At 67.3% G+C, this 55,840-nt stretch carries 52 protein-coding genes and 1 pseudogene (1 of these 53 cut by a window edge); 25 read left to right on the top strand and 28 right to left on the bottom strand.

Annotated elements, in window-relative coordinates; all coding sequences use genetic code 11:
* A protein-coding gene (gene pdhA / locus AC1DZQ_RS20840) for a pyruvate dehydrogenase (acetyl-transferring) E1 component subunit alpha (protein ID WP_476965287.1) crosses the window boundary here: on the bottom strand, positions 1-24 show its 5' portion. The gene continues 1,200 nt to the left of window position 1, outside the view; the window shows 24 of its 1,224 coding nt (coding positions 1-24); the start codon lies at positions 22-24; its stop codon lies beyond the left edge, outside the window.
* A 159-nt stretch (positions 25-183) separates the two neighbouring features.
* Between pdhA and AC1DZQ_RS20835 the strand changes: the two genes are divergently transcribed.
* On the top strand, positions 184-648 hold the full coding sequence (locus AC1DZQ_RS20835; protein WP_476953092.1) for an Lrp/AsnC family transcriptional regulator: 465 nt from the start codon (positions 184-186) through the stop codon (positions 646-648).
* Here AC1DZQ_RS20835 and galU read toward each other — a convergent pair.
* The 8 genes from galU to AC1DZQ_RS20795 form a co-directional block, all read right to left on the bottom strand.
* Positions 645-1,535, bottom strand: a complete 891-nt coding sequence (galU, locus tag AC1DZQ_RS20830; RefSeq protein ID WP_476965286.1) for a UTP--glucose-1-phosphate uridylyltransferase GalU — start codon at positions 1,533-1,535, stop codon at positions 645-647. The two genes, AC1DZQ_RS20835 and galU, sit on opposite strands and share 4 nt — an antisense overlap.
* A gap of 96 nt (positions 1,536-1,631) precedes the next feature.
* Entirely contained in the window at positions 1,632-2,411 is a 780-nt protein-coding gene (locus AC1DZQ_RS20825) for an enoyl-CoA hydratase/isomerase family protein (RefSeq protein WP_476965285.1), read from the bottom strand.
* A gap of 39 nt (positions 2,412-2,450) precedes the next feature.
* Positions 2,451-3,677 (bottom strand): 1,2-phenylacetyl-CoA epoxidase subunit PaaE, encoded by a 1,227-nt coding sequence (gene paaE, locus AC1DZQ_RS20820; RefSeq protein ID WP_476965284.1) that lies wholly within the window; start codon positions 3,675-3,677, stop codon positions 2,451-2,453.
* A gap of 15 nt (positions 3,678-3,692) precedes the next feature.
* On the bottom strand, positions 3,693-4,277 hold the full coding sequence (gene paaD, locus AC1DZQ_RS20815) for a 1,2-phenylacetyl-CoA epoxidase subunit PaaD (protein ID WP_476965293.1): 585 nt from the start codon (positions 4,275-4,277) through the stop codon (positions 3,693-3,695).
* Positions 4,278-4,288: 11 nt separating this feature from the next.
* Positions 4,289-5,185 (bottom strand): 1,2-phenylacetyl-CoA epoxidase subunit PaaC, encoded by an 897-nt coding sequence (gene paaC, locus AC1DZQ_RS20810; RefSeq protein WP_476965292.1) that lies wholly within the window; start codon positions 5,183-5,185, stop codon positions 4,289-4,291.
* A 20-nt stretch (positions 5,186-5,205) separates the two neighbouring features.
* Positions 5,206-5,508, bottom strand: a complete 303-nt coding sequence (gene paaB / locus AC1DZQ_RS20805) for a 1,2-phenylacetyl-CoA epoxidase subunit PaaB (protein ID WP_028277739.1) — start codon at positions 5,506-5,508, stop codon at positions 5,206-5,208.
* Positions 5,505-6,536 (bottom strand): 1,2-phenylacetyl-CoA epoxidase subunit PaaA, encoded by a 1,032-nt coding sequence (gene paaA / locus AC1DZQ_RS20800; protein WP_476965283.1) that lies wholly within the window; start codon positions 6,534-6,536, stop codon positions 5,505-5,507. Before paaA ends, paaB begins: the two co-directional genes overlap by 4 nt.
* 121 nt (positions 6,537-6,657) lie before the next feature.
* On the bottom strand, positions 6,658-7,125 hold the full coding sequence (locus tag AC1DZQ_RS20795) for a MarR family winged helix-turn-helix transcriptional regulator (RefSeq protein ID WP_476965282.1): 468 nt from the start codon (positions 7,123-7,125) through the stop codon (positions 6,658-6,660).
* A 110-nt stretch (positions 7,126-7,235) separates the two neighbouring features.
* Between AC1DZQ_RS20795 and AC1DZQ_RS20790 the strand changes: the two genes are divergently transcribed.
* The 4 genes from AC1DZQ_RS20790 to arfB all read left to right on the top strand — a co-directional run bounded on the left by AC1DZQ_RS20790 (position 7,236) and on the right by arfB (position 10,893).
* Complete coding sequence (locus AC1DZQ_RS20790; protein ID WP_476965281.1) at positions 7,236-8,462, top strand: FAD-dependent oxidoreductase; 1,227 nt, start codon at positions 7,236-7,238, stop codon at positions 8,460-8,462.
* 166 nt (positions 8,463-8,628) lie between these two features.
* Entirely contained in the window at positions 8,629-8,991 is a 363-nt protein-coding gene (locus AC1DZQ_RS20785) for a PadR family transcriptional regulator (protein WP_476965280.1), read from the top strand.
* Positions 8,991-10,337 carry a permease prefix domain 1-containing protein gene (locus AC1DZQ_RS20780; RefSeq protein WP_476965279.1) on the top strand — a complete coding sequence of 449 codons (1,347 nt, stop codon included), beginning with the start codon at positions 8,991-8,993 and terminating at the stop codon, positions 10,335-10,337. Before AC1DZQ_RS20785 ends, AC1DZQ_RS20780 begins: the two co-directional genes overlap by 1 nt.
* A 133-nt stretch (positions 10,338-10,470) precedes the next feature.
* Entirely contained in the window at positions 10,471-10,893 is a 423-nt protein-coding gene (gene arfB / locus AC1DZQ_RS20775; RefSeq protein ID WP_476965278.1) for an alternative ribosome rescue aminoacyl-tRNA hydrolase ArfB, read from the top strand.
* Positions 10,894-10,991: 98 nt separating this feature from the next.
* On the opposite strand, the gene AC1DZQ_RS20770 is transcribed toward arfB, so the two are convergent.
* Positions 10,992-11,321: a hypothetical protein gene (locus AC1DZQ_RS20770; protein ID WP_476953074.1), complete on the bottom strand. Its 330-nt coding sequence runs from the start codon at positions 11,319-11,321 to the stop codon at positions 10,992-10,994.
* Between the two features lie 416 nt (positions 11,322-11,737).
* On the opposite strand from AC1DZQ_RS20770, the gene AC1DZQ_RS20765 reads away from it, so the two are divergent.
* From AC1DZQ_RS20765 to AC1DZQ_RS20745, 5 genes are all read left to right on the top strand, one after another.
* Complete coding sequence (locus tag AC1DZQ_RS20765) at positions 11,738-12,796, top strand: LCP family protein (protein ID WP_476965277.1); 1,059 nt, start codon at positions 11,738-11,740, stop codon at positions 12,794-12,796.
* Positions 12,797-12,958: 162 nt separating this feature from the next.
* A complete protein-coding gene (locus AC1DZQ_RS20760) occupies positions 12,959-13,990 on the top strand; it encodes an LCP family protein (RefSeq protein WP_476965276.1) in 1,032 nt (343 codons plus the stop codon).
* Between the two features lie 27 nt (positions 13,991-14,017).
* Positions 14,018-16,234: a S9 family peptidase gene (locus AC1DZQ_RS20755; RefSeq protein ID WP_476965275.1), complete on the top strand. Its 2,217-nt coding sequence runs from the start codon at positions 14,018-14,020 to the stop codon at positions 16,232-16,234.
* Between the two features lie 259 nt (positions 16,235-16,493).
* Positions 16,494-17,297 (top strand): peptidoglycan-binding protein, encoded by an 804-nt coding sequence (locus AC1DZQ_RS20750; RefSeq protein ID WP_476965274.1) that lies wholly within the window; start codon positions 16,494-16,496, stop codon positions 17,295-17,297.
* A 7-nt stretch (positions 17,298-17,304) separates the two neighbouring features.
* Positions 17,305-19,830, top strand: a complete 2,526-nt coding sequence (locus tag AC1DZQ_RS20745; RefSeq protein ID WP_476965273.1) for a hypothetical protein — start codon at positions 17,305-17,307, stop codon at positions 19,828-19,830.
* A gap of 124 nt (positions 19,831-19,954) precedes the next feature.
* On the opposite strand, the gene AC1DZQ_RS20740 is transcribed toward AC1DZQ_RS20745, so the two are convergent.
* The 5 genes from AC1DZQ_RS20740 to AC1DZQ_RS20720 form a co-directional block, all read right to left on the bottom strand.
* Entirely contained in the window at positions 19,955-20,089 is a 135-nt protein-coding gene (locus AC1DZQ_RS20740; protein ID WP_476965272.1) for a hypothetical protein, read from the bottom strand.
* A 303-nt stretch (positions 20,090-20,392) separates the two neighbouring features.
* Positions 20,393-21,307: a DUF4192 family protein gene (locus tag AC1DZQ_RS20735; RefSeq protein WP_476965291.1), complete on the bottom strand. Its 915-nt coding sequence runs from the start codon at positions 21,305-21,307 to the stop codon at positions 20,393-20,395.
* A 157-nt stretch (positions 21,308-21,464) separates the two neighbouring features.
* Entirely contained in the window at positions 21,465-21,608 is a 144-nt protein-coding gene (locus AC1DZQ_RS20730; protein ID WP_476965271.1) for a hypothetical protein, read from the bottom strand.
* A 29-nt stretch (positions 21,609-21,637) separates the two neighbouring features.
* Positions 21,638-22,201 carry a GNAT family N-acetyltransferase gene (locus tag AC1DZQ_RS20725; protein WP_476965270.1) on the bottom strand — a complete coding sequence of 188 codons (564 nt, stop codon included), beginning with the start codon at positions 22,199-22,201 and terminating at the stop codon, positions 21,638-21,640.
* A 103-nt stretch (positions 22,202-22,304) separates the two neighbouring features.
* Complete coding sequence (locus tag AC1DZQ_RS20720; RefSeq protein WP_476965269.1) at positions 22,305-23,474, bottom strand: acetate kinase; 1,170 nt, start codon at positions 23,472-23,474, stop codon at positions 22,305-22,307.
* 381 nt (positions 23,475-23,855) lie between these two features.
* On the opposite strand from AC1DZQ_RS20720, the gene AC1DZQ_RS20715 reads away from it, so the two are divergent.
* Complete coding sequence (locus AC1DZQ_RS20715; RefSeq protein WP_476965268.1) at positions 23,856-24,998, top strand: globin domain-containing protein; 1,143 nt, start codon at positions 23,856-23,858, stop codon at positions 24,996-24,998.
* On the top strand, positions 24,985-25,500 hold the full coding sequence (locus AC1DZQ_RS20710) for a DivIVA domain-containing protein (protein WP_476965267.1): 516 nt from the start codon (positions 24,985-24,987) through the stop codon (positions 25,498-25,500). The genes AC1DZQ_RS20715 and AC1DZQ_RS20710 overlap by 14 nt, the downstream gene beginning before the upstream one ends.
* 9 nt (positions 25,501-25,509) lie before the next feature.
* Here the strand turns inward: AC1DZQ_RS20710 and pta are convergent, their stop codons facing one another.
* On the bottom strand, positions 25,510-27,651 hold the full coding sequence (pta, locus tag AC1DZQ_RS20705; protein ID WP_476965266.1) for a phosphate acetyltransferase: 2,142 nt from the start codon (positions 27,649-27,651) through the stop codon (positions 25,510-25,512).
* A gap of 91 nt (positions 27,652-27,742) precedes the next feature.
* Between pta and AC1DZQ_RS20700 the strand changes: the two genes are divergently transcribed.
* From AC1DZQ_RS20700 to gad, 7 genes are all read left to right on the top strand, one after another.
* Entirely contained in the window at positions 27,743-28,282 is a 540-nt protein-coding gene (locus AC1DZQ_RS20700; protein ID WP_476965265.1) for a hotdog fold thioesterase, read from the top strand.
* A gap of 16 nt (positions 28,283-28,298) precedes the next feature.
* Positions 28,299-29,627: a phenylacetate--CoA ligase PaaK gene (gene paaK / locus AC1DZQ_RS20695; RefSeq protein WP_476965264.1), complete on the top strand. Its 1,329-nt coding sequence runs from the start codon at positions 28,299-28,301 to the stop codon at positions 29,625-29,627.
* A 31-nt stretch (positions 29,628-29,658) separates the two neighbouring features.
* The gene (locus AC1DZQ_RS20690; protein WP_476965263.1) at positions 29,659-30,264 is read left to right on the top strand and encodes a TetR/AcrR family transcriptional regulator; all 606 of its coding nucleotides are present in this window, start codon (positions 29,659-29,661) and stop codon (positions 30,262-30,264) included.
* A gap of 69 nt (positions 30,265-30,333) precedes the next feature.
* Positions 30,334-31,194, top strand: coding sequence for a DUF427 domain-containing protein (locus tag AC1DZQ_RS20685; RefSeq protein WP_476965262.1), 861 nt, complete (start codon positions 30,334-30,336; stop codon positions 31,192-31,194).
* 265 nt (positions 31,195-31,459) lie between these two features.
* Entirely contained in the window at positions 31,460-32,836 is a 1,377-nt protein-coding gene (locus tag AC1DZQ_RS20680; protein ID WP_476965261.1) for a chloride channel protein, read from the top strand.
* A complete protein-coding gene (locus AC1DZQ_RS20675; RefSeq protein ID WP_476965260.1) occupies positions 32,829-33,530 on the top strand; it encodes a hypothetical protein in 702 nt (233 codons plus the stop codon). The genes AC1DZQ_RS20680 and AC1DZQ_RS20675 overlap by 8 nt, the downstream gene beginning before the upstream one ends.
* A gap of 31 nt (positions 33,531-33,561) precedes the next feature.
* Positions 33,562-34,941, top strand: a complete 1,380-nt coding sequence (gad, locus tag AC1DZQ_RS20670) for a glutamate decarboxylase (protein WP_476965259.1) — start codon at positions 33,562-33,564, stop codon at positions 34,939-34,941.
* A 122-nt stretch (positions 34,942-35,063) separates the two neighbouring features.
* Here gad and AC1DZQ_RS20665 read toward each other — a convergent pair whose 3' ends face one another.
* On the bottom strand, positions 35,064-35,471 hold the full coding sequence (locus tag AC1DZQ_RS20665) for a VOC family protein (RefSeq protein ID WP_476965258.1): 408 nt from the start codon (positions 35,469-35,471) through the stop codon (positions 35,064-35,066).
* A gap of 185 nt (positions 35,472-35,656) precedes the next feature.
* Positions 35,657-37,759 carry a phenylacetic acid degradation bifunctional protein PaaZ gene (gene paaZ, locus AC1DZQ_RS20660; RefSeq protein WP_476965257.1) on the bottom strand — a complete coding sequence of 701 codons (2,103 nt, stop codon included), beginning with the start codon at positions 37,757-37,759 and terminating at the stop codon, positions 35,657-35,659.
* 166 nt (positions 37,760-37,925) lie between these two features.
* Between paaZ and AC1DZQ_RS20655 the strand changes: the two genes are divergently transcribed.
* Both AC1DZQ_RS20655 and AC1DZQ_RS20650 read left to right on the top strand, forming a co-directional pair.
* Entirely contained in the window at positions 37,926-38,342 is a 417-nt protein-coding gene (locus AC1DZQ_RS20655) for a PaaI family thioesterase (protein ID WP_090574798.1), read from the top strand.
* Between the two features lie 184 nt (positions 38,343-38,526).
* Entirely contained in the window at positions 38,527-39,735 is a 1,209-nt protein-coding gene (locus tag AC1DZQ_RS20650; RefSeq protein WP_476965256.1) for a globin domain-containing protein, read from the top strand.
* Positions 39,736-39,849: 114 nt separating this feature from the next.
* Here AC1DZQ_RS20650 and AC1DZQ_RS20645 read toward each other — a convergent pair whose 3' ends face one another.
* From AC1DZQ_RS20645 to AC1DZQ_RS20635, 3 genes are all read right to left on the bottom strand, one after another.
* On the bottom strand, positions 39,850-42,594 hold the full coding sequence (locus AC1DZQ_RS20645) for a hypothetical protein (RefSeq protein ID WP_476965255.1): 2,745 nt from the start codon (positions 42,592-42,594) through the stop codon (positions 39,850-39,852).
* A gap of 163 nt (positions 42,595-42,757) precedes the next feature.
* Positions 42,758-46,468 carry an Ig-like domain-containing protein gene (locus tag AC1DZQ_RS20640; RefSeq protein WP_476965254.1) on the bottom strand — a complete coding sequence of 1,237 codons (3,711 nt, stop codon included), beginning with the start codon at positions 46,466-46,468 and terminating at the stop codon, positions 42,758-42,760.
* A 253-nt stretch (positions 46,469-46,721) separates the two neighbouring features.
* Positions 46,722-47,396, bottom strand: a complete 675-nt coding sequence (locus tag AC1DZQ_RS20635; RefSeq protein ID WP_476965290.1) for a tyrosine-protein phosphatase — start codon at positions 47,394-47,396, stop codon at positions 46,722-46,724.
* A gap of 285 nt (positions 47,397-47,681) precedes the next feature.
* On the opposite strand from AC1DZQ_RS20635, the gene AC1DZQ_RS20630 reads away from it, so the two are divergent.
* On the top strand, positions 47,682-48,518 hold the full coding sequence (locus AC1DZQ_RS20630) for an SGNH/GDSL hydrolase family protein (protein ID WP_476965253.1): 837 nt from the start codon (positions 47,682-47,684) through the stop codon (positions 48,516-48,518).
* Here the strand turns inward: AC1DZQ_RS20630 and AC1DZQ_RS20625 are convergent.
* The 6 genes from AC1DZQ_RS20625 to AC1DZQ_RS20600 form a co-directional block, all read right to left on the bottom strand.
* Positions 48,515-49,138 carry a GNAT family N-acetyltransferase gene (locus AC1DZQ_RS20625; RefSeq protein WP_476965252.1) on the bottom strand — a complete coding sequence of 208 codons (624 nt, stop codon included), beginning with the start codon at positions 49,136-49,138 and terminating at the stop codon, positions 48,515-48,517. The genes AC1DZQ_RS20630 and AC1DZQ_RS20625 overlap by 4 nt on opposite strands.
* A gap of 32 nt (positions 49,139-49,170) precedes the next feature.
* The gene (locus AC1DZQ_RS20620; RefSeq protein WP_476965251.1) at positions 49,171-50,043 is read right to left on the bottom strand and encodes a 3-hydroxyacyl-CoA dehydrogenase family protein; all 873 of its coding nucleotides are present in this window, start codon (positions 50,041-50,043) and stop codon (positions 49,171-49,173) included.
* Positions 50,044-50,045: 2 nt separating this feature from the next.
* Positions 50,046-50,861 (bottom strand): enoyl-CoA hydratase/isomerase family protein, encoded by an 816-nt coding sequence (locus tag AC1DZQ_RS20615; protein ID WP_476965250.1) that lies wholly within the window; start codon positions 50,859-50,861, stop codon positions 50,046-50,048.
* Positions 50,861-52,072, bottom strand: a complete 1,212-nt coding sequence (locus AC1DZQ_RS20610) for a thiolase family protein (protein ID WP_476965249.1) — start codon at positions 52,070-52,072, stop codon at positions 50,861-50,863. The genes AC1DZQ_RS20615 and AC1DZQ_RS20610 overlap by 1 nt, the downstream gene beginning before the upstream one ends.
* A gap of 109 nt (positions 52,073-52,181) precedes the next feature.
* Positions 52,182-52,859, bottom strand: coding sequence for a pentapeptide repeat-containing protein (locus tag AC1DZQ_RS20605; protein ID WP_476965248.1), 678 nt, complete (start codon positions 52,857-52,859; stop codon positions 52,182-52,184).
* On the bottom strand, positions 52,859-53,332 hold the full coding sequence (locus tag AC1DZQ_RS20600) for an SRPBCC family protein (RefSeq protein WP_476965247.1): 474 nt from the start codon (positions 53,330-53,332) through the stop codon (positions 52,859-52,861). Before AC1DZQ_RS20600 ends, AC1DZQ_RS20605 begins: the two co-directional genes overlap by 1 nt.
* 175 nt (positions 53,333-53,507) lie before the next feature.
* On the opposite strand from AC1DZQ_RS20600, the gene AC1DZQ_RS20595 reads away from it, so the two are divergent.
* The 3 genes from AC1DZQ_RS20595 to AC1DZQ_RS20585 all read left to right on the top strand — a co-directional run bounded on the left by AC1DZQ_RS20595 (position 53,508) and on the right by AC1DZQ_RS20585 (position 55,527).
* Positions 53,508-53,684, top strand: coding sequence for a CsbD family protein (locus tag AC1DZQ_RS20595; protein WP_459385532.1), 177 nt, complete (start codon positions 53,508-53,510; stop codon positions 53,682-53,684).
* Between the two features lie 116 nt (positions 53,685-53,800).
* The gene (locus AC1DZQ_RS20590) at positions 53,801-54,571 is read left to right on the top strand and encodes a dienelactone hydrolase family protein (protein ID WP_476965246.1); all 771 of its coding nucleotides are present in this window, start codon (positions 53,801-53,803) and stop codon (positions 54,569-54,571) included.
* 98 nt (positions 54,572-54,669) lie between these two features.
* Entirely contained in the window at positions 54,670-55,527 is an 858-nt protein-coding gene (locus AC1DZQ_RS20585; RefSeq protein WP_476965245.1) for a prephenate dehydratase, read from the top strand.
* Between the two features lie 74 nt (positions 55,528-55,601).
* Here the strand turns inward: AC1DZQ_RS20585 and AC1DZQ_RS20580 are convergent.
* Positions 55,602-55,840: pseudogene (locus AC1DZQ_RS20580) on the bottom strand (hypothetical protein); the annotation flags it as partial.

Genomic DNA, 55,840 nt, shown 5'->3' with positions numbered 1-55,840 from the left:
ACCGTGGTCTGCGGAGATCGTCATTGGTCCGTCCTTCTGTAGCCACTATTCATTCCAAGTATGCCGCCAGTCGATGTTTCGTATCCACCTCCGCCTGAAATCGTGGAGATGTCCACAAATTTGCCCTACTCTTGAAGACAAATCGTAAGTGTGAGCTGGATTACCGGCGGGGGTTGTAGACGAATGGCAGAGCTAGAAACCGAGCAGGTGGCGGTGCCGCTGGACGATGTGGACCGGAACATCATTGCGGAGCTGACCCGGGACGGCCGGATGTCGGTGACCCAGGTGGCCGAGAACGTCCACATTTCCCGCGCCCACGCCTACACCCGGATCGCCCGGCTCACCGGCGAAGGCGTCCTGACCAAGTTCACCGCCCTGGTGGATCCCATCAAGGCCGGCCTGAAGTCTTCCGCCTACGTCACGCTGAAGGTGCGCCAGCACTCCTGGCGGGAGCTGCGCGAACTCCTGCGTGCCATCCCCGAGGTCCATCACATCGCGCTGGTGGGCGGGGACTTCGACGTCATCCTGCTGGTGCGCGCCGTGGACAACATTGACCTTCGCCGGGTGATCTTCGACCAGCTGCAGTCCATGCCTGGGGTCCTGGACACCCAGACGTTCCTGGTGTTCGAGGACCTGGACACCCGTTAGCTGACGAACGCTTTCATCCAGGCCCGGAGCTCTTCGCCGAACTCCACCCGGTCGGCGGCGATCGAGATGACCGCCTTGAGGTAGCTCAGTTTGTCTCCGGTGTCGTAGCGGCGGCCCCGGAAGACCACCCCGTGGACGCCTCCGCCCTCGCCGTCGGACACGGCAAGGGTCTGCAGCGCGTCGGTGAGCTGGATTTCGCCGCCGCGGCCGGGCGGGGTGTCCTCCAGGACATCGAAAATCTCCGGATGCAGGACGTACCGGCCGATCACGGCCAGGTTGGACGGGGCATCGGCGACGGCGGGTTTCTCCACGAGCCCGTTGACCCGCACATAGTCCTGGCCCGGCAGCGCGGAAACGTCGGCGCAGCCGTAGGCACTGATTTCCGCCGGATCCACCTCGATCAGGGCCACGACGGAGCCGCCGGTCCGGGCCTGGACGTCCATCATGGCGGTGAGCAGTTCGTCGCGTTCGTCGATCAGGTCATCGCCGAGCAGGACGGCGAACGGTTCGTAGCCGACGTGCTGGCGGGCGCAGAGGACTGCATGGCCCAGCCCTTTCGGGTCGCCCTGGCGCACGTAGTGCAGCGGGCCCAGGCGGGAGGCGTGGCGGACGGCCTCCAGCTTGTCGAAATCACCCTTGAGTTCGAGGGCGTGCTCCAGCGCGGGTTCGCGGTCGAAGTGGTCCTCCAGCGCCCGCTTCTGGCGCCCGGTAACCATCAGCAGATCGGTCAGCCCGGCCCGGACGGCTTCTTCCACAACGTATTGGATGGCCGGCTGGTCGACCACCGGCAGCATTTCCTTGGGCATTGCCTTAGTGGCCGGCAGGAAGCGCGTTCCCAGGCCCGCCGCGGGTATGACAGCTTTAGTTACAGATCTCCCCAGACTCATAACCGAACTTTACAAGCGGGTTACGGAAATGAGAATGCTTCGATGCAAAGACGAGTACCCGGGAAATGCGTTCCTCGGAACCCGCCGGGCCGGCCGTCAGCCCTTGAAAACCGGGGTGCGCTTCTCCTGGAAGGCGCGGAAACCCTCGGCGTAGTCCTCGCTCTTGCACAGCCGTGCCTGTTCTGCGTTTTCCTCTTCCATGGCCTCCCACAGCCCCAGCCGCTGGTCCCGGATGTGCGCCACGAGCTCCTTGCTGGCCCGGAACGCACCCGTGGCGCCGGTGGCAACGTTGGCCACGATGGCGCGGGTGTTCTCCAGCAGTTCCGCCGCGGGCATGGCCCGGCTGAACAGGCCCTGTGCCACGGCGTCGGCGCCGCTCATGAGCTCGGCGGTGTAGATCAGGTCCAGGGTCCGGTGCATGCCGAGGCGCTCGGTGAAATACCAGTGCCCGCCGGAATCGAGGGTGGCGCCGAGCTTGGCGAACGGTGAGCCGAACTTGGCATTCTCCGCCACGTAGACCACATCCGTGGCCAGCAGCAGGCCCAGCCCCACGCCCAGGCAGGCGCCCTGGGCCGCGGCGAACGTGGGCGCGGGGAAGGCGCTCATTTTCTTCAGCAGCGGCTGGACGAGCCCGCCCAGGTAGGCCTGCGCGTCATCGCTCTCCGGGGTCACACCGGCAATGTCACGGCCGGCGCAGAAGGCCCGGCCCTCGCCGCGGAGCAGCAGCGCCCGGACTTCGCCGCGTGCGGCGGCGTCAGCGGCGTCGTCGTATGCCCGGGACAAATCCGCGAGTGCCTGCTCGTCGAGGGAGTTCAGCTTGTGCGGGGCGTCGAGGACGACCTCGGCGACGCCGTCGGCGATGGAGAGGGAAATCATGGGGCTCCTTGGATTCGAAAAGGCGGGTGTCGAAAAGGCCTAGACGTCGAAGTCGACCGTGACTTCCGGCGTGGTGGGGTGGGACTGGCAGGTCAGGACGTAGCCCTTGTCGAGCTCGTCCTGTTCCAGGGCGTAGTTCTCGTCCATGGTGACGGTGCCGCTGACCACCTTGGCCCGGCAGGTGCCGCAGACGCCGCCGGCGCAGGCGAACGGCACATCGGGGCGGACCCGGAGGGCGGCGTTGAGGATGGATTCGCGGGCGTGGGTGGGGCTGGCCACTTCGCCCTGCAGCCCGTCCAGCTTGAACGTGATCTTGTAGGTTTCCTTGGATTCGTCGGCGACTACTGGCCGGCCAATGTTGCCCTCGGGACGGTCCGGCTTGCCGGAGGTGAACAGTTCGAAGCGGACGTGTTCGGGGGCGACGCCGCGCGCGGCGAGGGTGTCCCGGCACAGTTGGACGAGTTCGAACGGACCGCAGAGGAACCATTCGTCGACGTCGTCGGCGTGGATCGCGGTGCCCAGCAGCGCCTGCAGCTTCTCGGCGTCGATCCTGCCGCTGAGCAGCGGCGCGATCCGCTGTTCACGCGAGAGCACGTGGTGCAGCGCCAGCCGGGCCGGGTATTTGTCCTTCAGGTCCGCGAGTTCTTCCAGGAACATCACGTCCATGGCGGCCTTGTTGGCGTAGATGAGGTCAAAGCGGGTCTCCGGGTGGGCCGCCAACAGGGTGCGGGCGATGGCGATCACGGGAGTGATGCCGGATCCGGCGGCGATCGCCACGAACGAGCCGGGCTCCCCCGCGAGCTCTTCCGGATGGTTCATGGAGTTCATGACGTTCTGTTCCACGGACTTGCCGTCGCGGCCGTGCTTGGAGACGAAGGCGCCCATGGGGCTCATGACGTCCAGGACGTCGCCGGCCTTGAGTTCGGCATTGGCCCACGTGGAGAACAGGCCCCCGAGGTCTTTCTTGATGGCCACGCGGATTTCGCTGCTGCCGTCCGCGAAACTGCGCGGTTCGGCGCAGATCGAGTAGCTGCGGCGGATCTCGTGCGGCTGGCCGTCGGCGTCGGGCAGGGTGGTGCGCAGCGCGACGTACTGGCCCGGCAGGTAGTCGAACTGTCCGGCGAGCTCGGCCGGGACCCCGAACGTCACCTCGATGGCGTCGTCGGTGAGCCGGCGGACCTCGTCCACCGTCAGGGTGTGGAAGGACGCACGACGGCGGCCGGTGGCTGCGGCCGACTCCGCGGCGGTCTGGCGGACAACCTTCATGGAGGCACCTGTTCCTTACAAGACTTTGAAGTAGTCGAACGGTTCCTTGCAGTCCTGGCACACGTAGAGGGCCTTGCAGGATGTGGAACCGAAGCGGGTGAGTTCTTTGGTGTTGAGCGATGAGCACTGGGGACACTTGACGGCGAGCGCGAGCCGGACCGGGCCGGCGTGCCGGACTGCTTTTCCATCAACAGCTGTCCGGCCGGACGGCGGGGCGATCCCGTACTGCTCCAGCTTGGCCTTGCCGTCCGCGCTCATCCAGTCGGTGGTCCAGGCCGGGGAGAGAACCATTTCAACGCTGACGCTCGGGTACCCGGCGCGGTGGAAAGCCGCGGTGAGGTCATCCCGGATGGCGTCCATGGCGGGGCAGCCGGAGTACGTCGGGGTGATGGTGACCTGGACGGCGGGAACCATCCCGCCGTCGTCGGTGCTTGGTTCCTTCGAAACCTGGACATCGCGCAGGATGCCGAGGTCCGCGATGGTGAGGACCGGGATTTCGGGGTCGCACACTGTGGCAGCGACCGCCCAGGCCTTCTCCTGGGCGGTGTTGCCCTTGGCGGCGTTGCGGCGCTCTGCGGTTTCCGGATCGGAGACAAACATTTCCATGGTGCCTACCAGCTGGCTCCGGGGTACTCGCGGGCGAGCACCTGCATCTCGGCGAGGATGTAGCCGAGGTGTTCGGAGTGCAGGCCGCGGCGGCCCCCGCCCGGTGTTGGCTGGACGTTGGGGACCTCGAGCTCCGCTTCGGCCAGGACCTCGCCGGTGAGCCGGTCGAAGTCCTCGCGCAGGCTCGAAGGCTGGGGCGCGGCGCCGGCCTCGCTGAGGCGTCCGGTGAGCTCGTCGTCGCGGAACAGCTCATCGACGAAGGGCCAGATGACTTTGAACGCGTGGATCATGCGCCGGCGCGATTCGTCCGTGCCGAGGGCCAGGCGCAGCACCCACTGGGCGCTGTGGTCCCGGTGGTAGTCCACTTCCTTGACCGCCTTGGCGGCGATGCCGGCCAGGGTGGAGTCGGTGGAGGACGTCAGCCGGCGGTAGAGCTCGAACTGGTAGTAGCTGACCACGAACTGCCGGGCAATGGTGACGGCGAAGTCCCCGTTCGGCTGCTCGAAGAGCGCCGCGGAGCGGAACTCGTGCTCGCGGCGGAAGTAGGCGAGATCGTCTTCGCTGCGCCCGTCCAGTCCGCCGGCGTAGCTGAGGAAGGACCGGGCATGGCCGAGTTCGTCCAGGGCGATGTTGCCGAGGGCGACGTCCTCTTCGAGCTCCGGCGCGCGGGAGATCCAGTGGCCCAGGCGCTGGGCCAGGATCAGGGCGTCGTCGCCCAGGCGCAGGGCGAACTCGGCAGCGTCTTCGCTCGGCTTCGCGGAGCCGCGGCTGACGGACAGCGCGATGTCTTCCGGGCGGAGCGCGTTGCCGGGGGTGATGCGGGTGGCGCTGGCGGTGCCGTCACCGCTGGCGCCGGCACCGGATACGCCGACGGAGATGTCGCCGTGGCCGCCGTCGTGCATGTCTGTTTCAGGAGAGGTGCTCACAGGTGCTTCACGCCCTCACTCTTGGTGTAATACGTGGCATGCCGGTAGTCCTTGCCCTGCGGGGATTCAAAGAAGGAACCCTTGGAATCGGGGTCGCTGGAGGCGATGGCCTCGGCCGGGACCACCCAGATGGACACCCCTTCGTTGCGGCGGGTGTAGAGGTCCCGGGCGTTGCGCAGGGCCATGGCCGCGTCGGGTGCGTGCAGCGAGCCAGCATGGACGTGGGACAGGCCGCGGCTGGAGCGGACGAATACTTCCCAGATGGGCCAGACGTTTCCTGCTTGCGGTTCGGTTGTCATGCTGCGGATACCTTTTCTGCTTGCTTGCGGCGCTGTTTGTCGGCATAAGCCGCCGCGGCTTCGCGCACCCACGCGCCGTTCTGGTGTGCCTCGCGGCGCCGTTCCAGGCGCTGGGCGTTGCAGGGGCCGCGGCCGGCCAGGACTTCATGGAACTCGGCCCAGTCCAGCGGCCCGTGCTCCCACTTCTTGGTTTCCTCGTTGAACCGGATGTCCTTGTCCGGGAGCGTCAGGCCCAGGACCTTGACCTGCTCCATCATCATGCCGACAAACCGGTTGCGGAGCTCGTCATTGCTGAATCGCTTGATGTTCCACGCCATGGACTGCTTGGAGTTGGGCGAGTCGTCATCCGGCGGGCCAAACATCATCAGCGCCGGGGCGTACCAGCGGTTCACCGCGTCCTGGGCCATCTGCTTCTGTTCGGGGGTGCCGTGCGAGAGTTCCAGCAGGATCTCGAAGCCCTGGCGCTGGTGGAAGGACTCTTCCTTGCAGACCCGGACCATGGCCCGGCCGTAGGGGCCGAAGGAGGCGCGGCAGAGCGGCACCTGGTTGGCGATCGCGGCGCCGTCGACCATCCAGCCGATGGCACCCATGTCGGCCCAGGTGCGGGCGGGGTAGTTGAAGATGGAGGAGTACTTGGCCTTGCCGTCCATCAGGTCCTGCATCATCTGATCGCGCGGCTGGCCGAGGGTTTCGGCGGCGGAGTACAGATAGAGTCCGTGGCCGGCCTCGTCCTGGACCTTGGCTATGAGGATGGCCTTGCGCTTCAGGCTCGGGGCGCGGGAGATCCAGTTGGCCTCCGGCTGCATGCCAATGATCTCCGAGTGGGCGTGCTGCGAGATCTGGCGCAGGAGCGTTTTGCGGTAGGCCGGGGGCATCCAGTCACGCGGCTCGATGCGGGAATCTTCCGCCATGACCTTCTCGAAGTAGGCCTGGCCCTCGGCGTCGAGCCGGGCCGCGTCCTCGGGGCTCGGTTCATGCCGTGCCGGCGATGGCTCGGCGGGCACTGACTGCAGGGTCTGCGATGCCATGGTTGCTCCTAATGAATTTCCGATAAATAATTACCGACCGTTCGTTCAGGATATGCGGAAGGCTGGAGATGCGTCAAGGACGGGAATCCCGTGCAACCAAGTCCAGCGCAGGGGATCTCGCCTACGGCGATGTGGCCAGCCGGCCTGCGGCCTCCTGCTGGATTAGGGCGGCCCGTGTGGAAAAGTCGGCAATCGTGCGCAGCTGTTCGTCGCTGTAACCCTCAAGGAGTGCCGCCAGCCCGTCCAGGAAGTCCGCAAAGTAGGGCGCGGCGGCAGCTGCCTGGTCGCCCACGAGCTCGATCAGGACCTTGCGCCTGTCGTCTTTGTGCGGGACCCGGCGCGCGATGCCCTTGCTCTCCAGTCGCTGCATCAAGCCGGTCACCGACGCGGGCGCGAGACCGGAATGCTCACCGAACTCACCGGCCGTCATGGGCCCGAAACGCATGAGGATGTCGATCGCCTTGCCTTCCGTCGCGGAGAGCCCGCGCAATTCGGACAGCGCCGTGTGAAACATGACAGCCGCCGTCGACAACTCCCGGCCCGACTCGTACACCGCGGCCAACAGGGCTTCTCGCTGCTCGCTTTCCATGCTCTGAGGCTAGCAAAACTATTTCGTTTGACCGAAGGGATTGACCGGCCGCATCCTCGGAATTATATTTCTTTTATCCGAACGAAATAAATTCTTGAGAGGACGCCGTCATGTTGAACTGCCTGGTCATAGGTTCCGGGATCTCCGGGCTCTCCACCGCCCTGGCCCTGCAGAAAGCGGGTCATGCGGCCACGGTCTACGAGGCCTACCCCGAACCGTCCGACGGCGTGGGCGGCTTCCTGACTCTCGCCGTCAACGGCTTCGATGCCCTGGAAACACTTGGCCTGAAGGACGGCGCCCGCCGCCTGGGCTTCAGCACGCCGGGCATGTCGATGTATCTGGGCAGCACCGGGAGGCACCTCATTGACTTCGACTACGGCGGCACGCTGGCAGATGGAACCACCGCGCGCACCATGACCCGCTCGGAGCTCTACACCTTGCTCCGCAACGAGGCGCTGGCGCGCGGTGCCCGGATCGAGTACGGCAAGCGCCTGCGCGCGGTTGAGGAATCGCCCGACGGCGTGAGCGCCCGTTTCGACGACGGCACCGCTGCTGCCGGCCACCTCCTGGTCGGCGCCGACGGACTGCGCTCCGCCGTCCGACCGCTCATTGACCCTTCATCTCCGCAGCCCAGAAGCATCCCCCTGCTCAATACCGGCGGGATCGTTCCCGCCGGCCTCGGTCCTGCCTTGGACGTGAATCCCGGCCGGATGAAGATGGTCTTCGGCAAGCGCTGCTTCTACTGCTACATGCCCGACCCGGGCGGCAGGATCTGGTGGTTTGCCAACCCGCTGCAGCGGTCCTCCGGCAATCCTGCCGAGCTGGACGCTCCCGCGCTCAAGGGCTGGTTGATGGGGCTAGTAACCGGGGACCGCACACCGATGGCCCAGATTGTTGAAGCCACGGACGGGATCATCACGCCGTACATGACCTATGACTTCCCCACCATTCCGAGCTGGCACCGCGGCCGCATGGTCCTGGTCGGCGATGCCGCCCACGCGGCCTCGCCCTCGTCCGGCCAGGGGGCCTCCATGGCAATCGAGGATGCCGTCACGCTGGGCAGCGGTCTCCTGGGCGCCCGGGCGGAAGGCATTGGCCCGGCCCTGGCACGCTATGAAACAGAGCGCCGCGGCAGGGCGGAAGCGGTGGTCGAATGGGGGCGCCGGAATGCGGCACCGAAGATCAGGGGCCAGTTCCAGCGGGTCTTCCAGGACCTGGCCCTCAGGGTGGTCTTCCGCTCGCTCTCACGCGGCGCAGCCGACAGCTTCGACTGGGTCTACGCCCATCATGTTCCCTGGGGCCCCTCGCATGGCGAAGCAGCCGCACATTCCAAGTGATTCGGCATGGGTCTCGCGTAGGTCGGGGACGACGGTCGGTTCCGTGCTCAACGGCGGTTGGGACAATTTGGCCCCGGGGCAGGCCCCCTCATCACGGATTGCGAAGGACTTCTATACCTAGAGCTACTAGGCCTGATACCCTTCAGCTCTAGGTATAGGAGGCGCAGTGCGCATTGATAAAGACCTGGTCGCGGCTTCGGCCACGCCTCTTGTGCTTGGCATCCTGGCGGAGGGCGATCTGTACGGCTACGCAATCCTCAAGCGGGTGAGTGAGCTCTCGGGTGGCGGCATGCAGTGGACCGACGGGATGCTCTACCCGCTGCTGCACCGGCTTGAGCGGCTCGGTTACGTGTCCTCGTCGTGGGGTACGTCCGACGCCGGGCGCCGGCGCAAGCACTACACCATCACGCAGGCGGGCCGGGACGCCCTCGCCGACCGCCAGAAGCAGTGGACCGTCGTCGCAGACGCGCTGCGGCAGGTATGGCAGACCGCTCAAGGGCCAGCGGCCCCGGCTGAGGGGTGGGCGTGATGACGCCACACGCTGAGCTGGAGGCCCAGATTGACCGGTGGCGCGGATACGTTCAGCGGAACCGAGCAATCTCTCCCTCCGACGTGGACGAGCTGGAGGACCACCTGCGCGAGCAAATAGCCGACCGGCAGGCGACCGGCCTCGACGACGAGGAGGCCTTTCTCGTCGCCATCAAGCGCCTGGGCAACCTGGACGCCGTTTCACGCGAATTTGCCCGCGAGCACTCGGACCGGCTGTGGAAGCAACTCGTCCTGGTACCGGACGGCCCCGACGACGCCAACGCGTCATGGCGGGAGCTGGCCGTGGTCCTCACGCTCGCAGTAGGGGCGGGTGTGGCGGTCAAGGCCGGCTCTGTGTGGATCGACGACGGCGGCGCCCTGATGCGCAACCTGGGCCTGCTCGTCTTCCCCTTCCTGGCCGCGTACTTCGCGTGGAAGCGGCGCTTCACCGGGGCGGTGGCCGCGGCACTGATCGTCCCCTATGCCGCCCTGGCGCTCGCGCTCAACCTCTACCCGTTTGCCCCAGCCGGATCGACCGCAATGCTCGCCGCCCTGCATGCCCCGGTCATCCTGTGGCTGCTGACCGGAGTGGCCTACGCCGGCGGGAGGTGGCGGTCCGATAAGCGGCGCATGGACTTCGTCCGGTTTACCGGGGAACTCGGGATCTACTACACGCTGCTGGCGCTGGGCGGCGCAGTCCTGATCGCCCTCACGCTCGCGACCCTCCGGATCATTGGCGCTGATTTCCAGCCGGTCCTGGAAGACTGGGTCCTGCCGTTCGCTGTGCCCGGGGCTTTCGTGGTCGCGGCCTGGCTCGTGGAGGCCAAGCAGCAGGTGGTGGAAAATATCGCTCCCGTCCTCACCCGCGTCTTCACGCCGCTGACCGTTGCCATGCTGCTGGTCCTTCTGGCCGTGCTGGCCACCGCGGGCGGGTTCGCCGACATCGACCGCAACCTGCTCATCCTCATGGATGCAATCCTCGTGCTCGTCCTCTGCCTGCTGCTCTTTTCGATTTCCGCCCGCGACCCGCTGGCCCCTCCCGGACTGTTCGATGCCCTGCAGCTGACCCTTGTCATTGCGGCCCTTGCGGTGGATGCCGTGATGCTGACTGCGATGCTGGCCCGCATCGCCGAGTTCGGCTACAGCCCCAACAAGATCGCGGCGCTCGGCCTGAACCTGCTGCTGCTGGTGCACTTGTTGCGCGCGGCCTGGCTGGCCGTCGGATTCCTCCGCGGCCGACTCCCGTTTAGTCCGGTCGAGCGCTGGCAAACCCGCTACCTGCCCGTTTACGGCGTCTGGGCCACGGTCGTGGTGGTGGTCTTCCCGCCCGTTTTCGGCTTCGTCTAGTCAGCACGCCCCACTCAGCGAGCACCACTAAGACGGCCTTCTTGCAGCTGTCGCGCTGTCAGCGCCGGTCCCCGAAGTCAACGATGTCGACGTCGAGCGGAATCTCACGCCAATATCGTGCAAGGCTAGTTGCATGGATCTGGAGGTGTCGCCCGCGCTCACGATTCCCGCGTCGGAACTCGGCTGGCGGTTCTCGCGTTCGTCCGGGCCAGGCGGTCAACACGTCAACACCTCGGACAGCCGCGTCGAACTCTCGTGGAACGTCGCCGGCTCGGCGGCGCTTTCGGATGGCCAACGGCTGATGCTCCTCACGCGTCTCGGACAACGACTCATCGCCGGGGTGATCACCGTGACCGCTTCGGAGCGGCGCTCCCAGCTGCGCAACCGCGAGATCGCCCTGGCCAAGCTCTCCGCCCTCGTGGCCGAGGGGCTTGCCCCCGACGCTGCTCGCCGCCGGCCGACGAAACCCACCCGGGGCTCGAACCGTCGGCGCCTCGCCGCAAAGGAACAGCGGTCAGCGACGAAACGGCAACGACAGCGGCCGACCGCCGAGTAGCGCCGTCCAGCCGACAATTTTCAGCCGTAGGCCCGCGGGAGCGCCCACACGACGCCGGCGAGGCTGTTGGGAACTCCGGTCGCCGGCGCGGCTTGACTCTAGGCCGCAGCCAGCCTTCGAACCCGCGGGGCCGGCGCATATTCCGTCGGCGCAACGATGCTGAGCTGGCATTCTGACTGAAGCGGATCAATGGCCGCCGGCAGGTGGTGGGAGGCTGAGCACTCCCTCAGCTGCTCGAGGGCCGCCGGTTCCACCACAGCGTGGCTGACATCCAACACGAGGTGGAGTCCTTCTTTCAGGTGGTTTGCCCGCTTGACCACCACATACAGGGCCTGAAGGCTCCTCGCCGTCACATGTCCCTGCGCTGCTACTTCTGCCTGACCGCAATCGAGGTCGAGCCTGACAAGAACCCGGAGTTTGTGGTTCATACGATTCCCCTGTTCGTGCATTTACTGCTGTGGCCGCGACGCTGCGACCGTTGTGGCCGCGACGCTGCGACCGCCCCCAGCCTAGGCAGGGAATGTGACGCAGGCAACAGTGCGCTTCATATCCACGAAACCTCGCGCTATCTCCCGATTGTTGGCCACAAAGTATTGATCGCCGGGCCCGGTGTATTGTAAGGGAGGCCCCACGGCGACCATCCGGCTCTTGGCCCTGGTCCAGGACGCAACGGAGAACGATACCGTGGCTCTGTACCGCCGCCGTGAGGAAATGCATCACCGGATGCAAGACGAGCCAGCGCCGGTCCACTCTGCGTTGCGCGCCCCTCAGCACTCCGGCGTGGCCCGCCTGAGTACTGACAGCCAGATTCCGGGCACGAAGTCCGGCCGACTTAGAGGAACACATGACACACCCCTTCGACAGCCAAGACGACGTCCGCGGTGCGGAATTCCGAGAGCGTCAGCCCGCGAAGAAACGCCGAGGCCGCAAGGTGCTGATCGCCGTCGCCGTAGTGGTGGCGCTCGTAGCGGTGGTGGCTGGCGGCTACCTCTTCAGCCTGGCACGCACCTTCGACTCCGGTACGAGCAAGATTGAGCAGGCCTTCCCCGAGGAGTCCACGCGTCCGCAGAAGACAAACGCCGCGATGAACATTCTGGTGATGGGCAGTGACAGCCGCGGCGCCACCGAGGCTGATGCCGCGGGCGGAACGCCCACGAACCAGCGCGCGGACGCGCTGATGCTCATGCACATCCCGGCGGACCATAAAAACATCTACACCATGTCCATCATGCGCGACCTCTGGGTGGACATCCCCGGGCACGGCGAGGCGAAAATTAACTCGGCGCTGGCCCTTGGCGGTACGCCGCTGATGGTGCAGACCATCGAGTCGACCTTCCAGCAGCGCATCGATCACGTGGCGATGATTGACTTCGAGGGCTTCAAGGGCCTCACCGACGCGCTGGGCGGGGTAAGCGTGAACATCAAGGTGCCGTTCACCTCGACCGCGCTGCCGGGCCAGTCCTTCGCTCCGGGCCAGCACACCTTCAACGGAACCGAAGCCCTGGCCTTCGTGCGCGAACGCCACGCCTACGCCGACGGCGACTACCAACGGGTCCGCAACCAGCAGGAGTTCCTGCGGGCCATCATCAAGAAGTCGATCGCCGGCCAGACGCTGAGCAACCCGATCACCATCAACAATATGGTGGGCGCCGTTTCGCCGTTCGTCACGGTCGACAAGACCTTTGATTCGGGAGCGGTGGCCGGGCTGGGGCTCGAGCTCAAGGACATCCGGGCGCAGAACACCGTCATGTTCACCCTGCCGACCGGGGGCATCGGAACGTCCACGGACGGCCAGTCGATCGTGCTGGCCGACCCGAACGCCATCCACGACATTTCCGCGGCGATGGCCTCTGACACCCTGGGCGAGTACGTCGCAGCGAACAAGTTCGAGAACGGCAACTGAGCCCCGCCAAGTGAGGCACCCAGAGAGGCCCTTGGACCCATAGTCCGCGGCCGGCCGCAGTGGTAGCGTCCGCTTATGGGGAACGCTCCGGAGCCAGCAGCAGCGGCTTCCGCGGCGTCCCCGCCCCCTCCCTCGCCCGCCGCAGGCGGTCGCCGTCGGACAATGCTGCTCCTGGGGGTGCTGCTCGCGGTCGCCGCCGCGGTGGCCGTCGCGGTCGCGGCGTACGTTCTCACCGGGCCCCGGCCCGGGGGCCCCGGCTCGGCCGGAGCCACGGCACCGGCCGCCGCCCCGGCTGCCGCTCCTGCGACGGCAGCCAGTCCCACGCCGACGCCGACGCCCAGCCCCACGCCCACGCCGGAACCACCCGCCGTCGCCCTCAACATCCTGCTGATCGGGAGCGACAGCCGGGTGAATGAGCGGGCGGCGGCGGCCAACGGCACCACCTCCGACCAGCGCGGGGACGCCCTTGTGCTGATCCACCTCCCGGCGGACAGGAAGAGCGTCTACGGCATCTCGATCATGCGCGACCTTTGGGTAGACATCCCAGGCCACGGATCCGCGAAAGTGAACGCCGCGCTGGAACTGGGCGGGGTGCCGCTGATGACGCGGACGGTGGAGGTGCTGCTGGGTGCGCACATCGACCACACGGTGATGCTGGATTTCCAAGGGTTCGCGGCCATGACAGACGCGCTCGGCGGGGTCGACGTGAACATCAAACAGTCATTCACCGCCACCGCAGATGACAAGGTGCATTTTCGTGCGGGCGTGAACCACCTCAACGGGCTGCAGGCCCTGGCCTTTGTCCGCGAGCGGCATGCCTTTGCCGATGGCGACTACCAGCGGGTCCGGAACCAGCAGACTTTCTTGAAGGCCATGATGGCCAAGTTGGCTTCCGAAGGAAGCCTGGCGGACCGCGGCACCGTCCGCAAACTCATCACGACGGTGTTGCCGCACGTGACCTTGGACGCAAGCTTCACCCTGAAGTCGCTGGAAATCCTCGCCTTCAGCCTCCGGCAGACACCGCCGGGACGTGGTGTGTTCTTCACGCTGCCGACCGCCGGCACAGGGTTCAGTCGGGACGGGCAGTCGATTGTCCTGCAGAACCCTGCCGCGACCGCCGCGGTCTCTGCCGCGCTGCGCGGGGGGACCCTCGCCCGCTACGTGGCGGCCAACAATCTGCAGAACGGCAATTGAGGCCCCGCTCTTCGGTAGATTGGGTCCATGACCCAGACTCCCGCCCAGCCGTCCCCGCAGCCTCCCGTCGCCAGGAAAGTTCCGTCGGTGCGCACCCACCACGGCGACGCGTTCGAGGACAACTACGAGTGGCTCCGGGACAAGGAGTCCGCAGAGGTCGTGGACCTGCTCAAGGCGGAAAACTCCTACCAGGAGTCCGTGACCGCGCACCAGGAACCGCTGCGCGAGGCCATCTTCCAGGAAATCAAAGGCCGCACCCAGGAAACTGACCTTTCCGTTCCGAACCGCAAGGACGGCTGGTGGTATTTCACCCGCTCGGTCGAGGGAAAGGAGTACGGCATCCACTGCCGCGTGCGCGGCCAGGACACCGGGGACCGCGTCGCGGACTGGACTCCCCCGGCGGTAGAGGCCGGGGTCGTCATCCCCGGTGAGGAGATCCTCCTCGATGGCAACCTCGAGGCCGAGGGCAAGCCGTTCTTCGCCGTGGGCGGCGCTGCCACGACCATCGACGGCACCCTCTATGCCTACGCCGTGGATAACGCCGGCGACGAGCGCTTCACACTGCGCATCAAGGACCTGCGCACCGGCGAGCTGCTGCCGGACGTGATCGAGAACGTCTTCTACGGCATCTCCTTCTCCCCCGACGGCAGCCGGATCTTCTATACCGTGGTGGACGATTCCTGGCGGCCGTACCAGGTCAAATCCCACGTGCTCGGCACACCCGTCGGCGAGGACACGGTCATCTACCAGGAGGACGACGTCGCCATGTGGCTCGGCTTCGAGCTCTCGGCCGACCGGCGGTACCTGGTGCTCAGCATCGGCTGCTCCGAGTTCAGCGAGACCCGCCTGCTGCGCTTTGATGACCTCGACGGCGGACTGCGCACCGTGATCTCCCGCGACGAGCGCATCCTGTACGAGGCCGAGCCGTTCCTGCTGGCGGACGCCTCGGGCCGGGGCCAGGAGCGGATCCTGCTCACGCACAACAAGGACGCCATCAATTCCATGGTCTCGCTGGTCGACCCGGCCGAGCTCGCGAAGCCGCTCGCCGAGCAGCACTGGGACACTGTCGTCGCCCATTCCGACCAGGTCCGGGTCAACGGCGCCGGGGTCACGTCGAGCCACGCAGTGGTCTCCGTGCGCAAGGACACAATCGAACGGGTCCAGGTCCTGCCCCTGGCCGGACTGGGCACCCCGGAGCAGGGCGCCGCGGTGGAACCTGCATTCGACGAGGAGCTGTATACGGCTGGCGTTGCGGGCTCCGACTACGAGGCGCCCGTGATCCGGATGGGCTATACCTCCTACTTCACCCCGTCACGGGTCTACGACTTCGTGCTGCCCACCCCGGAGCGTCCCGCCGGTGAACTCCTGCTGCGCAAGGAGAGCCCGGTGCTGGGCGGCTACTCGCCGTCGGACTACGTCGCCACCCGGGAATGGGCGGTGGCGTCCGACGGGACCCGCATTCCGCTCTCGGTCCTACGCCACGCCTCCGTCCGGCAGGATTCGACGGCGGCCGGCCTGGTGTACGGCTACGGCTCCTACGAAATGAGCATGGATCCGGGCTTCGGGATCCCCCGGCTGTCCCTGCTGGACCGGGGCATCGTGTTCGTGATCGCACACATCCGCGGCGGCGGCGAGCTCGGCCGGCACTGGTACGACGACGGCAAGAAGCTGCACAAGAAAAACACGTTCACCGATTTCATTGCAGCCACCGGCTGGCTCGCCGGTTCCGGCTGGGTGAACCCGGACCGGATCGCGGCGATGGGCGGCTCCGCCGGCGGCCTGCTGATGGGCGCGGTCGCCAACCTGGCGCCGGAAAAGTATGCGGCGATTGTTGCGGCCGTCCCGTTCGTGGACGCACTGACCACCATCCTGGACCCCGAACTGCCCCTCTCGGCGCTGGAGTGGGAGGAATGGGGCAACCCGATCACCGACCCGGACGTGTACGCATACATGAAGTCGTACACGCCATACGAGAACGTCCGCGCCGTGGCGTACCCGAAGATCGCCGCGGTCACCAGCTTCAACGACACCCGCGTCCTCTACGTGGAGCCGGCCAAATGGGTGCAGCGGCTGCGCGAGGTGAACACCGGAAGCGAACCTGTTGTCCTGAAAATTGAGATGGAAGGCGGCCATGGCGGCGCCTCGGGCCGGTACGTGCAGTGGCGCGAACGGGCCTGGGACTACGCGTTCGTCGCCGACTCCCTCGGAGCCACCGAACTGCTGCCGGGAACCGGACTGAAGTAAGAACCACCCCATCGATTGCTCTGCAAGTGCCCTTTTTGGACCTCCATTAAGGCACTTACGGAGCAATCGATGCGTTTTCCGGCTGGTCAGCGGGCTTTCCGGGATCATCCGGGATCATTTGGGAGCCCGCTACCGCCCATTTGGTCATCATGCTTACTATTTACTGGCATGATGGGCACTTCGACGTGGAACCCGTCCGCTGGGGGCGGGGCGTCTTAGGGCTTTGACCGGGCACAGGGTGCCGGAGATGGAGTTTGTTATGAGCGTTGAGCAGGGAATGACCCCGTTGACTGATGATGAGCTGATGGCGCAGGGCGGCACTGCTCTTCCGGACAAGGAAGTCGCCTCCGTCCTGGACCTGAACGCCGACCTGAACCTGGGGATCAGCGCCGCGGCGCCGATCGACCTCGGCATCGCGGCCAACGCCAACGTGGCCGCCCCGATTGACGCGGCCGCGTCGGCAAACGTGCTCTCCTTCGGGTCCGAGTCCCAGGCTCTCGCCGACCAGGGCACCATTATCAACCAGGGCGTCACGGGCGATGCCACGGCTGACTCCACCCAGGACAGTGTGATCGAGCAGGGCACCGGCGCGGATGCCGGGACCGCGGCGGGTGCCACCCCCGCGCCTGCCGCCACCCCTGCTGCCACGGCCGATCTCGGCGGCGCCGTGCCTGCCGGCAGCGTACCTGCCGACGGAGTACCTTCCGGCACTGTTCCTGCCGGCACGGCCGGCGGCGTTCTGCCGGATGGCACGGTCCCGGACCTCGGCGGCGCGCTGCCGACGGACGTGGGTGCCACCGCCGGCGCCGCGGGTGCCCTCAGCGGCAACCTGCTCAACGTCGACGTGAACCTGGACGCCAACGCGGGCATCGCGGCACCGATCAACGGGGCGGTGGCCGCGAACGCCAACGTGGCCGCACCGATCGACGCTGCCGTCGGTGCCAACATCGGCTCAATCGACAGCAACGCGTTCGCCGTCGCACAGCAGGATGCCATCATCAACCAGGACATCCACGGCGACGCTACGGCGTCGGCTGACCAACAGTCCGACCTGAAGCAGTAGCACCTAGATGAGCACTGTGCACGGAGGGCCGTCCGGGCAGGACGGTCCTCCGGCCCCGCCTGCCACCGGCGGCGCCACATCGTCCGACTCCGGCACCGACTCCGGCGCCGGTGCCCGCGGCGCTGCCGCCGGCCCGGCGTCGTCCGTGGCGGTCGACCTGCAGCCGGTTCCGGTGCGGGCTGCCGGCGTCCAGCTGATCGGCGAGGCGAAGGGGTCCGGTTACAAGGAAGCCCCGTCCCTGGTGCGCCGCTCCGACGGCCAGACCATCCAGCTCACCCGCCTGCTGTACTTGGTGCTCGAGGCGATCGACGGCCAGCGGGGCTTGGAGGAAATCGCCGGGCACGCCAGCGACAGCTTCGGACGGCTCGTCAGTGCCGAGAACGTCCGCACGCTGATCACCTCCCAGCTCCTCCCCCTCGGCCTCCTGCGGCTGGCCGATGGTTCCGAGCCCGCGGTGAAGAAATCGAATCCGCTGCTGGGCATGCGGTTCCGGTACTCGGTGACGGATCCGGACCGCACCCGCAAGATCACGGCGCCGTTCGCCACGCTGTTCAACCCCTTGATCGTGGTGGCCGTGACCGCTGCCTTCCTGGCCACGTGCTGGTGGGTTCTGATGGTCAAGGGACTGGCATCGGCCACCCATGAAGCCTTCGCCAATCCCGGCCTGGTGCTGCTGATCCTGGTGGTCACGGTGCTCTCGGCCGGTTTCCATGAGTTCGGCCACGCCGCCGCCGCCCGCCGCGGCGGAGCCACCCCCGGCGCCATGGGGACGGGCCTGTACCTGATGTGGCCGGCCTTCTACACCGACGTCACCGATTCCTACCGCTTGGGGCGGGGCGGCCGGCTGCGCACCGACCTTGGCGGACTGTACTTCAACGCCATCGTGGCCGTCGCGATCATGGGCATCTGGTGGGCCACCGGCTTCGATGCGCTGCTGCTGGTGGTGGTCACCCAGATCCTGCAGATGGTCCGGCAGCTGATGCCGCTGGTCCGTTTTGACGGCTACCACATCCTGGCCGACGCCACCGGTGTCCCGGACCTGTTCCAGCGCATCAAACCCACCCTGCTGGCCCTGGTGCCGTGGCGGAAGACAGATCCCGAAGCCAGGCTCCTGAAGCCCTGGGCGCGGGCCGTGGTCACTATCTGGGTGCTGGTCACGGTCCCCCTGTTGCTCTTCAGCATGGCCACCATGGTGCTGACGCTGCCGCGCGTCCTGGGCACCGCCTGGGACAACGGCCTCAAGCAGCAGGCCATGCTCTCCCACAGCATCGCCACCGGGGACGCCGCCGACGCCGCCGTGCGGGTGATCGCGATCGCCTGCCTGGCACTGCCGGTGCTGGGCATCCTGTACATCCTGCTGCGCCTGGTCCGCCAGCTGGCCACCGGGCTGTGGCGCAGGACCCGCGGCAAGGCCCTGCAGCGCGCCACCGCCATCGTTGCGATCGCGGCCGTTACGGCCGGCCTCGCGTGGGCCTGGTGGCCCGGCGCTGAGACGTACCGCCCGGTCCAGCCCTACGAGCGCGGCACCCTGGCGGACGCCACCACGGCCGTCTTCCCGGCCCCCGCCGCGGGCCGGCTGGCCGAGGGCCAGTCGGGAACGACCGTTGCCCTGTGGCCGGAGGGCGCCCGGAGGCCCACACGCGAGAACCCGCAGCTGAGCATGGTACTGGTGCCCCGGCAGTCCGGCCCGGCCACCACGGCCGGCACCGCGGCGGCGCCGGCTGCCCCTTCTTGGGTCTTCCCCTTCGACAAGCCGGCCGCTCCGGAGGACGACGGCAACCAGTCCCTCGCGGTCAACACCACTGACGGTTCCGTGGTTTACGACGTCGCCTTCGCCCTGGTCTGGGCGGACGACGGCGACACCGTGGACACCAAGAATGAGGCCTACGCCTTTGCCAGCTGCGCGGACTGCGCCGCCGTGGCGGTGGGCTTCCAGGTGGTCCTGATTGTGGGCCAGACCGATGTGATCGTTCCGGAAAACCTCTCGGCTGCGGCCAACTACAACTGCCTCCGGTGCCTGACGTACGCCCTGGCAAGCCAGCTGGTGCTCACCCTCGACGGGCCCCTGAGCAGCGACGGCATGGCCAGGCTCAACGCCCTATGGCAGGAGATCGCCGCCTACGGCAAGGATCTGCAGAACCAGCCGCTCTCGGAGATCCAGGGCCGGCTCAGCGCGTACAAGGAACAGATCATGGCGCTCATCAAGGCCGATCCCAGCGCCACCCCGGCCGGGTCCGCCGGTACGGCCCCGACGCCGGGCGCAACCACGCAACCCACATCGGGGAGCACGGCGGCACCGACCCCGGGCGTCCCGGAACAGGGCCCACCCACCGGTGGATCATCGACGTCGGTCTCCACTCCGGCCGGCACGACTGCAGAACCGGCACCGGCCCAGACCGCGCAGCCTGCGCAGTCCGGTCCCGCTCCGGGCTCCGGTGCCACGGTGCCGGCAGAGCAGCAACCGACGCAGCCCGCGGCACCGGCGTCGGGCGGTTCCACGGCGCCCGCATCCACCGCGCCGCCGGCACCCTAAGCCGGGGACGCGAACGGGACCCGAATTGACGCAGATGGCCGGAATGAGGACTTCATTCCGGCCATCTGCGTCAGATCGGCGTTCCGTCAGATCGCTATTTCCCGGCGAGCCGTTGCTGCAGGGGTTACGGCTCGTCGAGCCGGTGGTCTTCTAAGGGAAAGTAGACCGTGCCGGCGGACGGGCCTGCCGTCAGCAGGCTCAGCTCCAGCACGTCCTCGAGCTGGCTGGCGCCGGGGGCGACGGTGTCTTGCTCGGTCATGCGTATCTCATCGGCCACAGCTGGGGTTCCTTGCCTGGAGTGTCGGACGGCGGTGTCCTTTCACGCTAGCGGGAGTTCCTGCGCGTTCACCGGTGTTGGGGGTGCGCCCGCGCCGGCGTTGCCCCGGGCGGCGTCTCCTATTCTGCTCAGTGCGGAGCGGGGTAGGCCGTCACGCACCTGGGGCAAGATCCCGACGGGTAAGGGCGGACCCTTTGTGAACTGCTCCCCGAAAGTTGGACTGAGAGTCAGTTCTGACTCTCGGGGAGCAGTTCATTGCGGGGGGCCCGGCCTCAGTCCCTCCGGCTAGCGGCTCTTCGGGCGTGCATAGGACATTCCCGGGTTCCGCGCGCAGTCAGCAACCAGCCCGCGGTTCACGAGTTCAGCCAGCAGAACGGCAAGGCGGTAGTCGGTGACGTCCTCCAGTGCCAGCTTGAAGTACCGGGCGGCGAAGCTGGGCTTGCCTTTGAGCCATTCCAGCCAGCCGATCAGGCACAACATCGGGGCACGCTGCCCTTGCGGGGTTGCCTTCATCAGTTCGAACGCGACTTCCTGGGCGGTGTCCACGCGTGCCCAGTCCGGGCGGGTGGGGAAAACTCCGAGCATGACGGACGTGAACTGATCCGGTGCACGTGTGATCACGTCGGTCATCAGGTCATCCCGGGTGGCGGGGTGCTGGAACGCTCCTGCCAGTTCCCGCGCGGTCCGGGCCGTCAGGGTGGCGGGGTTCTCCAGAACGCGGGCCCATTCGGCACGGCTGTTCTCCAGTGCGTCGGGCCATCCATCGGGGCGGTAGGCCGCGATGGTTTCGCGTGTTCCGGTGTCCCCGGTGAACGGTGCCGGTTCGGTGAATCCGGTGATGTTGCTTCCGGCGTAGATCAGTGCGGCGTTTCCGGTGCTGGTGGTGGTCGCGTCCAGCGGCTCCTCGCCGCAGCAGCTCGGGTTGGTGCAGAGGTAGTTCATCCAGACTTCGGAGGTGACCATCCGCGCGTCCCGCAGCGGCATCCCTGCGGTGTCCAGCTCGGTGCGCAGCGCGGCGGCGTGACCAGAGTAGGAGCGCGGGATATTGGGGCTGTTTTCGTCGGTGTAGATCACGAGGATGCTGCCGGTGGCGTCTTCGTCGGCGGTCAGGTAGCTGACCGGCGTTTGGGCGTAGTCCACCGGGTCCGCGTCGAACGGGGCGTCCATGCGAAGCGTGGCACCGAGCCGGTTTCCCTGCATGCTCAGCACGTGGCGGTCTTGCTAACACTCTTCACAAGAAACGTACATCCCTTGGTTGCGTGAAGGCTGGCCGGCGCCTCTTGGGGGCAGGCGCCGGCCAGCACTTACAGTGGAAGGCCGGCCGGATGTCTGGTGGGGGACCAAGCTCCAGCGGCGCTTACAAAGCAGTAATCGCTGGGGAACCGCGAAAGGTTACGCACCAATCGGAATTTTCTTTTTCTTCCCTCGGCACCTCTCCCCGCGTGTGCGGGATAAACGCGAGAATGTCGTCGGCGGCGGTGAACTTGATGGAATCGTTCATGGTTGTGTGTTTGCCGGTCAGGACGGCTGTTAGCGGGCCTTCCACTCATCCGCGAGGATGGCGTACACCACCTCTGTGGCCCATTCGCCCTTGTAGTGCCACTTGTCCACCTGCCGTGATTCCAGGCGCATGCCGAGCCGTTCACAGAGCGCGGCCGAGTCCGTGTTCAGGGCATCGAGCTTGGCATCGATGCGGTGGAAGCCCAGGTCCTCAAAGCCGAGCTTGAGGAGCGCACGGGCGGCCTCACTCGCGATCCCCCGTCCCCGCGCCTCCGGGGCCAGGCTCCAGCCGATCTCGGCCTGCCCGCACCCCTCCAGCCACTTCAGCACCACCTCGCCGAGCAGCCCGGGCGAATCCTGGGCCTCGATGGCCAGGGCCACCCAGTCGCCCTCCTTCTCGAACTCGAAGTTGGCATACCGTCCCACCGTTTCCATCGACTGGGTGTAGCTCTTGGCCTCGCGGGGCAGGAACCGGGCGGTTTCCGGGAGCGAGTGGTAGGCGTGGAAGGCATCGAGGTCGGAGGCTGCAAAGCGCCGCAGGACCAGCCGTTCGGTGCGGATCGGTAGCGGAGGGAGGGGCTTGGGGTCGGTCATGCCCCCAACGCTACCTGCCGCCCAACTGACTCGCAGCAGGGGCCGTTTTGAGCGCTCATAACGGCCCCTGCTGCCAGCTAGTTGGGCGGCAGGCGGGGTGCGGTTACGGAGCAACGGATGCCCTGGCGACGACGGCGGCCGTTGCCTCGGCGATCGCCCGCTCCTCGTCGGTGGGGACCACCAGGACCGGCAGGGCCGACGTCGGGGTTGAAATGACGCGGGGTTCCTTGGACCGCTCCCGGTTCAGCCCGGCGTCGAGTTCGACGCCGAGGGCACCGAGCCGCTGCGCCACCAGGTTCCGGAACTGGTGCGAGTTCTCGCCGATTCCGGCCGTGAACACGAGGGCCTTCGCGCCGCCGACGGCCACGTGGTACCCGCCGATGTACTTCGCGAGCCGGTAAGACGCGACCGCCAGGGCCATGGCCGCCTTGGCGTCCCCGGCTTCCGCGGCCTCCACCACCGAGCGCATGTCGTTGTTTCCGGCCAAGCCCTTGAGCCCGGACTGCCGGTTCAGCATCGAATCCAGGTCCTCAGGAGACCAGCCGGTCCGGCCCAGGAAGACCAGGATGGACGGATCGAGATCGCCGGAGCGGGTGCCCATGACGAGGCCCTCGAGGGGCGTGAATCCCATGGACGTGTCGATTGACTGCCCGCCGCGGATCGCGGTGACCGAGGCGCCGTTGCCCAGGTGGGCGATCACGGCGTCGAACTCCTCGACCGGAACATCCAGCAGCGCCGCCGCCCGGTGCGCGACGTATTCGTGCGAGGTGCCGTGGAACCCGTAGCGGCGGATCCCGTGGTTCGTGTAGAGCTCGTCCGGCACCGCATAACGCCAGGCGTGCTCGGGCAGGGTGCGGTGGAAGGCGGTGTCGAACACGGCCACCTGCGGCAGTTCCGGCCACTTCTTGGCGATCGCGCGGATGCCCAGGACGTTGGCGGGGTTGTGCAGCGGCGCGAGCGGGTTCAGCCGTTCAATGGCCCGGGTGATCTCGTTGTTGACCAGCACCGGCTCGGCGAAGCGCTCCCCGCCGTGCACCACGCGGTGGCCAACGGCATCGAGCACCCGCTCCCCCAGGGCTGCGTGGATGGCCGCGTCCACCTGCTCCAGCGCCTCGGCGTGGTCGCGCGGGCCCTCGGGCTGGCCGTCGCCCTCACCGCCGGTACCCATGCCGATCTTCTCGACCAGGCCTTCGGTGAGCACGCTGCCAGCCTCGACGTCGCGCACCTGGTACTTGAGCGAGGACGAGCCGGAGTTGATGACGAGCACGAGCATGGGGCCTCCTAAGCCTTGGCTTCGACGGTTGCAGCTGACGGGGTCGAGGATCTGGCTTTATAAAGGAGCCTGGCGCAGCGCTCCGTAGGACCTACTATAAATTGCCGGGGTGTCAGCGGTCTGAATGCGGGTCTTCGGGACGGGCCGATCCGTTGCGAAAGCCGCTTCAGGGAGCCTGGAGCCGGGCCGCACCGGCCCTTTCAAGGCGCCGCGAGGAAGGCTCCGGCCTGCCGCATGAGCGCCGAAACGGTTGGACCTCCGAACCGGCAATGGGGTAAGTTTGCCGAGGCGCTGGGGGGCCGCTCCGCCGGAACCGGCGGAGGACGCCCCCGACAGAAGGGCCTTTCGATGGATGCCGGTGGGCTGAAGAGGACTTGGTCCATGGCGGCCGCGCTCGGGGACGAAGTCCCCCTGTACTTCTACTCGCACTTATTCCTGTCCCACCCCGAGCTGCGCGAAATGTTCCCGGTCTCGATGGCCGGCCAGCGGGACAAACTCTTCGCCGCCCTCGGGCACATTGTGAGCCACGCGGATCAGATCGACGAGGTGGCCGGGTTCATCGGCCAACTCGGCCGCGACCATCGCCGTTTCTCCGTAGAGCCGGAGCAGTACTCGATGGTGGGGGCTTCCTTCCTGGCGACCCTGCAGAAGTATCTCGGTCCGGAATGGACCGACGAGGTGGCGCAGTCGTGGGCCGAGGCGTACGGACTGATCGCCAAGGTCATGGTCATGGCCGCCGAGGAGGCCTCGGATACGACTCCGCCGTGGTGGGAAGGCGAGGTCACCGCCGTCGAGCGCCGCAGCTTGGACGTCACGGTCCTGGAAGTCCGAGTCGCGGACGGCTTCACATACTCGCCCGGCCAGTCTGCCGCGGTAGAGGTTCCCGCACTCCCGCGGACCTGGCGTTACCTGAGTCCGGCCAACGCCCCCCGCACCGACGGCATGATCGAACTGCACGTCCAGCTGATCCCCGGCGGCCTCTTCAGCACCGCCGCCGCCCGCCGGACCAAGGTGGGCGATACGGTGCGCATCGGCGCCCCTGTAGGGGACCAGCTCGCCCTCGAGGGTTCGCGGGACCTGCTCATGGTTGCCGGCGGAACCGGGCTCGCCCCGATGGCCGCGATGGTCGACGCCGTCCGGCAGCAATGGGGCGAGCGCGGCAGCGGGCCGCGGGTGGACCTCTATCACGGGGCACGGGTGCCGTGGAACCTCTACGACCAGCAGCGACTCGCCGACCTCGCCTCGAGGGAGCCGTGGTTCAGCTACCACCCGGTCGTCTCCGACGACGCGACCTTCCCCGGCGCCCAGGGCTACGTAGGCGCCGTGGCGGCGGCACACCCCGAGGCGCCCCGCCGCCTGGCCCTCGTGGCCGGATCGACGGCGATGGTGGGGCACACCATCAGCGAACTCGTCGCGGCGGGTACGCCGCGCTCCGACATACGGTACGAAGACTACGCAGGCGTCGAGGACAACTCCTCGGCCACCGGCGCAGACCAGGAAGAGGTATACCATGAGCACAGCTAGCCCAGAAGGCCGCGTCAGCCCTTCCGACATCCGCAACGCCTCGTTCGAGGTGGTGGGACGCGGGTACGACCAGCAAGCCGTCCACGAGTTCCTTCGGACTATTGCCGAGCAACTCGAGGCGGACCAGCGCCAGCCGGGCGCAGCAAGCCCCGCAGCCAAAGACGAGATGGTCAAGGTCATCACGCAGGCGCAGATCCTCGCCGAGAAGTTCGTGGCCGAGGCCGAGCAGTACTCGAAGGACCTCGTAGCCAGCGCCCGCACCCAGTACAGCGAGATCCTGCGCCGCGCCGAGGACTCCGTGGCCACGCGGCAGGCCGCTCCTGCGCCGGCGGCCACTGCGGCCGGCTACACCGACACCATCCAAGAGATCGAGTATGTCCGCACCTACACCAAGGTGGCCCAAGTCCAGCTGCGCGCCGTGATCGACGCCCTGGCCGAGCAAGTGGACAAGCTCGGCGACCTCCCCGTGGCGCGCGCCGACCGCAGCGACGGCAACGGCTAGCTCCAAGCCCTACGCCCCGGCGTGCCCCGCCTCCACGGGCTGCGCGCCGGAGGCTGGTGCCTCAGCTGACGCGCCGTCAGCCACGGACTGGGCCTGGACGGCCGTGATGGCCACCGTGTTCACGATGTCCTCCACGGTGCAGCCGCGGGAGAGGTCGTTCACCGGTTTGCGGAGGCCCTGCAGGACGGGCCCGACGGCGACCGCCCCCGAGGACTGCTGCACCGCCTTGTAGGTGTTGTTGCCCGTGTTGAGGTCCGGGAAGATGAACACGGTGGCCTGCCCGGCGACGGACGAGCCGGGCATCTTGGACTGCGCGATCGCGGCATCCACGGCGGCGTCGTACTGGATGGGGCCTTCGACGGCAAGATCCGGGCGGCGGGCCTTCACAGCTTCGGTGGCCTGCCGGACTTTGTCCACTGCCTCGCCGGTCCCGGACCCGCCGGTGGAGTAGGAAAGCATGGCCACGCGCGGCTCCACGCCGAACTGGGCGGCGGTCTCGGCCGAGGCCAGCGCGATGTCCGCCAGCTGCTCCGCGTTCGGGTCAGGGTTGACCGCGCAGTCGCCGTAGACCAGCACCCGGTCCGGCATCAGCATGAGGAACACCGAGGAGACGATTTTTACGCCGTCGCGCGTCTTGACGAACTCCAGCGCGGGACGGATGGTGTGGGCGGTGGTGTGCGCGGCGCCGGACACCATGCCGTCCACCACGCCCAGCTGCACCATCATGGTGCCGAAGTAGCTGCCATCGAGCATGACTTCCAGCGCCCGGGCAAGGTCCACGCCCTTGTGCGCGCGCAGCTCCGCGTACTTCTCCGCAAACTGCTGGCGCAGCTCCGACGTCGCGGGGTCCACGATGCTCATGCCCGAGAGGTCGATGCCCTGGGTGGACGCCAACTCCCGGACCGCGGACTCGTTGCCCAGGATCGTGAGGTCGCAGACGTCCCGCCGGTGCAGAATTTCGGCGGCCCGCAGGATCCGCACGTCGGTCCCCTCGGGCAGGACGATGTGCCGGCGCTGCAGCCGCGCCCGCTCGACGAGGTCGTGCAGGAACCGCAGCGGCGTCATCCGCTCCAGCCGCGGTAAATGCAGCCGCTCCACTAGTTCGGCCTCATCCACACGCTTGGCCCATAGGCCCAAGGCGGAGGCCACCTTGCGGCGGTGCCCGGACCAGATCTCGCTGCGCACCTCGGAGACCCGCTTGGCGGTGGTGTACGTATCGTCCGGGGCCGTGAACACGGGGAATGGCGCCTGCGCCAGCAGCGAGTAGATGTTGGGGTCCGGGGCCAGGCCGCCGGTGAGAATGAGCGCCGACGGCACCGGAAACTCCGGCGAGAACGACGACGCGAGGCACGCGACCATCACGTCCGCACGGTCACCCGGGACGATCACCAGGGCGCCGTCGTCGAGCACGTGCAGGAAGTTGGCCACGTTCATGGCCGCCACCTTGATCGAATGGACGTCGCGTTCCATGTCCTGCCGGCCGGCCACCTGGCGGATCCCGAGGGCCGAGGCCACCTCGCCGGTGGTCGGCCGGGCAATGTCCTCCAGCTCCGGGAAGACGTAGACGGGACGGCCGGACGCGCCGGGCTTCACTGCGGCGACGATCGCGTCCACGTCCTCCGGGTCGGCGCGGTTCACCATGATGGCCAGGAGGCTGCAGCGTTCCGCCGCCAGTTCCTTGCGGGCAACCTCGACGGCGTCGGCAGCCTCCTCGACGGTCCGCCCCTTCGCGCCCACCACGGCCACGATTGGGGCGGCCAGGTTGTTCGCGAGGCGTGCGTTGAGGTCGAATTCGACGGCGGCATCCTGGCCGGTGAGGTCCGTCCCCTCCACAATCACCACGTCGCAGTGGCGGGACATTTCGGCGAAGATCTCCACGCAGCGGGCGTCGATCTCGGCCCTGTTTCCCTCGGCCAGCAGCCCGCGGACCTCGGCAAACGTCAGGCCGCCGCGGCAGCGCTGGTCGTCAAGATCGAACCGGGCCTTCATCAGTGCCACCATCGGGTCCGCCGCGGCGTCGTTGCCGTGGACCACAGGCTTGAAGAAGCCGATGCGGTCCGCGTGCCGGTGCAGCGTGTCCGCCAGCCCCAGCGCTATGAGGGACTTGCCGGAGCCCGGGGTGGTCGCGCTGACGTAGATTCCTTTGGCCATGTGTCCCAGCATACTTACACCTCTTGACAGCGGGCACCCAGATGGGATTACCTAATGAACATTCGGTAAATAAAGCTGGAGGCAACGAGGCATGGCTGAACTGACGATTTCCGGTGGCACCCACTCCATCCTGAAAGACGACTATGCCTCCGAATGGATGGGCATCGAAGTTCTCGCACTGGACGACGGACATGCCACGATCCGGATGACGCTCCGGCAGGAAATGCTCAATGGATTCGGCATGGCCCACGGCGGAATGATCTTCGCCTTCGGCGACACAGCCTTCGCGCTGGCCTGCAACCCGGCCAGCCCGAGCCCGGCCGAGGAGGGCAGCATCACCGTGGCCTCCGGCGTCGACATCAACTTCCTCAAGCCGGCGTTCCGCGGCCAGGTGCTGACCGCCGTCGCCAACCGCCGCGCCAGCACCGGGCGCAGCGGGCTCTACGACATCCAGATCTACGCCGCCGATCCCGGCGCGGGCGCGCCTGGGACGCCGCAGTCGGCACCCGCCGGCTCGGTTCCCGCCGCTACCGTCCCGGGCGAACTCCCCGCCGACAGCGCCGGCGATGCCCCTGCGGGCGAACTCATCGCCGAGTTCCGCGGCCGCAGCCGCACCATCTCCAAGAAATAGAAACAGGGAACCACAGATGACCCAAGAAACTGCCGCCGCCACTGCTGACGCCGTCCTGGACCGCGAGGAGACCATCTCCCGCGACGAACTCGAGGCGCTTCAGCTCAGCCGCCTGCAGCACACGCTGGCCTACGCCTATGACCGCGTCCCCCTGTACAAGCGCAAGTTCGACGAGGCCGGCGTCCACCCGACAGACCTGCGCGAGCTCTCCGACCTCGGCAAGTTCCCCTTCACCACCAAGGAGGACCTCCGGCTCGAGTACCCGTTCGGCATGTTCGCCGTGCCGCAGCACGAGGTCGCGCGGATCCACGCCAGCTCCGGCACCACGGGCCGCGCCACCGTGGTGGGCTACACGAAGAAGGACCTCGCCGACTGGGCCAAACTTGTGGCCCGCTCGCTGCGCGCCTCCGGCGTCCGGCCTGGCATGAAGGTCCACAACGCCTACGGCTACGGCCTGTTCACCGGCGGCATGGGCGCCCACGCCGGCGCCGAGGCCCTCGGCTGCACCGTCATCCCGATCTCCGGCGGCCAGACCGAGCGCCAGATCACCCTCATCCAGGACTTCAAGCCCGACGCCATCCTGGCCACCCCCACGTACCTGCTGACCATCGCGGACGCCATGATGAAGCAGGGCATCGACCCGGCCTCCACCTCGCTGAAGTACGCGGTCCTGGGCGCCGAGCCGTGGACCGAGGAAATGCGGCACGAGCTCGAGACCACCATGAACCTCAAGGCCTGCGACATCTACGGCCTCTCCGAGGTCATGGGCCCGGGCGTCGCCGGCGAAGCCGTGGAAACGCAGGACGGCAGCCACATCTGGGAGGACCACTTCCGCCCCGAGATCATTGACGCCTTCAACCCCTCCGTGGTGCTGGGCGACGGCGAACCGGGCGAGCTCGTCTTCACCTCGCTCACCAAGGAAGCCCTGCCGATCATCCGGTACCGCACCAAGGACCTCACCCGGCTGCTGCCGGGCACCGCGCGCCCGGCGCACCGCCGCATGGGCCGCATCACCGGCCGCAGCGACGACATGATCATCCTGCGCGGCGTGAACCTGTTCCCGTCCCAGATCGAGGAGATCGCCCTCCGCATCCCGGAGCTCAGCCCGCACTTCCAGCTGGAACTGACCCGCCCCGAGGGCCATCGGATGGACCAGATGACCGTCAAGATCGAGCGCCGCGACGCCGTCACGGTCGAGGGCGCCGCGGCCGCCGCCAAGGCCCTGCAGCAGCAGATCAAGATCCACGTCGGCTCCTCCTGCACGGTCGACGTCGTCGAGCCCGGCTCGCTGGAGCGGTCCAACGGCAAGCTGCGGCGGATCTACGACATGCGCCCCAAGGGCTGAGTGAGAACCCGATCGTGAGAAACTAGCCACTATGCCCAGCACAGCAACCACCACCAAGCGCGGCCGCCCCGGCTATGACCAGCAGTCGGTGCTGGTGATCGCCGTCGACGTCTTCAACCGCCATGGCTACGATGCCACCTCGATGGGCATCCTTGCCGAGAACCTGGGCATCTCCAAGTCCGCGATCTACCACCACGTACCGTCCAAGGGCGACCTGCTGAAGCTCGCCCTGGACCATGCCCTGGGCGGGCTCGAGGCGATCCTGGACCAGCCCGGCGCCACCGCCGGTTCGGCCGATGCCCGGCTGGAGTTCGTGGTCCGCCAGACCATCTCGGTGCTGGTGGAGCGGTTGCCCTTCGTGACGCTGCTGCTGCGCCTGCGCGGGAACACGGAGATCGAGCGGGACGCGCTGGAACGGCGCCGCACGTTCGACCACAAGGTCGCCGCGCTGATTTCCGAGGCCCGGGATGAGGGTACGCTCCGCCAGGACATCGACCCGCGCACCGTCACCCGCCTGCTGTTCGGCACCATCAACTCGATCGTCGAGTGGTACAAGCCGGGCGGCTCACTGTCCCCTGAAAAGCTGGCCGACGACGTCATCACGATGGCGTTCCACGGCCTCCACGTGCCGCGCTGACCGACCGCCGGCCGGCAGGTGGCCGGGACAGTCGTTGACGGCAGGATAACGGACGCCCACCCTGTAGTCATGGCCACGAAGCTATCTGAAGTCCTTTTCAGCACGTTCCCCGATTTGCGCTACCAGCCCACCCAGAAAAGGATCCGCGCCATGGTGGGCGGGCGGGCCGTCGTCGACACGCTTGGCGCGCTCTTGGTGTGGGAGCCCAAACGCATCACCCCCATCTACGCCGTCAGCGAAGCTGACCTCCGGGCTGAACTCGCGCCGCCGGGGCAGCAGGCGGGCGACGTCCCGGAGCACGGCTTCAGAATGGGTGCCGAGGGCCCGCCGGCACTGGATCCGCGCACGGCATTCGGCAGGCACACAGCGGACGGTGAGGAGCTCGACGTCGTCACCTCCCATGCGCGGCTGCCCCGCGCTGCCTTTCGGCCGGCGGACCCCGACCTCGCCGGCTATGTGGTGCTGGATTTCAACGCTTTCGACTGGCTCGAGGACGACGAAAAGATCATCGGCCATCCACGTGATCCGTTCCACCGTGTGGACATCCGGGCGTCCTCGCTCACCGTTGAGGCAGCGCTCGACGGCGTCACGTTGGCCAAGACGAACGGCGCGCAACTGCTCTACGAAACCATGCTGCCGGTGCGCTACTACATCCCGCCGTCAGATGTGCGGCTGGATCTGATGGAGCAGAGTCCCAAGCGGACCGTCTGCCCGTACAAGGGCCAGGCGAGCTACTGGACGTATCCGCCCGCCGAGAGCGGCCGGAACATCGCATGGAGCTATGACCGGCGGTTCCCCGACGCCGCCCAGATCCACGGCCTTGTCAGTTTCTTCAATGAGCGAGTGGACATCACGGTCGACGGCGTCCGGCAGGAGCGCCCGGTCACGCCGTGGTCCCGCCCGGACGGACCGGCGGCACCGGGGGTGTGAAAACTCCGTTCGATGTCCAGAAAGGACATCCGTGTTCTTCGGTTCTCTTTCACCCGCATTGGGTGACGACGGCCCACCACTGGAAGCGCTAGCTTGGAGAACATGTGGCGGACCAGCCTCAATCGCTTGTGAGACCTCACGAGAGGCTCCCGCCGTCCAGCGGACGGCCAGCGGAGGGAGAAGGGATGCTCAACCAGTCGACCCGATCCAGAAGAAGGACATTCGAGGCCACCCGAATCGCCACGCGCGCGCCAGGTAGCCGAAAATGAGCGGGCCTGCCGCGTCGCCGGCCAGTATCGATCCGGTCGCCGTGATTCGTTCCAGGCCGTACATCGCTGCGCTCGTGCTGGCAGCGGTCTTGGGCGTTCCCATCTCGATCATTGCGTACGGTTTTCTCGCTTTGGTCGCGGCGGTCCAGAGGTTCGTCTTCGACGAGCTGCCGAATCAAGTCCTCGGAGGTCCTGCTCCTGCGTGGTGGCCGGTTCCGTGGTTGGTGCTGTGCGGGCTGCTGACGGCGTTGACCATCCGGTATCTGCCGGGCACCGGGGGCCACTCACCCGCTTTCGGATTCAAGACGGGCGGCCGTCCGCCCAGCGGCCGGGAGCTCGTGGGCATCGTTCTCGCGGCGCTGACAACGCTCAGCCTGGGTGCGGTGCTCGGGCCGGAGGGGCCGCTCATCGCGATCGGCTCGGGCCTCGGGGCGTTGGCGGTGCACCTGGTGAAGAAAGACGCTCCGCCGATGGCCCTGACGATCATGGCGTCGGCTGGCAGCTTCGCAGCGATCAGTACCCTGTTCGGGTCGCCCGTGCTCGGTGCTTTCCTGATCATGGAGGCCGCAGGGATCGGGGGGATGACGCTGAGTCTGGTGGCGCTGCCCGGACTGCTCGCTTCTGGCGTCGGGGCGCTGGTGTTCGTCGGCCTGGACGGCTGGACAGGGCTGGGCAGCTTCTCGCTGGCGCTGCCCGCGGTGCCGCCTGCGGTGCCGCCGACGTTGGCGTCGATGGGCTGGGCGGTGGTCATGGGCCTGGTCGGCGCGCTGTTGGGATGGTTGATCCGCTGGGTCGCACTGTCGCTTCGCCCGGTCGTGCATCTGAACCGGCTGTTCGTGACGTCTGCGCTCGGCTTGCTGGTCGGTCTTACCGCGATGGCGTACCAGTTGGTCTCTGGCCACAGCTTCACGCAGGTGTTGTTCTCGGGGCAGGACGCACTTCCGGATCTGGTCGAACACGCTGCGGACTACCCGCTTGCTGTGCTGGTCCTGCTGATCGCTTGTAAGACCTTGGCCTACGGGCTCTCGCTGAGCGCGTTTCGTGGCGGGCCGGTGTTCCCGTCGTTGTTCATCGGTGCGGCGCTCGGTATTGCCGCGAGTGGGTTGCCCGGAATGAATCTCGCGGCGGCGATCGGCATGGGCATGGGAGCCATGTGTGCAGCTATGCTGCGGCTGCCGTTGACGTCGACGCTGCTGGCCACGCTGCTGCTGGGGGCGGACGGTGTGGCCGTAACACCCCAGGTGGTGGTGGCTGTGGTGGTGGCCTTCGTGATCACCAATGTGCTCCCGGTCCCGGGCCCGAGGGCGTCCGTGGCGCCTGACGATGCCGGCAGCGTCCATCGTCGGGCTCCCTCGAGGGCCGACAATGACTGAGATCTCGAGCGCGGGCCGTTTGACCGTACGGGACCGGTGGATGGCCTGGTTGTTCATCATTGGCTCGAGTCTGTTCGCCTTGGGAGCGGTGCCGTTATACGCCGAGGCCGTGGGATTGCGCTTGTGTGCAGCCACATTCTTCGTCGGTTCGCTTTTCTTCACCTGTGCGGCGTTCCTGCAGTACCGCGAAGCCGTTGACGCGCTCCCGGCCGTGGGTGCCACGCGGCGCCATTCGTTTTGGGTATGGGCGCCCCGGAATCTCGGCTGGCTTGCTGGCGCGGTTCAATTTGCCGGCACGCTGTGGTTCAACTGGAGTACGGCAAACGCAATGCGGGTCAATCTCAGTGCGGCGCTGGCCGAGCAGCAGGTGTGGCGACCCGACGTTCTGGGGTCAGTAGCCTTCCTCATTTCAAGCGGTGTGGCGTTGCGGGATGCCGGTCGCGGCGCCATTGCCGGCCGGCCGAGGACTCGAACGTGGAAGATCGGCGTGATCAACGTGGCCGGTTCCGTTGCGTTCGGCATCTCGGCTGTCGCGGCCTTTGTCATACCGTCGAGCGGAGATGTCTTGAACGCCGAGCTCTCCAATCTCGGCACATTCGTGGGAGGCCTGTGCTTCCTCACCGGCGCGATTCTGATGCTGAGTCCAGAATCCACCGATGCCTCGTCTCCTGCAGGCCGGGGAACTCATCCGTAACACCTTTTCAACAGTCTCTGAAGGAGAAGTGATGTCAATTAATTTCCAGCCAACGGATGCCGACGCGGCACTGTTCGGCAACCGATTTGTCACCCAGGAAGTTCCGAGCCGGGAGTTCCCGGAGACCGGCATTCCTGCTCAGGACGCTTTGCGGCTGGTGTCGGAGGACCTGGCGCTGGAGGGTGATCCGGCCCGGAACCTGGCGACCTTCGTGACGACGTGGATGGAGCCGGAGGCCCAGCAGATCATCGCCGCGAACCTGCACCGCAATTTCATCGACCACGCCGAATATCCCCGCACGGCCGAGATCGAGCAGCGCTGCATTCGGATGCTCGCCGACCTCTTCCACGCACCCGGCGAGACGACGGGAGCCCGAACCCAGGGATCGTCCGAGGCGATCATGCTCGGCGGTCTGTCCCTGAAGTGGAACTGGCGCAAGCGTCGCGAGGCCGCCGGCGCGTCGACGTCGAACCCGAACCTGGTGTTCGGCGGCGACGTGCACGTTGTGTGGGAGAAGTTCTGCCGCTACTTCGACGTCGAGCCCCGAATCGTGCCACTTCAGCCGGGGAAGTACACGATCGGCCCGGAGGACGTGCAGGCCCATGTCGATGAGAACACGATCGGTGTCGCAGCCGTGCTGGGTACGACATTCACCGGGCACAAGGACGACATCGTCGGCATCAACGACCTGCTGGTAGGGATCAAGCGTGAACGAGGCCTTGACGTACCGGTGCACGTGGACGGGGCCAGTGGGGGGTTCGTCTGGCCCTTCCTCTACCCGGACTCCGAATGGGACTTCCGGCTCGAGCAGGTCCGCTCGATCAATGTCTCCGGGCACAAGTTCGGACTGGTCTATCCCGGCATCGGCTGGCTGATCTTCCGGGAGAAGGCCGATCTGGCCAAGGACCTCGTCTTCGAGGAGAACTACCTGGGCAAGACGGACTCGACCTTCACGCTGAACTTCTCCACCGGCTCGGCGATGGTTCTCGCCCAGTACTACAACTTCGTGCGCTATGGTCGCGCCGGTTACACGTACATCATGCAGAACATGCAGGCCAACGCCCGCGCCCTCGCCGAGAAGTTGGAAGCCATGGGCCGGTTCGAGATCATCGGCCCCGACGAGGAACAGCTCCCYCTGGTCGCGTTCCGGCTCGCCGCCGACACCGGGTACGACGAGTTCGACATTGCCTGGCAGCTCGCGGCCGAGCGCGGCTGGATGGTGCCGGCATACACCCTGCCGCCCAACGCCCAGGACGTGACGATCATGCGGGCCCTTGTCAAGGAAACGATGAGCCGCGAGCACGTCGACACGCTTGCCCGAGACATCGAAGAGGCGTGTTCCACGCTGGCGAAGAAGGGCGGCGCGCACGAATCCGAACGAAAGAAGATGGTCACCGGACCCGGCCATTGACGGCCATTGACGGCCGTTGACTCGGTGCAACGGCGACACACGGGGGGTGCGGGATGACCGCAGGCAACAGAAGGGGCGCCCCGCTGAGCCGGAGCGCCCAAAAACTCGCCGTTGCCCGCCGTTTAGAGCTGGTAATCAGCTGCCGTGGTGATGTTCTCGTGCACGCACAGAACGTTGTGCTCGGAGTCCATGAACCAGGCGCACTTCTCTGAATCCGTTGTACAAATGTGGTTCTCGGTCTTGAGATCAGGTTGATCGTAGTCCTGGAACGTGACGCCCTTGGCTTCCATTTCCTGGACTGTGCGCTCGATCTCGCTGACTTCGAAGCTCAGGGTGGTGTGTTCTGAGTGCTTTCCATCCTTGACTGGCATCAGCTGCAGCATTGGGCCGCCTTCTGAGCCGAACATTTCGCTTCCGTCATCTGCCACGCCACGGTGCGGGAGCCCCAAAGTGTCCGCGTAGAAATGCCGGGCACGCGCTGCATCATCGACTGGCAGGACTGTTGTGGCTTTATTGAGTACTAGGGTCATTTCGCCACCTCCTACGAGCAAGATTTTACGCCGGAGCGGGGTGGAAAGAGCCCGCCAATTGCGCCCCGGACAGGCGACGCTCCACGGGATGCCCCCCTCTGGTTGCGCTATCACTTGTGGCTGCCATTTCGACCTTTTGGCAGCCACGAGTGATAGAGCAACGTGAGGGAGCGTCGGGAGGAGTGCTACTTCTCGACGAGGGTCAGGACGTCGTAGGTCGCCACGATTTCGTCGTTCTGGTTGGTCAGGACGGCGTCCCAGGCCACCTCGCCGTATTCGTCGGTCTCGCGCGGGGTGATCTTCTTGGCCGTCAGGGTCACCCGGATGGAGTCGCCCGCCGCTACCGGGGTGATGAACCGCAGGTTCTCCAGGCCGTAGTTGGCCAGGACCGGGCCCGGCGCGGGCTCCACGAACAGGCCGGCGGCCCAGCTGAGCAGGAGGTAGCCGTGCGCCACGATGCCCGGGAAGAAGGGGTTGGCCGCGGCGGCTTCTTGGTTGGTGTGGGCGTAGAAGGTGTCGCCGGTGGAGTTGGCGAACTTGGTGATTTCCTCCAGCGAGATCTCACGCAACTCCGAGCGGATGGCGTCGCCGATGTGCAGCGTGGCCAGGGATTTCCGGAACGGGTGCTGGCCCTCGGTCTCGAGGGTGAAGTTGCGGTCCGCGCCGGTGTGCCAGAGCCCGGTGACGGCGGTGAGCATGTTGGGCGAGCCCTGGATGGCGGTGCGCTGCATGTGGTGCATCACCGAGCGGATTCCGCCGAGTTCTTCGCCGCCGCCGGCGCGGCCGGGACCGCCATGGACCAGGTGCGGGACCGGGGAGCCGTGGCCGGTAGAGCTGCGGGCGTCCTCGCGGTTGAGCATGAGCACGCGGCCATGGTGGGCAGCGATGCCGGTGACCAACTGCTGCGCCACGGCGGGATCGTTCGTGCAGACCGTGGCGACCAGCGAGCCGCCGCCGCGGGCGGCGAGGCGGACGGCGTCGGCCAGGTCCGTGTAGCCGATCACCGAGGACACCGGGCCGAAGGCCTCGAGCGAGTGGACCTCCTCGGCCTCCGGGTTGGCCCAGCTCAGCAGGACCGGAGACATGAAGGCGCCGCCGTCGACGACGCCGATGCTTCCGTCCGCGCTGGTGACCTTCGGCGCATCGAGCGTGCCGTAGGCAAGCTCCCCGCCGGCGTCGAGCATGGACTGGACGGCGGCGCGCACGTCGGCGAGCTGCTCGAGGGAGGCCAGGGCGCCCATGGTGACGCCTTCGGCGCGGGGGTCACCGAGCACGACGCGTTCGCGGATGCGGTCCCCCACGGCGGCGGTGACGTCCGCGACGAGTTCCTGCGGCACGATCGCGCGGCGGATCGAGGTGCATTTCTGGCCGGCCTTGGCGGTCATCTCGGTCACGAGGGACTTGATGAAGGCGTCGAATTCCGGCGTGCCCTTGACGGCATCCGGGCCCAGGATCGCGGCATTGAGCGAGTCCGTCTCGGAGGTGAAGCGGACGCCGCCCTTGACCACGTTGGGGTGTGACTTGAGCGTGTTGGCGGTCGACGCGGAGCCGGTGAAGGCCACGAGATCGCGGTAGTCCAGGTGGTCCAGCAGCGTGCGGACGGAGCCGGAAATCAGCTGCAGCGAGCCGGTGGGCAGGATGCCGGATTCGTCGATCGCCTCGACCACGGCCGCGGCGACGTACCCCGTGGGGGTGGCCGGCTTGACGATAGTGGGGACGCCGGCAAGGAAGGCCGGGGCAAGCTTCTCCAGCATGCCCCAGACCGGGAAGTTGAAGGCGTTGATCTGCACGGCGACGCCGGGGATGCGGGTGTAGATGTGCTCGCCGGCGAACGAGCCGTCGCGGGACAGCACCTCCATGGGGCCATCCACCACCACCTGGGAGTTGGGCAGTTCCCGGCGGCCCTTGGACCCGAAGGTGAACAGCACGCCGATGCCGCCGTCGATGTCGATCATCGAATCGATCTTGGTGGCGCCGGTCTGCGCCGAGAGCGCATAGAACTCCTCGCGGCGGCCGTTGAGGTACTGCGCCAGCTCCTTGAGCTTGAGCGCGCGCTGGTGGAAGGTCAGCGTGCCAAGTTCCGCCTGGCCCGTGGTGCGGCCGTAGTCCACGACGGCGGCGAGGTCGAGTCCCTCGGTGCTCACCTTGGCCAGGAGCTCGCCGGTGCTGGCGTCCAGTACCGGCGCTGCGCCGGCGGCGGAGGCGGCGTCGGGAGTCCACCAGGAACCTCGGATGAAACTGGGAACGATCTCGACAGTGTCTACTGTGGGTGCGGCTGTGGTGGTCATCGTTGACGGGTCCTTCCAACGGGGGAGCAAGATCAACACGGCCGGAACATTACTGACCGTCCGTTCGGTAATATGATCTAGAGTACATGAATGAGGCCTGCCGCACACTAGCCGCGGCGGCACCGACCGTCCGGGCCCACGGCCGGCCGGCAACAAAGGAGACGCTATGACGCCCGAGACCGGCAGCACCGAGTTGTGGAAGATCACCCTCGGGGAACTCGACGAGAAGATGGGCGTGAAGATCGTCGAGGAGTCCGTGGACCGCGTGGTGGCGACCATGCCGGTGGAGGGCAACCGGCAGTCGTTCGGGCTCCTGCACGGCGGCGCCTCACTGGCCGTTGGCGAGGCCGTGGGGTCCTGGGCCGCCGTTATCCACGCCAGCACCCTGGGCAAGACGGCGGTGGGCGTCGACGTCTCGGCCACGCACCACAAATCGGCCCGGGAGGGGCTGATCACGATCACGGCAACCCCGATCCATCTGGGTGGCACGCTGACCACCCACGAGGTGCTAATCACCAACGAGGCGGGCCAGCGGCTCTGCACCCTGCGGATCACCAATCTGCTGCTGCCCCGCAAGGCCTGAGTACCCCCGCCTCCCGAGGGTTCGCGGTTCCGCGGCGAGCCCTCGGGAGGCCGCCTACACCCGGTGTCCCCCGGTGATGTAGGGCCGATCGACCCGGAAGACCCATGGCCCCGGCTGTTAGCGTGGAAGGGCTGAGTCGCCCGGCACCGTCGGGTATCACCGGTCGCACCGGAAGGGATCCACCATGCTCTCAGACACCTCGCTTCCTGTCGTCAAGGCAACGCTTCCCGTAGTCGGCGAAAATGTCGAGGAAATCGCCAAGCGCTTCTACAAACATATGTTCGAGGCACGGCCAGACCTCCTGGACGGCCTGTTCAACAGGGGAAACCAGGCGGACGGCCGCCAGCAGCAGGCACTCGCCGGATCCATCGCGGCGTTCGCCACCATGCTCGTGGAGAAACCGGATCAGGTGCCGGACCATCTGCTCTCCCGGGTGGCCCACAAACACGTCTCGCTGGGACTGAGCCCGGACCAGTACCAGGTTGTCCACGACCACCTCATGTGGGCGATCGTGGATGTCCTGGGGGATGCCGTCACCCCCGAGGTCGCGGCCGCCTGGGACGAGGTCTACTGGCTGCTGGCGAACCTGCTCATCAACAAGGAGCGCGGGCTGTACAACGCCGTGCACCTCTCCCCGGAAACCATCTGGCGGACATGGCGGGTGGTGCAGCGGATCCAGGAGACAGACGACGTTGTGTCGTTCGTCGTCGAGCGTACCGACGAGCGCGACGTCAAGCCTTCCCTTCCGGGGCAGTACGTGACCATCAAGATGACCATGCCTGACGGCGTGCAGCAGCCGCGGCAATACAGCCTGACCAAGGCCGACGACGGGCAGCACCGGCAGTTCGCCGTCAAGAGGGTCCGTGGACTTCCGACGCCCGACGGCGAGATGTCCACGCTGCTCCACAACGACATCCAGGTGGGCGACGAGGTGGTGCTCTCAGTACCGTTCGGCGACGTGGTGCTGGAGTACACGGACCGGCCCCTGGTCATGGCCAGCGCCGGAATCGGCATCACGCCCATGGCCGGGATGCTCTCCCACCTCGTGCAGTCCGGTTCCCAACGCCAGGTGATACTCCTGCATGCCGATGACAGCGAGGCATCCTTCCCGCTCCGCGCGCAGGTCACGGAGGATCTCGCGAAACTGGCGGACGGGACCTTGAAGACGTGGTTCCTGACTCCCGCCGAGTCCGGCGGGGCGTCCGGATCCGCGTTCACCGGTTTCATGGATGTCAGCGACGTGGAACTCCCGGACGACGCCGAGTACTACCTCTGCGGTCCCCTGCCGTTCCTGAAGTCGGTTCGCAGCGCCTTGATTGCTGGTGGCGTACCTGCCAAGGACATTCAATACGAGGTATTCGGCCCGGATCTCTGGCTGGCTGACTTCCAGTAACCGCGGCTCGCTGTTCTGTCCCGAACCCCCTGATTCGCCCAAAACCTGCGGGGTCGCTGTAACCGTACGGCGTCCCCGAGAGGTTCCGGCGCGTCCGGGTCTGGGGTCCGCCGGCTAACGAACCGCCCGGCGCCGGCCGAACGCCACGAACGCCGCGCCAACCAGCAGGGCTCCGGCGCCGAGACCGGCGACGGGCAGGAGCCCACCGGCGCCCGTGCTCGCCAGCTGGCCTGCAGTGCCGCCGCCCGGCGTGTTGCCTGTTGATGTGCCGCCAGGCGCTGTCCCGCCCACAATGACGGACGCGTCCGACGGCGGGGAGGGAACCTGCGCCGGGCTGGCCGGTCCGGCGGGGGCTCCGGCGGGGTTGACCGGCTGCTGCGGGACTGCCGGCTGGCCGGGCGTTGCCGGCTGCCCGGATCCCGGCGCCCCGTCCGGGGTGCCCGCGGAAACGGGCGCGGCGTCGACGGTGAATGCCACGGTTGCCGGCAGCGATGCGACACCGTCAATGGCTTGGGTCACCGTCAAGGTGTGCGCTCCGGTGGCCAGGTCCGCGGGGAACGGGACACTCCAGCGGGCGCTGCCGGCCAGGTACTCCGGGTTCCGGGGCTCAAGTGCGGCCCGCTCAGCTATGGCTCCGGAACCGGCCTGCACGGAGTCAACGGCCACCCCGTCCACGGCCACTCGCACGTCGGCACCGTCAACGGCGGTGCCGGAGATGTCCGTGGGCAGGGCGTCCAGGCGCAGGTGCTTGCCCGCACGGATGCTCGACACCGCCGGCACCGGCGGAATGACGGTATAAGTGCTGGTCGCGGAGGGGCTGTCCGCCTCTCCGGGAGTCGTGAGCACCGCCGTGACCGAGACCTTCCCGAAGACCGGCTGATCGGCCACTTTGATGCTCCAGCGGCCGTCCAGACCGACGGTCCCCGAACCGGCGACATCGCCCGAGAGCATAACGGTCGCGCCGGGCATGCCGGTGCCTGCGATGCTGTGCAGTGCCGGAAGAGCGGTACCCGTCGGCGTCGTCATTCCGGGTGCCGGAAGTGGGGCTGGTGCGACGGTGGCCGTAAAGGACGCTGGTCCAGAATGGCTGAAGCCGTTCACGGTTTCCGCGGAGAAGGCCATCTGCCCACTCGGTAGCGGAGCTCGGAAAGTCCAGTTCCCAGCAGCATCCACCGGCACTTCGAGTTTTTGCGCCCCAACGGTGATGCGGACCTTGGAATTCGGAGCCACAACGGACGCCGGACCGGCGCTGACGTGCCCGGTGATCGGCTCACCGGCTGTGACGGTTCCGCTGGCGGCAGCCGCGAGCGTTGGCTTGGTCAGGAACAGTTGCAGCTGGACGCCGCCGGGTATCCGGCCGAGGGCGTCCTCGAGGCTGGTCGCGATGGCCCGCGTCTGGACGCCCTCGTCGGTACTTTCCGCCCCTGTGTGCAGCCCAACAGCGAAGTTCCCGCTGATCCATGGACCGCCGGAGTCCCCGCCGTCTGACGTGACCGACGTCGAGTCGAAGCCCCGGACCGACCGAAGATCGTTGTCATAATCCGGCGGCAGTGAATTTGGCCCAGGGATGGCCCAGATGCCGACCGAGTCCACTGTGCCGCACCTCCACCCGGTGGTCCGGCCGGACCGGCACACGGGCTGGCCTTGGAAGGGGGCAACGGTTCCCACAATCTTCACGGACGTCGGCCCCGGATCGGCGGGATTGTCCCACCGGGTGACGGCGGCCTGGAGGTCCAGGCCGCTCCGGATACCCTGGAGGACGGTGATGTCCGTGCCGACGTTGGTGCCGTCCGGCGCAACCTTGGAATTGTCCGGGCCGCCGAACTGGCTGAACCCGAATGTGCCCAGGATCCCGGTGGCCGCTCCCGAACCTGCGCCCCCGGCCGCCGGCGCACCCGTGGGATCTTCAATCTGCGCCTTTTTCGCGGTTCCGTCAGCGGCGCAGTGCCCGGCGGTCAGGATCAGAGGCTCGCCCGCAGGGCTAAAGGCGCCGAACCCGGCCGAACACAGCGTGCGGCTGTCAATGATGTAGCCCTGGCCGCCAAAGAGGTCCTCTTCCGTGGTGATCCGCGATCCTTGTTCCAGCGCCACGTTGGCGTAGCGGGCCACGAAGTCCGCCGCGGACATCTTCGGCTTCGTGCCCGGCGCTCTCGCCGGCTGCACATCCAAGCCGGAGGCGGGAACGGCGTCGGCGGCCGGAACGGACTGCGCCGTGTTGGTGCCGCCGGTGCGGATGACGAAGTGGCCGTTGGTGTAGGTGACGGCCTGCAGCCCGGCGGCCCCGACCTCGCGGACGTAAGCCTCGAACAGTTGCTGGGTGCTGGAGGCCAGCAGCTCCGCGGCCGAGGGGACAACGGCGGCGGCCGGAGGGGCGGCAAGCACGAAGTCGGCCGGCCCGGACTGGTTCAGTTCGGCCACGCGGGCCCGGAGCTCGGGGCCGCTGCCTTCAACCGCGATTTTGCCGCCGGCGAGGCTGATCCCCACATAGCCCGGGAGCCTCCTCAGGGAGGGCGCGGCGTCGGCGGCACGGCGGGCCAGCGCACCGGCCGCGTCGAATTCCGCAAGGGTCATGCCGAGGTCCCGCCGCACTGCTTCGGCGAGGCCGGCATCGCTGATAGGAGCGGCTGCCGTCTCCCCAGCCGCCGTCGTCGTCGTATCAACCGACGCCACCGTCGTATCAACCGGCGCCACTGGGCTGGCGGTTGCCGACGCGGCCGACGCGGCCGACGGCGAGGCTGTCGGCGCGGGTTCCGTTCCCCCGGCGTCGGCCAAGGCCGGACCGGAGTAGAACGATCCCGCAAGCGCGATGGCGGCAGCCGCCACCGCGCGCACTGTCAGCTGATACTTCGGACTCTTCACCCGGTTACTCTAGCGTCCCAAAGTGGCCAGAATGGCAGTCAGCTACCGGTCCGTTATGCCATTGTGGCCCGCCCCTCGCGTCGGCCACTACACGCCAGCGGCCCCCGAATGGCCGGTAAAGACCATCCGGGGGCGGCAGACAGAGCGTCCCGTTCTTGCTATTTCAGGGGCCGGTGGTGAAGCTCCAGGTCGTAGCCGGGATGGGGTTGCCCCCGGCGTCGGCGATGCCGGTGGTCAGCCCGGCGGTAAACCGGGTGTTGGCCGCCAGCGTCGCGCTCGGGTTAAGGGTCACCACCCGAGTGAGGGTGTTGTAGGACACGACAGCCGGGATCAAGGCGTTGGTCGTGGCGTTCCTCAGCGTGACGGTCGTGGTGCTGGTGCCGGTGACCGCTTCACTGAAGGTTGCCGTGACGTTGGCCGTCCGGCTGACAGCCGTAGCGTTCGGAACAATGTTGCGTGCCGTTACGGACGGTGCCGGACCGGTCGTGAAGGTCCAGGTGGTCGTGGCCAGCGTATTGCCGCCCGCGTCCCTGATGGCGGCTGCGCCGCCGGTCAAAGTGGCGGTGTAGCGGGTATCCGCGACGAGGCTCGCCGTCGGGTTCAACGTAGCGACCCGCGTCGTGGCGTTGTAGGCAACCGTCGCGGCAACTGCCGTTCCGGCCGCGTTCCGCAGCGTGAATGTCGTGCCGCTGACACCGGTGACGGCCTCGCTGAACGTAGCCGTGACATCCGCCGTCTGGCTTACCCCGGTGGCGTTCACAGCAGCACTGCGGGCCGTCACCGTCGGGGCCGTACCCACCGTGAAGGTCCAGGTGGTCGTGGCCAGCGGGTTGCCGCCCGCGTCCCTGACGGCGGCTGCGCCGCCGGTCAAAGTGGCGGTGTAGCGGGTATCCGCGACGAGGTTCGCCGTCGGGTTCAACGTAGCGACCCGCGTCGTGGCGTTGTAGGCAACGGTTCCCGCAACTGCCGTTCCGGCCGCGTTCCGCAGCGTGAACGTCGTGCCGCTGACTCCGGTCACGGCCTCACTGAACGTCGCGGTGACATCCGCCGCGGCATTCACTCCGGTGGCGTTCGCAGCAGCGCTGCGGGCCGCCACCGTCGGGGCCGGGCCGGTGGTGAAGGACCAACTGGTCGTGGCCAGTGCGTTGTTTGCCGCGTCCCTGATGGCTGTCGCGCCGCCGGTCAGGGTGGCGGTGTAGCGGGTGTCCGCGACGAGGTTCGCCGTCGGGTTCAAGGTAGCGATCCGCGTCAGGACGTTGTAGGTCACCGTCCCGGCCACAGCCGTTCCAGCCGCGTTCCGCAGCGTGAACGTCGTGCCGCTGACCCCGGTCACGGCCTCATTGAACGTCGCCGTGACGTCGGCCGCCTGGCTGACTGCCGTGGCGTTCGGCACTGCACTGCGGGCGGACACCGTGGGTACCGCTGTGTCGGCCGGTGCCGCGGTCGTGAACGTCCAGCTGGTGGTAGCCAGGGGGTTGTTGGCCACGTCCCTGATGGCGGCCGCGCCGCCGGTGAGGGTGGCCGTGTAGGTGGTTCCCGCGGCCAGGTCGGCCGTCGGGTCCAGCGTCGCTACCCGGGTGAGCGGATTGTAGGTGACCGCACCAGCGGCCGCGGTTCCGGTTCCGGTGGCCGTTCCCGTCCGCAGCGTGAACGTCGTTCCGCTCACAGCCTGGACGGCTTCACTGAACGTGGCCGTGACATTCGTGCCCGCGGCCACGCCCGTCGCCCCCACTGCTGGGGTCCGGGTCGAGAGCGTTGGCACCGCTGTATCGGCGGCCGTAGTGAACGTCCAGCTGATGTTGTCCAGCGGATTGTCCGCGGCATCGCGGATGCCGGCGCCGCCGCCGCTCAGCGCGGCAGTGTAGGTGGCTCCCGCGGCCAGGTCGGCGGCCGGGTCCAGCGTGGCGACCCGGGTGGTGGCGTTGTAGGCAACCGTCGCGGCAACTGCCGTTCCGGCCGCGTTCCGCAGCGTGAACGTCGTTCCGCTCACGGCTTGGACGGCCTCGCTGAACGTGGCCGTGATATTCGTGCCTGTGGCGACGGCCGTTGCACCCGCCGCGGGTGTCCGCGTCGTCACCGTCGGAACGACGGTATCCGCCGTGTTGAAGGCCCAGGTGGCGCCGGCGTATGCGTTGCCCGCGGGATCGGTGATGGTGTTCTTCAGCGACACCGTGTACCTGGTGCTGCTTGCCAGCGGATCCGTCGGATCGAGGGTTGCCCTTCGGGCAGCGGTGTCATACGTCACCGCGGCCGGAACGACGGCGCCGTTGGCGTCCAACAGGACGAAGGACGTACTGTTCACGCCGCTGACGGCCTCGGAGAACGTGGCAGTCACGGTGTTCAGCGCCGGGACTCCCGTCGCGTTCGGCGCCGGGGACTGCCCGGTCAGGGTCGGCGCCACAGTGTCCGGCTCTCCGATTCGCCAGGAGAACGTTGCCGGCGCCCCGACGTTGCCTGCGGCGTCGGTTGCCCGCACGTTGAACGTGTAGTCGCCGTTGAGTTGTGCGTCATAGGACTTGGGTGACACGCAGGTGGGATCCCACGCGCTGTTGCTGGGCAGCAACTGGCACTCATGCGAGGCCGCCGGATCATCGCTCCGATACGTCACGGTCGGAGTGGTGTCCGCAGACGGGTTGGACGGGAACGGGGCAATGATGGACGTCGTTGGCGCCGTCGTATCGACGGTAAAGGAGAGAGTGCCGGATGTCAGGTACTGCGGTATGGCCGGATCGGTGGGAAGTCCCGTCTCAGGGTCAACGGTGTAGGCCGGGTTGAGCGTCCGCGCCTGGACGCGATGTGGTCCTGGCGCCAGTGCGGCGTCCAGAGGCACCGAGTAGGCGCCGTTGACCGTGGTGGTTGTTGCGGCGGGAGTCGCGCCGCCGTCCAGGACGATCTCGACCGGCGCTTCCGAAGCACCGACCCCCGGGACGGTGCCGGTGAAGGTGGGCGTCGTGTTGTTGGTGGTGTTGTCCGAGTTGGACCGTCCGCTGTCGCTGGCGGCTGCCAAATCAGGGGTGGAGGGGGCAGCGTCCGGTCCGTCGTAGATCAGGCCTTGCACGGTGAAATTGTCGATCCGCAACGTGTTGACGCCGGGGCCTCCCGCATTGGGTCCTTCCACGATCACTGCGTTGAGGCCGGACGGAGCACCGGTGACCGGGCGCGCGGTGTTGATGTCACCAATCGTTCCCGCCGGAGCCCCGATCTGCCGAAGGAAAGTGGCGGTAGTTCCGGCCTGGTAGTCCCCGAGGAACGCTTCCCCGACACTCGCCCAGTCGCAGGGATTGCGGGGTGAAGGGGTGCAGAGGCCGGCGTCGATAGTCTGCTTGATTACGCCCGGCCGCTTCCCGCCCGGCGGATCGGCTGTGAGGGAATTAACTCCGTAGGGATGCCGGAACGTGTACGTGGCTCCTGGCACGAGGCCGTCCATGACGAAGCGCAGCCGGGCGAATCCCATTTGCTCCCCCGGCGTGACCGCTCCGTTCACGTGCGCCGCCTCAAGGGCCGCTTCGTAAAGGAGCGTGCCTCCCTCCGCGGCAGCTTGAAACCAGAACGCCTCCTCGGGAAAGTTATCCGGATACGCCGCCGGGGCGCCGGGGTTCGGCGGCTCGGACAGGCAGCCGGATCCAGCCATGTAGCACAGCTGCAGTTTGACAGTGCCATCCGAGTACCACGTCGGGAAGCCGTTCTGCGGGTCTACCGGGCTGACGCCAGCCACAGCGGCCTGAGCCGGCAGCACCGCCAGCGGGGCCATCGCGGCAGCCAGCAGCGTACCCGCGGTGACGGACGCCAGCCAGCGCAGTCTGCCGGGCGGATGTTCGCGGTTGTTATGGACGGTTTGCGGTGTGCGGCCGGGACGAAGTGTTCTGATTGACACGATGGTTTCCCCTTGCTCAATAGGGAGATCCCCACATCACGGAGACCTAACTCTTCCGTGGGCGTCCCACGGTGTGCATCCAGAAACTATCGGCTGTACCCTGCGAAATTCCTGCCCAAACCTTGAGGCGTCGGGGGGCCCTTGCCGGGTCGGGGGCCCCGCCGGCGTCTATTTCCGGCCGGTCAGCTGGGTGCCTTGGATGGCGTCAGCGGCACTGCTCCTCTGGAGTCGATTGACACGCCTGCGGGCGACCCTATCTGCCGAGCTTTGCCAGGATGGCCGCAAGTTCCGCGCTCGTCACGCCGTGCCGGCCCAGGTAGTCCGCGGTGTTCAGGGACCGGAGGAATTCCAGCAGGCTCTTGCCCCGGGATTCCAGCAGGGGCAGCAGGACGTTCTCGGGCAGGAAGCGCTCGTGGGGATGCGGGACATGCCGGAGGTGCTCGTTGATGCCCCGCATGGAGCGCTGGTAGCCGCGCACAATGGCCTCGTCGCTGTCGCCGGCGAGGTCCTGGAGCATGGCGGCGATCATGCCGCTCCGGTCCCGCCCGGCGGAGCAATGGATGACCACGCCGCCCTCGGCGGCTGCCACTGTCTTGAAGACGCGGGCCAGCAGGTGCGGGAACAGCCTGGCGTTGTCGGCATAGCAGGCAGGGTCGTTCAGGTAGGGTACACAGAGCTCGCGGAATTCGCGGTTTTCCGGGTCTTCGGTAGGGGCCAGCACGACGTCGAAGCCGGCCAGGGCCGCCGCCCGCACCGGCGGGTCGGTCTCCCGGCGCCGGATTTCGGCTTCGTTGCGGAGGTCGATGACGGTGCGGATGCCCCGGTGGTACGCCTGCCGCCAGCCGGCTTCGGTGAGCCATTCCCGGCGTCCCATGCGGAACACGTCCCCGGCCACGTGCCACGCGTTGACGGCCCCATCCCACTCCATCGTTCCGGGCACCGTCTGCCCCTTGGCTTGGCCCAGGGGCGCTGCAGGAATCATCATCCAGAAAGCTAAGCACACGCGCCGGCGCGATCCACGGCAGGATTCACAAACGTTATACACAATGGGACCATGGCAGGGTGTGGGGGTTCACGCTTCCGCAAAGGGCGGCGGTGACCCCGGTGGCCGCCGGGCTCCTGTTCAGTTCGCCTGCCGCCGGGACTGACACCTTTTCACGACACGTTTTCACTGCACGCGCGCTGAAACCAGCGGGCCACTGAGGAGAACACTATGGGAAGTCTGAAACTTCGACGCCGGCGAACGGCTCTGGCGGCCGGGCTCGCCACCCTGGCAATGGCGGCCGGTTTGGCGGCGGTGCCGGCGCAGGCGGTGGACCGGACCACGTACGTCGCGCTGGGAGACTCCTACGCCGCCGGGCTCGGGGCGGGCCCGTACCTGGATGATTGCTACCGCAGCGGGAACAGTTATTCCGAGCTCGCTGCCCACACGAAAACCATCAAGCTGGTCGCCAACGCGGCCTGCAGCGGCAAGACGACCCAGGACGTCGCAACCACCCAGCTGAAGCGGCTGAACAAGCGCACTGAGCTCGTCACCATCACTGCTGGCGGCAACAACCTCCGGTTTAGCGAAATCCTCGCCTCCTGTGGCGCTGCCATGGTCAATCCCGCCGCGAATCCGCTGTGCGAAGCCGCCAGCGCCTACGCGGAGGGCGAGATCTCCAGTCATAAACTGGCCGGTGACGTGACCGCGATGATCCAGCGCGTGAAGGCTGCCGCACCCAATGCCAAGGTTGTAGTGACGGGCTACCCCTACCTCTACGACCCGGTCGCCCCCGGTAAGAGTGATCCGATGTCACGTTTCATCTACAGGGCCACGCACCTGGCTGACGGACTGAACGGCTCCATCGCCGCCGCTGCCCGGGCCACCGGAGCGGAGTATGTCGATGTCCGGGCCGCTTTCGCCGGTCACGGCGTCAATTCTGCGGCCCCGTGGATCAACCTCAACCGTTCGGCCCTGGCCAGTCCCGAAAACTTCCACCCGAACGTCCAGGGCTACGAGGCGTACTTCGCATCGCTTAACGAGGCCAAGGCCTACTCGGCATCCTAGCGCCGCTTGGCCAGCCTGGACTCCAGGGCGTTGCGGACCATTGGCCACTCGTGTTCCAGGATGGAAAACACGACGGTATCCCGCAACGCCCCGTCAGCGTTGCGCGTATGGCTGCGGAGCACGCCGTCCTGCTTTGCACCCAGCCGCGCGATCGCGTCGCGGGACTGGTGGTTGAGCCAATGCGTCCGGAACTCGACGGCGGGGCAGCCCAGCGCCTCGAAGGCGTGCCGCAGCAGCAGCAACTTGGAGTCCGGGTTGCTGCCGCTGCTATGTGCGGAGGCCGCGTTCCAGGTGGAGCCGATCTCCACCCGGGGCGTGGCGGCGTCGATGTTCATGTAGGTGGTCATGCCGATCACCCGGCCCGGCCCGCCCGTGGCGGGGTCGCGCAGCCGCGTGGTGAAGGGCAGCATGTCGCCGCTGTCCTGCAGGGCCAGGCGCCGCTCAATCTCGGCGGCCATGTCTTGTGGGGCAGGCACACTCGTGTACCAGAGGTGCCACAGCTCGCCGTCGCGGGCCGCCTCGACGAGGCCGTCGTGGTGGTCCAGGCTCAGCGGCTCAAGGACGACGTATTTTCCGGTCAGGGTGATGGGGGCGATCGGGGCGCGGTCCAGGGAGGTCACCGCACCATCCTAGGGGCACGGACGAACGCTGGTCACTTGGTCCAGTCGAAGAAGCCCTTGCCGGACTTGCGTCCCAGTTCGCCGCGGGCGACCTTGTCGCGGAGGATCTGCGGCGGGGCGAAACGATCGCCCAGCGTGGACTGCAGGTACTCCGCGATGCCGAGGCGCACGTCCAGGCCCACAATGTCGGTGGTCCGCAGCGGGCCCGTGGGGTGCTTGTAGCCCAGAACCATGGCGTTATCGATGTCTTCGGCGGTGGCCACGCCCTCTTCCACCATGCGCATCGCTTCGAGTGCGATCGCGACGCCCAGCCTGGAGGAGGCGAAGCCAGGCGCGTCGTTGACCACGACGGCGGTCTTGCCGAGCGCCTCGACCCAGCCGCGGGCGGCCTGGGCCAGGCCGTCGGAAGTGTGCTCGCCGAGGACTACCTCGATGAGCGTCGACGCCGGCACCGGGTTGAAGAAGTGCAGGCCCAGGAAGTTTTGCGGCCGCTTCAGTTCACGGGCCAGCCCGTTGACGGACAGCGACGAGGTGTTGGACGCGAGGTAGGCGCCGTCGGCGAGCCGTTCCTCGATGCCGCGCAGCGCGGTGACCTTCAGGTCCCAGTCCTCTGGAACGGCCTCGACCACCAGCTGCCGGCCGGCGAAGTCGTCGTAGTCCACCGTGACCGCGAGCCGGGAAACGATCTCGTCCAGGTTGCCGTCCACGGCGCCGCGCTCAATGCTCTTGGCGGCGGCGGACTCGACCCGCTCCCGGGCGGCCTCGGCCGACGCCTCGTCACGCTCGACCACCACGACGTTGGCTCCGTTGATCAGGAAGGCGTGGGCGATGCCGGCGCCCATGCGGCCGCCACCGAGGACACCGACGGCTGCGGGAAGGTTGGCGGGGAGTACGGAGTTGCCCATGTCTATTTCTGCTTCCCGGAGTCTTTGGCGCACTTTTTTTCGGATTTCTTATCCAATTTCTTATCCAAGAAAGTCTGCATGCGGTCGAACTTGGCCTGGGATTCGAAGAGGATCCCCTGTGCCAGCTGGTCAATGAGGGGATGCGCCTCGGCCGGGGCGTGGAACACTGATTTGGTGATCCGGACGGCGAGCGGGTCCTGTGTGGCGATCCGGTCGGCGAGGCTGTGGGCCGCGGCCATCAGCCCGGACGGTTCATGGATTTCGGTGATGAGATTGACCGCGAGGGCACGTTCTGCGCGCAGCACGGAACCGGCGAGCAGCATCTCCTTGGCGACGGGCTCCCCCACGAGTTCCTTGAGGCGCCAGCTGGCACCGGCGGCGGCCAGGATGCCGAGTCCGGTTTCGGGATTGCCGATCCTGACGGACGGGGTGCCGATCCGGAAGTCGGCGGCGTAGGCCAGTTCGGCGCCGCCGCCGAGGCAGAAGCCGTCCAGGGCTGCGATGACGGGCATCGGCAGCTTGGCGATCCGGACGAAAATRGTGGAGTTGATGCCCTGCAGCGCATCGTCGCGGCGCCGTTCGCGCAGCTGGCCGATGTCGGCGCCGGAGGCGAAAACCCCCTTGGTGCCGGCGATGATGAGGACTTTCGGGTGCTGCTCGAGATGGGCGCAGACGGTGTGGAGTTCGTCGACCATCTGCTGGTCGATCGCGTTGCGGACCTCGGGGCGGTTGAGCACCACCACCACGCGGTCCTCGCGCTCTTCGACCAGGAGGGTGCTGAAGCCAGCCGCGTCGAGGGCCAATGCCGGGGCCGCCACTACACGCGCTCCAGCAGCATGGCCGTGCCCTGGCCGACGCCGATGCACATGGTGGCGAGGCCGATCTTCGCGTTTTCGCGTTCCATCCGCCCCAGCAGCGTGATCGCGATCCGGGAACCGGATGAACCGAGCGGGTGGCCCAGGGAGATCGCGCCGCCGTCGCGGTTCACGATCTCCGGGTCCAGGCCGAGCCGGCGCATGCTGGCCAGGGACTGGGTCGCGAACGCCTCGTTCAGTTCGACGGCGCCGAGGTCACCGGCGCTGAGCCCGGAACGGGCGAGCACCTTCTGGGTGGCCGGGACCGGGCCGATGCCCATGATTTCGGGCTCGCAGCCGGCGGAGGCGCCGTCGATGATGCGGGCGCGCGGCGTGAGGCCAAGCTTCTGGATCGCGGCTTCCGAGGCCACGATGATGGCGGACGCGCCGTCGTTGAGGGTGGAGGAGTTGCCCGCGGTGACGATCGAGCCGCCCTTGACTACCGGCCGGAGCCCGGCGAGGACGTCCATGGTGGTGCCGGCGCGGGGGCCCTCATCGGTGTCCACCACGGTCTCGCCCTTGCGGGTCTTGACGGTCACGGGGACGATTTCCTCGGCGAAGCGGCCTGCGGCGATGGCGGCGAGGGCGCGTTCGTGGGAGCGGACTGCGAAGGCGTCGGCGTCCTCCCGCGAGATGCCGTCAACCCGCCCCACCTCTTCCGCCGTCTCCGGCATGGAGTAGGTCATCTTGCCGTCCCGGGAGAGCTCGCCCTTGGTGAACTGGGGGTTGACGAAACGCCAGCCGATGGAGGTATCGAAGATTTCGCCCGGTTTGGCGAAGGCGGTCCGGGGTTTTTCCTGGACCCAGGGGGCCCGGCTCATGGATTCGACGCCGCCGGCGATCACGATGTCCGCGGCGCCGGATTTGATCATGTGGCTGGCCATGATGATGGCGCTGAGCCCGGAGGCGCAGAGCCGGTTCACGGTGATGCCGGAGATGTGGAGGGGCAGCCCGGCGAGGAGGGTGGCCATGCGGGCCACGTTGCGGTTCTCTTCGCCGGCGCCGTTGGCGTTGCCGAGGATGACCTCGTCGATGGTGTCCGGATCGACGCCGGCGCGGGCCACAGCCTCGCGGACCACCAGTGCGGCCAGGTCATCGGGGCGGACTGCGGAGAGGGCGCCGCCGTAGCGGCCCACCGGGGTTCGGGCGCCGCCAACAAGAAAAGCCTCGACCATGAGAACATCCTTCACCAAGAAAGCGGGGCCGGCAGCAGAGTAATTTACCGACCGTTCGTTCTATAAAGATTACACGGCGAGGCAAGGGGGTCAACCGGATGCCCCGGGATTACGCGACGACGACGCCCAGATGGGCCGCCAGCAACGGAGCGAGCAGGGTGAGCTGGTGGTCGTCGACTACCAGGCCGGACAGACTGCCCAAGCCGCTGACAGTGCGGAAGTCGCTGCCCCGGAGATCGAAGTCCTTGAGCCTGGCTCCGGTGAAATCCAGGGTGCCGATCGTGCAGTTTTTCAAGGCGACCCGCGTGGCGGTGCAGGAGCCCAGATCCAGCTCGTTGATGATGCAGTCACTGATCTGCACGTCCGTGAGCTTGGATCCGCGCAGGTTCACGTAGTCGAGTTTGCCGCCGTCGATCCGCACGGACTGCCAGCCACTTTCATAGAGCTCCGCCGATCCCCAGCGGGGGTTGCCGATCTCCACATCCCGGAGGCTGGCCCGGGCCGCCATCAGTACCGGGGCGTAAGCCTCGGCCAGGATGCAGTCACGAAAAGTCGCGCCGCGCAGCTGCGTCTCATTGAAGGACACCCCGGTGAATTCGCACTCGGCAAAGTCCGTACCGCCAAGGTCCAGACCGTCTGCCGACGCGCGGCTGTACCGGACGCCGTCGTACCGTTCACCACGCCGAAAATCCGGGGCAGGGTCGTCCCGCAGATCCCCGGGCCGGACCGGGGCCAGGCGGGGGGCGGTGACTTTGGGGGTTTTGTCCGCCGCAGTGCGCCGAACCATTACAGGGCCTCGGCCTTGGCGGCGATGTCCGCCAAATCTTTTGCCAGCGCCTTGCGGGTGATGCGCATCCCGAGCGGACCGAACACGGTGAGCATGATCCTGCTGAACCGGGTCGGTTTGATAACTTCGGCGCCAAAGGTCAGCGTGAGGTCAGTTCCGCCGCCGCGCTCCGCCAGTGCGAACCTGGTGGTGTAGTCGGCGCCGCCTTGGAGGGCCTTCACGGTGGTGCTGCCGGCCCGGCCGCTCGACGGCGCCTCGGACTGGGAAACCCACATCTCCACGGTTTCCGAGCGCCCCATCATGGTGCGGGTTTCCTTCCAGCGGGTGCCCACGGCATAGGGTCCGTCGGTGAGCATCTGGATCGAATCGACGCCGGACAGGGTCGCGGCCGATCCGGGAATGTCGGACACCACCGCCCAGACCGAGTCCGCCGGAGCATTGATGTGCTGCGTGAGAGTGGTCTTGTGGTCCATGACCTCGAGCCTAGCCCGCGGACCGGGGAAAATTCACCCTTTCGCGAACCGCCCCGCCACGGCCGCAGGCGAGGCTCCAAAGGATTATCCGGTGAGACCCCTTGAATTAGTAAGCATGCTTTGTGTTAGTCTGATCGGACAGTATTTTCAACCGGAACGAAAGGTGGCCTACACCATGGGTGTCGGAGACAAGATTCAGAACGAAGCAGAGCACCTCGGCGGCAAGGCCAAGGAAACTGCCGGAAACGCCACTGGCAACGACCAGCTGCGCGCCGAGGGCCAGAAGGACCAGGTTGTAGCCGACGCGAAGAAGGTCGGCGAAAACGTTAAGGACGCTGTCAAGAAGGACTAGTTCTTAAAACGCTGGCGGCGCCGGATTTTTCCCTTGGGGGATGTCCGGTGCCGCTTTTGTGTGCCCGTGTTTTAGTGCCCGTGCAAGAATGACCCCAAGCCAACGGAGGGGTCAGCATGGCACGGACACACGCAGGACGCGGCGAGTCCGCCACCCGGGATCTGAGCAATACTGACCTGAGCCAGGCCAGCGCCGCCGCCGGCGGTTCACCCGTGCTGCGCGGCTACCTGGCGACGCCGGAGGGCGACGGGCCTTTTCCCGCGGTACTGATGGTCCATGAAGCCTTCGGCCTGGACGACATCACCGTCCGCCACGCCGACCGGATGGCCGCGGCCGGATACCTGACGCTGGCCGTTGACCTTTACAGCGACGGCGGGGCGCGCCGCTGCCTCGTGGCGACCATGCGCGCGCTGGCCGCAGGCGAGGGCCGGGCTTTCACCGATCTGGCCACGGCCAGGGACTGGCTGCGCGACTCCGGCCGGACCACGGGCAAGATTGGCGTGATCGGCTTCTGCATGGGCGGCGGCTTCGCCCTGCTGCTGGCCAACGACGGCTTCGACGCCGCCGCCGTCAACTACGGACGGCGGCCGAAAGACCCAGGGGAGGCCCTCGCGGGCGCCTGCCCGATCGTGGCCAACTTCGGCGGCCGGGACCGCACCCTGCCCGGCGAAGCGGCAAAACTCGCGGCCGTGCTCGACGGCCTGGGCGTGGTCCACGACGTGAAGGAATTCCCGCACGCCGGGCACGCCTTCCTCAACGATGCGGAGACCGGACCGAGAGTGCTGCGGCCGCTCATGCGGGTCATGGGCATCGGCCCGGATCCGGAATCGGCCCCCGAAGCCTGGCAGCGGATCGAGGACCACTTCGCCCGGCACCTCAGGACCTGAGCCCCCGCGCGCCGGCCGGCTCAGGGATATCTGAGCCGCATGGTTGCCGCCGCGTCACGGTTGGGTACGTGGGCTCCCGGCATGACACCATACCGACCATGGTCCAGAAGATTGCGTACCAGGGTGAGCCCGGCGCCAATTCCAATATTGCCTGCGCGCAGATGTTTCCCGAGCTGGAAAGCGTCCCCTGCGCCAGCTTCGAGGACGCTTTGGAGCTGGTATCCAGCGGCGAGGCCGCCCTGGCCATGATTCCTATTGAGAACTCGATCGCCGGCCGGGTGGCTGACATCCACATACTGCTGCCCCAATCCCGTCTGCAGATAGTGGGCGAGTACTTCCTTCCGATCCATTTCGACCTGATGGGCATCCCCGGCAGCACCATCGAGGGGGCCACCGAGGTCCACAGCCACATCCACGCCCTGGGTCAGTGCCGCAAATTGATCCGCAGTGCTGGCCTGAAGCCTGTTATTGCCGGGGATACCGCGGGTTCCGCCCGTGAAGTGCGGGAGTGGAACGATCCAGCCAAGCTGTCCCTCGCTCCCCCGCTCGCTGCCCGGATCTACGGCTTGGAGGTGCTGGCTTCGCGGGTGGAGGATGACCCGTCCAACACAACCCGGTTCGTGGTCCTGGCGCCGGAAAAGGACCTGCCGTCCCGGGAGTCGTTGCCGGGAGCGGCTGTGACCAGCTTCCTGTTCCGAGTCCGGAACGTCCCCTCCGCACTCTTCAAGGCACTGGGCGGGTTTGCCACGAATGGCGTGAACATGACAAGGCTGGAGAGCTACATGGTGGGCAACGAGTTTGCTGCAACCATGTTCATGGCCGACGTCGAAGGACACCCCGAGGACCCGCCTGTCGGCCTGGCCCTTGAGGAGCTGGCCTTCTTCACCACCGAAGTGCGCATCCTGGGCGTCTATGCCGCCGCCGAATACCGGACCGGGCAAACAGTCCCCGGCTGAGCGCCCGCGGCAATTCGCTACGGATCCGGGCCGGCGACACGCAAAAGGCCCGGCGCTGCTGGTATCGGAACCTGTCAACCTCTTTGAGACGGATTCGCTAGTTCGCGGGTTCGTTTCCTGGGGTCGTTGATCCAGCTTTCGGTGTGGACGGTGGGTGCCCGGGGGCGCTGGTGGTGCCTGTGGGGGTTCGCTGCCCATGCGGTGTCCAGGGCCCTCTGGCGTCGTTCCCGGCACTCGGGCCAGGTGCCCTCGTGAACGGATTCCGGGGTGTAGTAACCGATCCCGGAATGGCGGTGCTCGGTGTTGTAGGCGT

Source organism: Arthrobacter sp. P1_C12_2 (assembly GCF_056406415.1).
This window is presented reverse-complemented; position numbering and strand designations above follow the sequence as displayed.

Excerpts from the sequence above, each read along its gene's own strand:
- AC1DZQ_RS20835 (WP_476953092.1), top strand. The coding sequence starts at position 184 with ATGGCAGAGCTAGAAACCGAGCAGGTGGCGGTGCCGCTGGACGATGTG.
- galU (WP_476965286.1), bottom strand. The coding sequence starts at position 1,535 with ATGAGTCTGGGGAGATCTGTAACTAAAGCTGTCATACCCGCGGCGGGC.
- AC1DZQ_RS20825 (WP_476965285.1), bottom strand. The coding sequence starts at position 2,411 with ATGATTTCCCTCTCCATCGCCGACGGCGTCGCCGAGGTCGTCCTCGAC.
- paaE (WP_476965284.1), bottom strand. The coding sequence starts at position 3,677 with ATGAAGGTTGTCCGCCAGACCGCCGCGGAGTCGGCCGCAGCCACCGGC.
- paaD (WP_476965293.1), bottom strand. The coding sequence starts at position 4,277 with ATGTTTGTCTCCGATCCGGAAACCGCAGAGCGCCGCAACGCCGCCAAG.
- paaC (WP_476965292.1), bottom strand. The coding sequence starts at position 5,185 with ATGCACGACGGCGGCCACGGCGACATCTCCGTCGGCGTATCCGGTGCC.
- paaB (WP_028277739.1), bottom strand. The coding sequence starts at position 5,508 with ATGACAACCGAACCGCAAGCAGGAAACGTCTGGCCCATCTGGGAAGTA.
- paaA (WP_476965283.1), bottom strand. The coding sequence starts at position 6,536 with ATGGCATCGCAGACCCTGCAGTCAGTGCCCGCCGAGCCATCGCCGGCA.
- AC1DZQ_RS20795 (WP_476965282.1), bottom strand. The coding sequence starts at position 7,125 with ATGGAAAGCGAGCAGCGAGAAGCCCTGTTGGCCGCGGTGTACGAGTCG.
- AC1DZQ_RS20790 (WP_476965281.1), top strand. The coding sequence starts at position 7,236 with ATGTTGAACTGCCTGGTCATAGGTTCCGGGATCTCCGGGCTCTCCACC.
- AC1DZQ_RS20780 (WP_476965279.1), top strand. The coding sequence starts at position 8,991 with ATGACGCCACACGCTGAGCTGGAGGCCCAGATTGACCGGTGGCGCGGA.
- arfB (WP_476965278.1), top strand. The coding sequence starts at position 10,471 with ATGGATCTGGAGGTGTCGCCCGCGCTCACGATTCCCGCGTCGGAACTC.
- AC1DZQ_RS20770 (WP_476953074.1), bottom strand. The coding sequence starts at position 11,321 with ATGAACCACAAACTCCGGGTTCTTGTCAGGCTCGACCTCGATTGCGGT.
- AC1DZQ_RS20765 (WP_476965277.1), top strand. The coding sequence starts at position 11,738 with ATGACACACCCCTTCGACAGCCAAGACGACGTCCGCGGTGCGGAATTC.
- AC1DZQ_RS20760 (WP_476965276.1), top strand. The coding sequence starts at position 12,959 with ATGCTGCTCCTGGGGGTGCTGCTCGCGGTCGCCGCCGCGGTGGCCGTC.
- AC1DZQ_RS20755 (WP_476965275.1), top strand. The coding sequence starts at position 14,018 with ATGACCCAGACTCCCGCCCAGCCGTCCCCGCAGCCTCCCGTCGCCAGG.
- AC1DZQ_RS20750 (WP_476965274.1), top strand. The coding sequence starts at position 16,494 with ATGAGCGTTGAGCAGGGAATGACCCCGTTGACTGATGATGAGCTGATG.
- AC1DZQ_RS20745 (WP_476965273.1), top strand. The coding sequence starts at position 17,305 with ATGAGCACTGTGCACGGAGGGCCGTCCGGGCAGGACGGTCCTCCGGCC.
- AC1DZQ_RS20740 (WP_476965272.1), bottom strand. The coding sequence starts at position 20,089 with ATGACCGAGCAAGACACCGTCGCCCCCGGCGCCAGCCAGCTCGAGGAC.
- AC1DZQ_RS20735 (WP_476965291.1), bottom strand. The coding sequence starts at position 21,307 with ATGCAGGGAAACCGGCTCGGTGCCACGCTTCGCATGGACGCCCCGTTC.
- AC1DZQ_RS20730 (WP_476965271.1), bottom strand. The coding sequence starts at position 21,608 with ATGAACGATTCCATCAAGTTCACCGCCGCCGACGACATTCTCGCGTTT.
- AC1DZQ_RS20725 (WP_476965270.1), bottom strand. The coding sequence starts at position 22,201 with ATGACCGACCCCAAGCCCCTCCCTCCGCTACCGATCCGCACCGAACGG.
- AC1DZQ_RS20720 (WP_476965269.1), bottom strand. The coding sequence starts at position 23,474 with ATGCTCGTGCTCGTCATCAACTCCGGCTCGTCCTCGCTCAAGTACCAG.
- AC1DZQ_RS20715 (WP_476965268.1), top strand. The coding sequence starts at position 23,856 with ATGGCGGCCGCGCTCGGGGACGAAGTCCCCCTGTACTTCTACTCGCAC.
- AC1DZQ_RS20710 (WP_476965267.1), top strand. The coding sequence starts at position 24,985 with ATGAGCACAGCTAGCCCAGAAGGCCGCGTCAGCCCTTCCGACATCCGC.
- pta (WP_476965266.1), bottom strand. The coding sequence starts at position 27,651 with ATGGCCAAAGGAATCTACGTCAGCGCGACCACCCCGGGCTCCGGCAAG.
- AC1DZQ_RS20700 (WP_476965265.1), top strand. The coding sequence starts at position 27,743 with ATGGCTGAACTGACGATTTCCGGTGGCACCCACTCCATCCTGAAAGAC.
- paaK (WP_476965264.1), top strand. The coding sequence starts at position 28,299 with ATGACCCAAGAAACTGCCGCCGCCACTGCTGACGCCGTCCTGGACCGC.
- AC1DZQ_RS20690 (WP_476965263.1), top strand. The coding sequence starts at position 29,659 with ATGCCCAGCACAGCAACCACCACCAAGCGCGGCCGCCCCGGCTATGAC.
- AC1DZQ_RS20685 (WP_476965262.1), top strand. The coding sequence starts at position 30,334 with ATGGCCACGAAGCTATCTGAAGTCCTTTTCAGCACGTTCCCCGATTTG.
- AC1DZQ_RS20680 (WP_476965261.1), top strand. The coding sequence starts at position 31,460 with ATGAGCGGGCCTGCCGCGTCGCCGGCCAGTATCGATCCGGTCGCCGTG.
- AC1DZQ_RS20675 (WP_476965260.1), top strand. The coding sequence starts at position 32,829 with ATGACTGAGATCTCGAGCGCGGGCCGTTTGACCGTACGGGACCGGTGG.
- AC1DZQ_RS20665 (WP_476965258.1), bottom strand. The coding sequence starts at position 35,471 with ATGACCCTAGTACTCAATAAAGCCACAACAGTCCTGCCAGTCGATGAT.
- paaZ (WP_476965257.1), bottom strand. The coding sequence starts at position 37,759 with ATGACCACCACAGCCGCACCCACAGTAGACACTGTCGAGATCGTTCCC.
- AC1DZQ_RS20655 (WP_090574798.1), top strand. The coding sequence starts at position 37,926 with ATGACGCCCGAGACCGGCAGCACCGAGTTGTGGAAGATCACCCTCGGG.
- AC1DZQ_RS20650 (WP_476965256.1), top strand. The coding sequence starts at position 38,527 with ATGCTCTCAGACACCTCGCTTCCTGTCGTCAAGGCAACGCTTCCCGTA.
- AC1DZQ_RS20635 (WP_476965290.1), bottom strand. The coding sequence starts at position 47,396 with ATGGAGTGGGATGGGGCCGTCAACGCGTGGCACGTGGCCGGGGACGTG.
- AC1DZQ_RS20630 (WP_476965253.1), top strand. The coding sequence starts at position 47,682 with ATGGGAAGTCTGAAACTTCGACGCCGGCGAACGGCTCTGGCGGCCGGG.
- AC1DZQ_RS20620 (WP_476965251.1), bottom strand. The coding sequence starts at position 50,043 with ATGGGCAACTCCGTACTCCCCGCCAACCTTCCCGCAGCCGTCGGTGTC.
- AC1DZQ_RS20610 (WP_476965249.1), bottom strand. The coding sequence starts at position 52,072 with ATGGTCGAGGCTTTTCTTGTTGGCGGCGCCCGAACCCCGGTGGGCCGC.
- AC1DZQ_RS20605 (WP_476965248.1), bottom strand. The coding sequence starts at position 52,859 with ATGGTTCGGCGCACTGCGGCGGACAAAACCCCCAAAGTCACCGCCCCC.
- AC1DZQ_RS20600 (WP_476965247.1), bottom strand. The coding sequence starts at position 53,332 with ATGGACCACAAGACCACTCTCACGCAGCACATCAATGCTCCGGCGGAC.
- AC1DZQ_RS20595 (WP_459385532.1), top strand. The coding sequence starts at position 53,508 with ATGGGTGTCGGAGACAAGATTCAGAACGAAGCAGAGCACCTCGGCGGC.
- AC1DZQ_RS20590 (WP_476965246.1), top strand. The coding sequence starts at position 53,801 with ATGGCACGGACACACGCAGGACGCGGCGAGTCCGCCACCCGGGATCTG.
- AC1DZQ_RS20585 (WP_476965245.1), top strand. The coding sequence starts at position 54,670 with ATGGTCCAGAAGATTGCGTACCAGGGTGAGCCCGGCGCCAATTCCAAT.